Origin of the sequence: Enterovibrio sp. FF113, assembly GCF_041439165.1 — a bacterium.
Taxonomy (GTDB): domain Bacteria; phylum Pseudomonadota; class Gammaproteobacteria; order Enterobacterales; family Vibrionaceae; genus Enterovibrio; species Enterovibrio norvegicus_A.
In genome coordinates, this window is the sequence record NZ_JBGONO010000032.1 from 1 (window position 1) to 55349 (window position 55349).

Below are 55349 nucleotides of genomic sequence, written 5' to 3' on the forward strand. Positions count from 1 at the left end.
AACCTTGCCAAGGTTGAGGTCATCGGTTCGAACCCGATGTGTCGCTCCAAATTTTGACTTTCGATTCGTCGAAAGTAAGTATGTAGAAATACATACGACGATGGTGCCTATCATCGCAATCAAGCATTGCGTGCCCTGGTGGTGGAATTGGTAGACACAAGGGATTTAAAATCCCTCGACGTTCGCGTTGTGCCGGTTCAAGTCCGGCCCGGGGCACCATCTTTAAGAAAGCTCACCGAAAGGTGGGCTTTTTTTTCGTCTGTTGATCTTACTCTTCGGCCTCTAAGCTACGATGTAACTCGTGTCTGTAGGCTTCTCTCCAAGCAAGAAAAAGTAGAACTACTTTTCTGTATCTTCGTTCTTAAAATACACCCACGTCATTATCATCATGCCTATTGCTAGGATGTTGAGAGAGTATCCAGTTCTTTGATTTGCTGGGATGTCGATTGGGCCAGACCAATTTGAAAAATAGATAGAAAAACCAGTAGTGAAGTAGAATTCCGTACTAGGGAGAGTTGTTGCGGACTGCATTAAATAGAAAATAATTAGCATCCATTTACCAATACGGTACTGCAAGGAAACGAGGAGGCAGCTGAGGTAGCCAAATAGCAAATACACTATATAGTCAGCACGATATGTTGAGTTGTAGTCATAGGTGTCATATTCGATGGATGATGCTGAAACCAGTAATATCAGGGTGAAACCAACAACGAGCATCTTTGTTTTGTCCATAATGAATACACCACTGATAAAACAATTAATTGATGCTAGCACTGCGCAATAGTGACACGCAAATTTTGCAGCCCGTCGCGTGAAATGAAAACAGCAACCGCTTAACCTGAAACACCAATCGCATTTTAATTTAAACGGTTTATTTACTTTCTCATTAAACGGGTGGTAAACACGTTTTGAGGTGGTCTTAAACCTCTTTCCACCTCACGTTATACTCCAACATCTCATCAAACTCGCTGATTTCTCGCTTCATTGTTCGTTGTCCGTCATGAGTCATAAAACCTTGATGGTATGAAGAGCAAGATCTACCATGTTTCAAGGAAGGCTAAATGCGAGAACCCAGACAACTATCTGATTACACGGAAGAAGAGTTCTTGGATCTCGTGACCAAAATTTGTAGAGCTGATGCGCCATCAGAAAGTGAACTGGATGCATTAGTTGATCACTTTGAAGAAATCACAGAGCATCCTGATGGTGCAGATCTGATCTACTACTACCCAGAAATAGAACAAGATGGCACGCGTGTCAGCAATGTACGCATAGTAAAAGAGTGGCGAGCGTCGCAGGGTCTATCAGGGTTAAAGCATTGCCCATAATCCCACTTTTTAAACCGTGTTGGCTGTGTTTAATGGAGTCCTGAACAGTAGGAAAGGTGAAGAGAGTATATTGATGGACGCCAAATATAGCGAAATGCTTGGTCTGACTTACGAAGAGTTGTTGAAAAACAGCGCATTTTTGTCAGCAATTGGCGGGAATGTACCACGTGATGTTGATCCTGCTTTCGATACGAAAGTTCAGTTTTTAAACTGGTTTAAACGATGATGAATGCTCAAACCGCTTGAACCCAACCAAAAGCCGCGTTGTTTTCTCCTAATAATGTAAAACCTCGACCTGTAAACAGGCCGAGGTTTTTATTTAGGTGAGAGTAAGAACTACCCCCAATACTTTCTGATTACCTGATTTGCGCTAAGTAGGCTCACGTTGTCAGAAAAATTGATAAGTTCCTGTATCTCGTGGGGCTTGTGGCAATCTTCGGCAAGGTACACATCCCCCAAATCAGGATTCAGATATGCATAGCGTTGACCTAATAACATATTTGACTGCTGGGGAATTTCATTCGTCGAAGTGCCATTCAGGCACATGTTTAGAATTGGGTTCTTTTGGCTGTCATTTACAAAAAGAGGTGGTACTTTACTTCCAGTGTATTCCAGTTCACCTTTGATATTTAACCACTGTTCAGAACCCCATTCTGTTGTATTGCTAGGGTTGTCTAGATAGTTTTTCATGAAGCCAGTGCCAAAGCAGATAACCGAGATTTCTTCTAGTTTATGACCCTGTTCAACGGCCATACACACTGCTGCAATCGTTGGATCATGATTTACATAAGCGCCGTCTACGAAATAACCCAAAACCTCAGAGCCATGAACCGATTTACGAACTTCAGCGCTAGGACACATCCCTTGCATTGCTCCGCTGGCAGTAATGGCTTCTGTCAGAGAAACGTTTCCGGTGGGTGAATAAGCCAGGTTATTAAACAGTGCCATGCCCCAAGAGTTATTCGTTACGACTTCGTATTGAGAGCCAGGTTGGCGTTGCTCGTGTTGCTGGACGTTAAATGAAGGAAACATCAGATCAAAGCTATCGGACAAATCAAACATGCATAGTGACGCAAGCTTGGCAGCATCGAGGTCTGGTGAAATTAGCTTTCCGAGTTCACCAAGAAACTCATCCATATGGTCTGAGGTTAATATGGGACGTTTAGGATCGCCTTGTTTGCCATTGCTAAACGCAGCCGGCATGACGTCGATATAAAGCTTGAGGAGACATTCAAGAGCGCTGTTCACATCCTTTTCAGTTTCAAATGTGTTGTATTTTTTATACAAAGCTAAGAAGCCTGAAATGATGGAGCCTGTAGAGCAACCAGTGAGCATATCCGCACTTTGAAGTAAGCCTGGATTTTCTTCTTGCAGTCTTTGTAGCATTTTTACTGACATTAAACCACGCTCACCACCACCACAGAAGCTCAAGATTTTGTATGTAGACATGAATATCTCCGCATTGAGTTTTAAATGATTGCCTAGTAATGCAGGCAGTTCTAATGCTAGGTTCATGTGCTTCTACCGCAAGGTCATGTTACCAAATAGTTAAATAGTTAACGCTTCGTCACTTTCCTTTGTAATACTTAATTTGTCAGTTACATTCTTCCTGAGTATTTAATCGAACTGTGAGTGTTTTATCTCTAAGCTTCTAAGTAACGCCAATATACATTCAAAAATTCTATACTTCACTGCACATACAGCCCTCAAGAAGGCAACGGAAACAATGTGTTAACATGTTGAATAGAATAACTATTTTTGCACTCAATGGCATAACTGTGAACCCTTCTAAAATTATTAAACGCTATGTCGAAAAATAGCTGCTAAAAATCACGTTAATCTATTGATAGCCTTGTTGGTTGTCCTATTAATTTATAGCTTGAATTTAATCGCAAAGCACTTAGCTAAAAATGCTATTCGCCAAAAAATAATGTGTATTGAAGGAAAACTATGAAGAAGTCCGCTATCAGTTTATTGATCTCTGCCGCTCTGTTGTCCCCTGTAACACTTGCTGATGCACCAAACACTGATCTTCAATTAATGCCTTACCCAAGCTCGGTCTTTCTCCAAGAAGGCAACACCGAGATTAACCAAGATTTTTCTTTGTTCATTTCAGGTTATAGCTCTGAGCGCGTTGAAAAACTGAGCCAACGCATTATCGATCGTGTGCAAAAACAAACAGGTTTGCTACTCAACAATCCGATTGCAGAAAAGCAATCAGATGCGACCTTAGTGATTGATATAAAAGCGGCTTCAACGTCTTTGGTACAGACTATTGATACCGATGAGTCTTACAAAATCACTAGCAAAAATGGACAGATCACGCTTTCATCGGCGTATCCTGACGGCGCAATTGATGGCGCAGAAACCTTCTTGCAATTGATAACGACGGATGCAAACTCAACCTCTGTACCGAACGTGATAATCGACGATGAGCCACGCTTCAAACACCGTGGCTTGTTGATCGACTCATCGCGACATTTTGTTGAGCTTGAAACCATCAAGCGCCAAATCGACGGCATGGCATCGGCGAAGTTGAACGTACTCCATTGGCACCTTACAGATGACCAAGGCTGGCGCATCGAATCAAAAGCCTATCCATTGCTTCAAGAAACATCGCTTGGTGGGCAGTTCTACACACAAGAAGAACTTAAAGACGTGGTAGCGTATGCACGCGATCGCGGTATTCGCGTTATCCCTGAAATCAACCTGCCATCGCACGCCAGCCAAATTGTAAAGGCGTACCCTAACCTCGGTTCAGGTGATGCATCAAATTATGAGGGCACTGCGGAGTGGGGTGTGTTCCCACCGCTACTCGACCCAACCAATCCAGATGTATTTACTTTTGTTGATGCAATTGTGTCAGAGATGGCAGCCATTTTCCCTGACAAATCCCTGCACATTGGGGGTGATGAACCCTTGTATGGTGAATGGGAGAAGAACGCAAAAATTCAAGCGTACATGAAAGAACAAGGCATCAAAGATCCTCGTGCCTTACAAGCCTACTTCAATGCCAAAGTTCAAGAAATCCTAGCAAAATACGACAAAGACATGAGCGGTTGGGATGAAATATTCCACCCTGATTTGCCAAAGACAATCACAATCCAATCTTGGCGTGGGCATGAATCTCTTGCTGATGCTGCAAAAGAAGGCTACACAGGCATTCTTTCCACGGGTTACTACATTGACCAACCTCAGCCAACGAGCTATCACTACTGTAACGACCCAATGCCGTCAGGATTGACCGTTGATGACGCTCTGCACAGTGGTGAGACGTTCGAAACCTACACGTGGAGCAAACCACGTGGTAAAGGATCTGACCGAACCGGAACCCTGACCATTATCACTGACAAAAACGGTCAAGCGCGTGCATTCACTGATTATGCAGGCAAACCTCGCGCTGAAGTGGTTGTCACGGAATACGAAGCAGGCAAACGTTTCGTCGGTCATTTCGACAACTTCATGTCTTACACCAATTTCGTGTTAGACATGGAAAACGGAATGATTGAGGGTGAGACCTCATATCAAGTTATTGGTAACGTTCGTTGGCCAACCTTTGGCGATAAGACTGCGGGTACCGATATGGCAGGAACCGTTATTCCTGACAACATCAAACCCTTCACGCTTCCTAAGAACCTAGAAAAGCAAATTTTGGGTGGTGAGATGACACTGTGGGCCGAAAACGTATCTGACGAAACGCTGTCAGTACGTTTGTACCCACGTGCCTACGCGATTGCAGAACGCTTATGGTCACCAAAAGAGCTCACAGACGAAGATTCTATGTACGAACGCATACAATCTGTATCTGCGTGGGCTACGGTCTCTGTTGGCTTAGATCATGAAACCACGCCATATACCATGCGAGTTCGATTGGCGGGTACCACCGATGTAACCGCGCTAAACACCTTGGCCACGTATATTGAACCCGCTCAGTATTACGCGCGTAACTGGATCAAATTCAACAATGGTGTTTATCATCAATTCGAACGCTTGAATCGCTATGTCGATACCTTACCAGTCGAATCTTACCGTATACGCGACATGGAAAAACTGGCTCTGTCTAACGAAGAAAAAGACATCCTCACACTCCAGGGTGACTTTTATAAAATTATCGCCAATCACAATGCGGTGGTTAGCCTAATGGCAAACAATCACGCCATGAAGGATTCTATTCCAGTTGCTGAACACGCATTCGCGATGGCGAAATTAGGAAACCTACTGATTTCAAAAAAACTCAGTAATGAAACCCTAAATCGCGCAGAGTTCACGAAATACGCGAAGCAGATTTCCGACTCTGCGCAACCGCAGGATGAAATCATCGTTGCCTTGGTTAGACCGGTAGAAGTGCTTCTGCAATCGTTAAAGAAATAACAGTTCCATTACGCTCGTAGATTTTAAAATACCAAAGCCTAGGCCATTCCTAGGCTTTTTTGTCTTGCTTTTATTTTGATCACGGTGATTTTCTCAATTGACGATGAAATTAGTTTTTATTTGTCTCTGTCCTTTTCACCCGCCGTTGTCACAACAACTCCTCCTTTATGCATTATTCAAAAACTGTGTTGTGAGCTGGCGTTTCAGTTATTACGTTGATAGGCATGTCACTAGCTTTTCGGCGCATCTCCAAGCAACAAAACGTTTTCTATCACTTTGTTTAAAATCGCTGTCACTCCAAGCTTAAGTGGATTTAGGCTAGCGCGCTGAACAACCAAGGGGACGATAAGTCCTACAAGTCTATTTGCACAAAGGAGTGTGTAGTGAGAATAAGTCCAATTAAAGTAACCAATCTTTTTATCGCAGTTTTGGCTCTGGTGAACGTAAATGTTACTTCTGCCTCCGTTCCTGTTGGTTACTATTCAGATAAGATCAATGATCGCGTTATTGCATTTAATCCAAGAACAATGGATGTACTCAATATCATTTCAACAAACGGCGCGTCGCCTTATCCAATAGACAACGCGGGTGACAAACAGGTCTACGTCACTACCCGAGCTTCGAAATCTCTGGATGTCATAGATAAAGAGAGTATGCAGCTGGTCGAGACGATACATTTGTCCCACTATCCTCGTTCAGTGACATATAACAGCACCAATAAGCTGGCGATCGTTTCTGGTGTGAGAAAGCCAGTGACCAGTGTGATTGAAACCGAAACTAACCGTGTTGTTGGTGTCGTGGGAGAAGAAATGTTGGCTCGTCCAACTGGCTTCGGTGGTGGTCTAGCAACTGGGCATCCATTTTGGCTTACCGAAGATAAGTTTTTGTTGCTTGACCGTGAAAAGCGAAAAATCGATCTATATCGGGTAAACAAGCTTGGCACCGATAACTACACCGTAGACTATCTATACACGCTGGATGTGCCATCGTCCGTTCATCACATTATGTCGGTACCGAAGGCGACTGGTTTTCAGAAGGACCTGTTTTACGCTGTAGCAGAAGGGGCACCGAAAGAAGGGATTGCGCCAGCTATCGTTGCATTCGAACTCTCTGGTGATCAGCTCTACCACAGTAACACCCTGTTTTTGTCTTCTGATGAAGAGACGGTTGGCGGTATGGGGGCTCACCACGCATCATTCCATCCAGATGGCGTGCACATCTATGTAGGCTCTAACGAAGGTCAAACATTTGTCGTGAACAGAACTGAAATGCGTGTGGTGAATACGATCGAAACAGGCAAAGGGAATGGTCATACAACGATGATTCCAGGACGAATGCTGGCTGTTTCTACCAATCACTCTGATACATTCATGACAGTGATCGATTTGAACACGCACAAGAAACTTACAGATATTGAAGTGAGTCAGCTTTCTGCTTCGGCGTCGAACAAAACGCAGTCTCATACCTCTTCGTTTGATCCAAAGAACGACAGATACTTTTACACGGCGGCAAGTAATGATGGTTCAATTCTTGAGATTGATTTAGAGACGTTGTCAGTGTCTCGTCAAATTACGCTTAATGGCAGCTATCCAATTCAAGGTGTTTACGTTTGGTAAGTGATAAATAGGAAAGGTCTCTAACGCCCTAAGCCAATTAAAAAAGCCAGTCAGTTTTCTTACTGGTTTTTTTGTCGTTTATTTTTGGGTAACACGCATTGGAAATAAGCGACTTTCTTGTTCGCTCTGGTTGTCAGCATCCAGACTGATGACCGACTCTCAATCCTGCTAAGTGCATGCTGATAGCCGTTGATGAAAGCGCGGCAGGCATAGTTCCCATTACATCTGAGTGGCTTACCCACGGGTAGGGAAGTTTAGCGAGCCAATCAAACAGTGTGGATTCTACGTCGTTGGGTAACACACTCATGTCGTGAATCTCTATAGTTAATTGCTTAGCCCCGCCAGGGGTATTGTTGTCAAAACACCAAGCGTAATCACCAAAGCCCACTTTTATCTGCCCTGACGTTTTGTTTTTCATGCCCACTAACCAGCCGCAATGCAGTGAGTCTTTTGTCTGTTTCAGTGTGTCGGTCAGGCAAAAGGTGTAGATGTTTTCATTGTTGGCGTTGAAATCGCGACATAGCGTGTCCGTTATTTTTTCTAAGCCCTCTGTGCGAGGAAGAAAGGCGATGTTGCTCGAGTCGACCTTCATCGATAAAACGGCCTCTTCTGTGAATACGTTTCTCATCAAATGTGGTTTGTTGTTGTCTTTGGCGAGCACATACAGGGTGACGGCGTTTTGCTGCTTGCTGGTCATTTTCGCGTTTCCTTATGCGGGTCATCCGTGTCGTTTTAATGTTGCAGAGTGGCGTGTTTTCGTCCAATTCCTTCTTTTTACGCGTAGCGATAAATAAAACTGATGTGAACTGTCGCGTCCTTAAGAAACGCTAATTAAATGCTGTTTTGCGCGAATTAGCTGAATCTAGCGGCACTTCTCTATCGTCCCGATTAGGTGTTTCCCCAAACACGAAACCAGAAGTTTGGAATTTCCCGCTTAGAAACCTTTGTCGATGGTCTGGTTTTCGAACGATATACGTGGGCGTTTACGTGCTCCAAGGGCTGGGTTAATCAATAGGATGATAATATGAAGTACATAATTGCGGCGGCGACCTTGGTAACACTCGTGGCGTGCCATGATGACAATCATGCAGTAACACCGACTCCTCCTTCCCCTGAATTTACTGTCACTAAAACCTATGTGTTAGCGCTCAACGGACGCCAAGCGGTGCCCATGAATGACTCTATACGCATGGCAAGTTCAACGGTGCAACTGGATGAAAATACCCAACAACTGCAAGCAACGCTCGACACCGCTAATTTGCCAGAATTCACCGCAGCACATATACATGCCGGTGATATTGGTGAAACAGGCGGCGTTGTCTTTCCATTTAATACGCCGGATTCAAATGGGTTAGCCAGTATTGATGTGAGCGACCTAACCGATGAACAGCTTCAAACCCTGCTAAGTGGTGATTGGTATATCAATCTGCATACAACGCTTGTTCCATCGGGCGAAGTGCGGGCGCAAATTGTGCCGAATACCACCACGATTTACACCTTCGAGGTGGATAGCGAACAGGAGGTTCCAGCTGTGACGAGTGCGGCGACGGGCGATGGTTATGCGGAATATGACAGCGAGAGCAAGGTGTTGAATGTGCGTGTTAACACAGATGGAATTGACGATGCGACAGCCGCGCACATTCACACTGGCGATGTCGGGAGCAATGGCGGTGTGCTGGTCGTTCTCGATCAAGATGCGGAAGACAGCAGCGTGTGGACAGCACCTGAAAACACGGAAATTGATGCAGCTACCTTGGCCGTGTTGAACGCGGGGGGTTATTACACCAACTTCCACACACCAGCGAACCCTGGGGGTGAAATCCGTGGGCAGGTGCTGGCAGACAACTACGTGTTATTGACGTTCCCATTGTCAGGCAGCCAAGAAGTGCCTGCCGTGACGACAGCGGCTAAAGGTGATGGTTATGCGTTGGTTGATAAAAACAGCGGTGCGTTGACCTTAAAGGTGATAACGACAGGTGTTGCGGATGCTACCGCCGCGCATGTTCACACTGGTGCGAGCGGTTCAAACGGTGGTGTGTTGGTTGCATTAGAACAAGAGACGGGTGATGCAAATATCTGGAATGCTCCAGCGAACACGGAGTTAAATGCGTCGGCATTGACCACGTTTGTGTCCGGTGGGAACTATGTGAATGTCCATACCCCTGCAAATGCGGGAGGTGAGATCCGAGGACAAATTGACTAAATATTTCCCCTCAAGATAACGTCCATACCAGCCGATGAACAACGCTAACGGACTAAGTGTTGTTCACGGCGAGCAAAGTTAAAACGGCCTAATAGGGCCGTTGTTCACGCTTGGCATATTTAAAAAGAGAATTGATTGAAAAACGTTACTTTTGAGGGTTTTTGAGCAGTTTCTTTTTCCCCACGTGATTAAATATTCAGCATCAGTTAATCAATGGAGAAAGACAATGAGCGTAAGAGTCACCCTTAATTGCAACGTTAAAGCAGGCCAGCATGAAACGTTATTGCCTTTTCTAGATAAGAACTTACCGAATGTGAGGGGGTTTGATGGCTGCTTGAGTGTGGACGTCTATTTTGATGAAAAAGGCGAGGAAATGCTGTTAGAAGAAGAGTGGTTAAGCATTGAAAAGCATCAAGCATACATAGGTTACATTCAGCAAAATGGCGTACTAGGTGAGTTGGCAGCATTCTTTTCGTCGGCACCTGTCATTAAGTATTTTCACAAAGAAAGTGTTTAGTTAAGCCATATAAAACAGCCAGCTAACACGTTAACCAAATGGATGCAGATCATCATTTGGTGTTCGTGCCTCACGAGTTCCAACCCATTATTCATGCCGCTCAGCGATGTGCGGTTCAGTGATGCGTTGGGCGTGAGCTTTACATAAATAGGGAATGTTTATGAAAACCATAACGAAGTTTGTCTTTTTTGTTGTTCTATCAATCACCGCAAATATTGCTAGCGCAGCGTCCTCCAAAATCGGAATTTTGGTTTTCGATGGCTTTTTAACAAGCGATGTTACTGCACCTATAGAAGTGTTTGGGGCGGCAACCAAGAAGTCATGGTTTTCTTCTTATGAAGTTGTGGTGATTTCTGCCACAGAAGATAAGACTGTGATTTCTGAAGAAGGGTTAAAGGTGGTCGCCGATCAAACCATCTATGACACGATAGAGCTGGATGTTCTTCTTGTTCCCAGTGCCTATGACATGGGTGATTATATAGGTAACGACAACCTCATCAGCTTCATTGAAAAGCAGGGGGCATCCGCATCGTGGATGGCTAGCAATTGTTCTGGTGCTTTTCTTTTAGGTGAAGCGGGCATTTTGGATGGAAAAAAAGCCACTACATGGGCAGGTGGTGAAAAAGACCTAGCGATGTCGTACCCAAAAATAAACGTTCAATATGACCAGAACGTCGTGATTGACGGTAACGTTATTACGTCAAATGGCGGACCAGTTAGCTATCAGGCAGCATTTGAATTACTGGCAAAACTTAGCTCAGAAAAATTCGCTAACGAAATATCTGAGTCTATTCAATTCAACAGACTTGATCGAGCATTCAGGCCATAGTCGGTCGCTTTACCTGACCGAGAAAATCGATTCTCTTTTGCACAGAAAACACATAACAACGGCTCACACGCTTATGCCTGTGAGCCATTTTTATTTGCGGATTATTTACGGAAAAGCCTATTGCAGATAAACGGACTCGTTGGCTTTATCCACTTCGGTTAAAAACAAATTCAACAGTTCTGTGCCTTTCTCGCCATGGGTCTCTTTAATGTACTCAATCACGCCTGGCTGCGTGGCGTCGCTCATTTTCTGACGTGCTGTCGCGGTGAGGGCGTTGATCTTCATTTTCGATTTCAGACCTTCAATGCCACGGTCGCTAGACGCTTCGATCAGACGGGACAAGCCACGGTTTGAGCTTAATGCGATTTCGACGGCATCAGAGACAATTTTCTGTTGTTCAGCGGTAAGTCCGTCATAAAAGTCTTTGTTGATCATGAAGGTGTAAGGTGCGAACAAGTGATTTGTCAGCGTTAGGTAACCTTGCACTTCATTAAATTTGGCAAACGAAACCGTCGGGATTGGGTTCATTTGTCCGTCGATCACGCCCGTTTGCAGTGACGAGTAAACTTCACCCCAAGACAAAGGGTACGCCTCAGCACCCAGAGATTGAATGATCTTCTGATGAGTTGGCAGTGTCATGGTACGAATGCGTAGCCCTTTAAAATCATCAAGCGATTCAAGCGGGCGCTTTGAGTTGGTGACGGAGAAAAAGCCGCCTGTATCGGGGAAGCCCAAAACTTTGACATCTTTTAGCTCGCTCTCAATATCTCGCGCTAATGCCTGACCGAATTTCCCATCTAGGACTTCATAAGTGGACGCGTTGCTGGTGAAAGCAAAAGGGACATCCAGTACACCGATTCGTGGGTAATAACCTGCAAGTGGGCCGACAGGTGCCAATGTTCCCTGCAACTGACCATCACGAACCATTTGGATGTGCTCTTTCGCCGTACCAAGTTGGTTGCTCGGGAAAACCTGTACTTTAATTTCGCCGTTAGTGGCCACTTCGACAATATTTTTGAATACACCCGTGAACGCGTGCGCCGGGTTTTCCATCATGTCCGCTTTGTTGTCATGACCGATACGAAGCACTTTCTCAGCCATAGCAAAAGGTGCTGACAATAAGGTAGTGGCGAGCGCTGCTGCGATCAGGGATTTGTTGATGGTTTTCATAATCACTCCATTGTTATGCTTGCTTCCAATAGCGCTCGCGTGGTGCGTCGCGCTTTGTGAAGCCTGTAGGGGTTAGAGAACAAACGTAAACGTGTTGATTAGTAGCCAAGCAGACGAGGGATGAAGAGCACCACGTCTGGTGTGTAAGCGATAAAGAACAGCAACAGGAGTTGGCCGATCAAAAACGGCATGAGTTCTTTAGCGATCCCTTCAATTTTTGCGCCAGTGACGGAAGAAAGCACAAAGAGGCAGGCACCAATGGGAGGCGTCATCAGGGATATATTGAGTGCCAGCACAAAAACAATGCCCGCATGCAGTGGGTCCATGCCAATTTCGACCGTGAGTGGGATCAAGATAGGGGCGAGGATGATCAACATAACGTTGATATCCATCAGCATGCCAACGGTCAGCAGTAATACGATGATCAGCGCGAGAATGACGTGTGGGTTATCTGAAAAAGACACAAACACATCCGCGATCATTTGTGGGATCTGATTGAAACTCAGCCACCAACCCAATATCGATGCGGAGCCAATGATGAGGTAAATCACCCCTGAGATTTGCGCAGTACGCACAATCATGTGGTATAAGGCGCTCAAGCTAAGGTTGCGGTAAACAAAGGTACCGATGATTAATGCGTAAGCGACAGCAATCGAGGCTGCTTCTGTCGGTGTAACAATACCGAAGACAATGCCACCTAAGATGATGATGGGCATAAGCAACGCAAGGCTGGATTTGCGGAACAAATGCAACACCTGCATTAACGAAGCGTGTTGTTGGCTCTTGGGTAGGTTCTTACGTTTTCCCGTTGCTGCAATGATGGCCATACAAACAAAACACACCAAGAGCCCGGGCAAAATACCTGTGGCAAATAAGCCTCCAATAGATACACCCATTAACGAGCCGTAGACCACCATAATGCCTGAGGGCGGTATCGTTGGCCCTATGATGGAACCTGCGGCGGTAACGGCACATGCATAGTCTTTGGTGTAGCCTTCTTTTTCCATTGCTGGCACTAAGGTACGGCCAAAGGCAGCTGCGTCAGCGGTAGCAGATCCGGTGATCCCTGAGAAAAAGACCGACGCCAACATGTTTGAATGGGCAAGGCCACCTCGAAAATGCCCGACTAACGCTTGTGCCAAATGAACCAAGCGGCTAGTGATGCCGGTGTGATTCATTATTTCACCGGCGAGAATGAAAAACGGCATGGCAAGAAATGGAAAGATGTTTAGCCCGTTAAAAATTTTACTGGGCGCCAAGGACGTAAAATGCGTACCGCCGATTTCGTACATGCCCAGTAGCCCAGCAACGCCTAAAGCGATGGCAATGGGTGCACCTATTAGCATCAAGATAAAGAATAATGCACCAACCATCAGATGTTCTCCTCTTGCGGGGCGAGTGGGTTTTTATCAGGACCGTTGGAAAGCGAAAGTGCATCGTCCAATAAATTCAGGAATGCTTGTACAGCGGATAGTCCGAATGTCACAGGAATGGCGGCATAGGCGTAAGCCATTGGCATGCCAAACACGGTTGAAAGTTGGCTCGCACCTTTTTCGGTAAAGGCGATGCCGAGGTAGGCGATATAAGCAAAGAAACTGACCGTGAGGACACCGATCAGGAGTTTGAGGGCGCTTTTCACTTTTTCGGGGAAGTGCTTGGTAACAAACTCTAATCCCATGTGCTCTCGATTGGCGGTGCAGCAAGGCACTGCCATGAGAATGGCCCATATCATGATGTAACGCGCCATCTCTTCTACCCAGACCAATTGCAGCCTGAGCCAATAGCGATCCAGTACGCCTAGCCAGACATCCAATATCAGCAGCGTCATGAGAATAGCGACCACGATTTGGTTGACCTTGTTCAATGAGCGCTTTATCGCTTTGATGTTTTTTAATAAGACGTCGGTACTGTTCATGATGTATCCCAATTCATGATTTAAGGCGTCAGTTTTTGACTGTTTAATGAGCAAAACCTTAATCCTGTGGCACAGAATTAACCGTGATCCCGATCGCGAATCGCCCACTGTGTGATAGTTTCTAACATTAACAAAGGAGAGATTTCAATAAGCTGTTGTTTTATTGTGGTTATTTAATTTTCACTGTGTTGGCAGGGGGCAAAGGGTGTTTGAAAAGTAACATACGTGGAATGCCAGAAAGCAGGGTGAAGACAAGATGTTTAGGGGCTTGTGTAGATAGAAAGTAACACCGTGTAGGCGGTGATGTTTGTGCAGGAAGTGTGATTGCGATCAATCAGGCTAAGAGGGTGTGAAGGGTTGCTTGGCGGCAATTTGGTGTAAATGTGGGGGCGATGGAATCGCGACATTCAACCAAAGAAAAGGGCGCGTTGCGCCCTTTTAAATCTGATTCACTGGTTAGTGAAAAGCTAAACCGACATTAACGGTCAAGCAAAAACTAGAACCAAGCAAATACTAAAACCAAGCTAATACTAAAAATAGGTATCTAGCCATTTGGTGACAAAGCCCGTTTCTTCTTCAACCCCAATATAGCGCCATTTGTCGAACGTCAGGCAAGGGTGCGACGTTGAAAAGGCGATGACATCACCAACTTTTAACGCGCCTGCCTGTTCAAACTCGACAAAAAGGTGTTGGTCCATGATGTTAGTGCTGACTAGCGACGGAAGCGGATGTTGTTCGCCATCTCGGTAAAGCCTGACTGCGCGAGGTAGCCCTGCATCAAAAGCGGCGTCACGTTTACCTAAACCAATGATGGCCTTGCCGGTTTCTGGAACAGAAATAACGTGGGCATAAAGCACTAATGCTGAAATTAAATCACCGCCAATACGACAGGCCGTGCTTGTATCCCGTTGAGATCTCGCCATGATCGCGTTTTGCGCGTCTTGGTATATGCCGTCGTCATGAATGAGGTAGCAACCCGGTCGGATAATGGTTGTCAGATCCTGGGTGTTGGCAAACTCTTCTGCCACCACGTCGTACCATGCGGAGCCTGCACCCGTGACAATCGGTTTATCGAGCCCAGATAAATCTATCAACGACTCGGCAAGCGCGACAGCACCTTTCACAAACGTTCTGACTAGGTGTTCAGCGTTATCTTCTCCGTGGTCGCCATGAATCACACCTTCATAAAACTCAACACCCGCAAAGCGTAAGTGGGTCGCCTTGGCGATGTCTTCTGCCAACGCTTTTACTTGCTGGTGACTACGACAACCGCAGCGGCCTCCAGCGATGCCCAGTTCAACCAAAAGCGGGACGGTCAATTGCCGACGTGATGCCGCCTCTTGCCATTGTTCGACCAAATATTGGCTATCCACACAGGGGTAGATGTCTACGCCTTTGTGTTCAATGAGATCCAATACGGCGTTGATGTTCGCTAATCCCACGATTTGGTTAGGAATGATAATGCGTTTTGCGCCCGCTTCTACAGCAACCTGAGCTTGTGCGGGGCTTGCTACAGATATTCCCCAAGCACCTTGTTCTAACTGCATGTTGAACAACTGCGGTGACATGGTGGTTTTGCCGTGGGGGCAAAGGTTCACTCCGCTCTGATCGGAGAAGTTTTGCATCCATTGCGCGTTATGAATCAACGCTGATTCAGACACGACAGCGGCAGGCAGTGGTAAGTCAGATAGTAAGGAATACTGACCGTCGGGTTTCAGTGTCAATGGCACACCTTTCGCCCCCAGTTCAAATGGCAGGGAGTCCGTTGGGTGATAATAACTATCAAATTTCACTTCTTTGTCCGACATGAGTTGACGCTCCTAACATGCAATGGATTGCGCGTGGAATAGGGTTTTAGAATAATATACAATGCTTATCATGTTGGAAACTATCAAACAATTCAGGTCTAAATGTGCGCGTTATCACTTTATCGCCACACTCGACTCGCTACGATAATGCCAGAGGTAATCGGAATGACGATGGAAGTAGATATCCTTTCTCAAATCTCACAACGGTTTGATGCTTTGCGAGACGCTGAGAAGAAAGTCGCTAAATGTGTCATGGACAATTTAGCGTGCGCGGCAAGTTCAAGCATTACTGAGCTTGCGGAAGAAGCGCAAGTGAGTGAAGCGACGATTACACGTTTTGCCAAAGCCGTCGGCTGTAAAAACGTGCGCGATTTGAAAATGAAATTAGCGCAATCTTTGGCGGTCGGGCAACGATTTATCAATGAACCTGTTGAGCAGACAGGCGTGCACGGCGTGTATGAATCCATCAAACAATCCATGGATTTGAACCGAAAACTGTTGGATGAAAAAGACATTGAAACTGCCGTCAATTGGCTACACAACGCTCGGCAGATCATCGGTATTGGCATGGGCGGCGGCTCTACCATGGTTGCGCAAGAATTGCAGTTTCGTTTGTTCCGTTTAGGTTACGCCGTGTCGACGTATCACGATGGGTTGTTGACACGCATGGTAGCGGCAACCGCAGACAGCAGCGATGTCATGGTTATTTTGTCGGTGACCGGTTACACCCCTGGCGTTTTGGATGTCGCGCAATTAGCCAAACAATATGGTTTGAAGGTGATTGCAATAACCCAAGCACAGTCGCCGCTGGCTGAAATCAGTGATTTGACCTTGCCGATAGCCACGCAGGAAACCGATTTTATTTATAAACCTTCCGCATCCCGCTACGCGATGTTGGCCTTGGTTGATGTATTAGCGATGCAATTGGCAGTGACACATAAGCGCCGTTCTCGTGACCGATTAAGAAGATTAAAACTTGCTTTGGATTCTTACCGAGGCGGGGGCGACAGACAGCCTCTGGGAGATTAACCGTCAACAATGAGATCGTTATGAGATACGACATGCTAATTGCTGGAGCCACCGTCATTGATGGTCTAGATAGCGAGCCTTTCCAAGCTGACGTGGCAGTGATTGATGATGTCATCGTCGCTGTGGGTCAATTGAATGCGTCCGACGCTGACACTGTCATCGATGCAAAAGGATTGGTGCTGAGCCCCGGCTTTATTGATGTTCATACTCATGATGATACCAATGTCATCAGAATGCCCGAATGCCTGCCGAAGATATCTCAAGGCGTGACAACCACCATTGTTGGCAATTGCGGTATCAGCGCGTCACCTGCGGTGCTTCATAACGCACCACCTGATCCAATGAATCTGCTCGGTGAGCAACAAGATTTTCAATACCCTACCTTCGCAAGCTATGCGGCCGCGGTGCGAGAAGCGCAGCCAGCGGTCAATGTTGCCGCGCTGGTGGGGCATACGACATTGCGAAACAATGTTATGGACGACCTGTATCGCACGGCTACGCAAGACGAAATTGCCGTGATGCGAGCACAGCTAACACAAGCACTCGATGACGGCGCGTTAGGCTTAAGCACCGGCTTGGCATACGCCAGTGCAAAATCGTGTGATGAAGCGGAAGTTCTGTCATTAAGCGAAGCACTCACCCAAGCCAATGCCATCTATACCACGCACATGCGAACAGAGTTTGAAGGTATTTTGGATGCCATGGATGAAGCATTTCGGGTGGGGCAGCGCGCGAAAGTCCCTGTGGTTATCTCCCATTTAAAATGTGCGGGAGCAGGCAACTGGGGAAGGACGACGGAAGTGCTGGAAAAGATGGATTACACCCGAAAGTCACAAGACATTGGCTGTGATTGCTACCCCTACACGGCAAGCTCTTCCACGTTAGATTTGAACCAGGTCACCGATGAATTTCCGATTTTCATCACCTGGTCGAAACACCATCCCACACTTGCCGGACGCATGCTCTCTGACATCGCTGACGAGCTTAACGTGAGCCTCATGGAAGCGGCAAAGTCCCTTCAACCTGCGGGGGCAGTATACCACAATATGGATGCGCAGGATGTTGAGCGAGTGCTTCAATATCCGCTCACCATGATAGGGTCTGACGGATTGCCAAACGACCCACATCCCCATCCTCGCTTGTGGGGAGCATTTCCGCGAGTCTTGGGCTATTACAGCCGTGACCGGGGTTTATTTCCTCTTAAGACAGCGATTTACAAGATGACAGGGTTATCGGCAAAGCGTTTTAATTTGGCGAGACGAGGCGAAATCAAAGTCGGTCACTATGCCGACCTGGTGCTGTTTAATCCAGAAACGGTCAATGACAGCGCCAGCTTTCAAAAGCCGATTCAGGCCGCCACCGGCATTCACACCGTGTGGGTCAACGGGAAAATCAGTTATCAGCAATCTATCGGTGTTCAGGGAAGGCATGGTCGATTTTTATCAAGAAATGACGCCAAACTGCCCGATGATAACGCCGACACTCATTCAGTAATGGAGACAAACTCATGACAATCAAACGATATGGTGCCGAAGGCGGTACGGGTACTGGCGGGCAACATTTACCTTTTTCTCGTGCAACTGAAGCCGGTGGCTTTTTGTATGTGTCGGGTCAAACGCCAATGATTGACGGAGAAGTGGTTGAAGGTGGCGTGGTTGAGCAGTCACGTTTGGCGATTCAAAACTGCGTCGACATCATGGAAGAAGCAGGGTACGGCCTTGCTGACGTGGTGCATGTGAAAGTGGTACTGACAGATTCTCGCTACTTCCAGTCGTTCAATAAAGTCTTTAAAGAGTACTTTGGCGAACACCCACCTGCCCGTATTTGTATGGTGTGTGATTTGGTGGTGGATGTGAAAGTAGAAGTCGACGTGACGTGTTATCGCGTTTAACGTTCGTTTGGCATGACAGAGTGAATTGAGACAAGAATGGATACCTATCAGGTCGCTTTAGTGGGTGAATGCATGGTGGAACTCAGTGGGCTTCCGTTGACGCGAACCTATGGTGGCGACACCCTTAACACCGCGCTTTACCTCAGCCGATTAGTCGCTGAGTCAAATGTGAACATTCGCTATGCGACGGGTTTGGGGGATGATTCGATCAGCGAGGAAATGCTCGCGCATTGGCAAAACGAAGGCATTAATACGCAGCTGGTCTCGCGTATTTCTGGAAAGATGCCGGGGTTATATTTGGTCGAAACTGATGCCGACGGTGAGCGAACGTTTCACTATTGGCGAAATGACAGTGCAGCGAAACATTACTTTGATGCGGTTTCTCCTCTCGAGTATTTTGTCCAAGAAACGGGTTTGGATCTCTTGTACTTCAGCGGCATCAGCATCGCTATTTTGCCCGCAGAGAACCGTCGGAAATTACTCACCCTGGTCCAAAAAGCCAAACAGCAAGGCACCACGATAGTCTTCGATAACAACTACAGACCGCGTTTGTGGCCTGATGGCGACGCAAAAGCGTGGTACGAAGATTGTTTGCGCCTAACCGACCTTGCCTTGATGACCGAAGATGACGACTTGGCCGTATGGGGCGACATCGATATTGAACAGCGTTGTCGTGAGTTTGGCTGCCAAGAGGTGGTGATTAAACGAGGGTCGCAGCCGTGTACGGTGATCAGCGGTTTACAACAAACCCAAGCCGAGCATTTTCTTGTTGCGGGAGAACGGGTCGCGAATGTTGTGGATACCTGTGCCGCGGGGGATTCTTTCGCTGCGGGTTATCTCGCTGGATATATCAATCAATGGCCTGTTGAAGCACGCGTGGCATTGGCCCATAAGCTTGCCTCGACCGTCATCCAATACCCTGGGGCGGTGATCCAGAAAACGGCGATGCCCAAATTACAGCTGTTCTGCCCAAAATGAAGCCGCCAGCGACAACCTAATAGCGGCCACATTGATTTAACGTTAACTGGAATGATTTAGGAGCCTCCCATGAGCCAACCGTCGAGCGAGAATATTTTTAGCCAAGTGGCGAAACACAAAATTGTGCCCGTGATTCAAATTGATGACATTCATCATGCGAAGCCGTTGGCAGATGCCTTGGTGGAAAATGGACTGCCGGTCGCAGAAGTGACGTTTCGCACGGATGTCGCCGCGCAAGCCATTGAGATCATGCGAGAAAGCCAACCCGGTCTGCTGGTGGGTGCGGGAACCGTGTTAACCACAAAGCAAGCCGACGCAGCATTGGCAGCAGGGGCGATGTTTGCCGTGGCGCCGGGGCTAAACCCGAACATCGTCAAGTATTGTCAGAAAATCGGTTTGCCGATGGTGTCAGGGATAAACAACCCGAGCCAAATTGAACAAGCGTTAGCGCTTGGCATGACCTTTGTGAAGTTTTTCCCCGCCGAGGCTTCAGGTGGTATCGCCATGGTAAAAGCGCTTTTGGCGCCTTACCGAGATATTCAAATGATGCCAACTGGGGGGATAAGCCCTGCGAATGTGAAGGACTATTTGAGTATTGATCGCGTTGCATGTTGCGGCGGTACGTGGATGGTGCCTGGCCAGCTCATGAAACAAGGTGATTGGGCGGCGCTGAGTCACTTGATCCGCGAAGCCGTAGCACTTGTTGAATAACGCTTAAACAGAAAACGGACACTGACATTCGCCATGGAAAGGCTCATGGCGAATCGGATGCTCGAAAAACAAATCACTGGCGTGCAATTGCAAACGGTCCGCCAGTTGTTCACTCGATTCACTGTTGTAGAGGTCACAGCCAAGAATGGGGTGTCCCATGTACTGGCTGTGAATGCGTAACTGATGCGTGCGCCCTGTTAGGGGAGTGTATTGCACTAAGCTTCGACGCGGGTGCGCTAATCGTTGCAGCACTGAGTACTCACTGGTGGAAGCTTTGCCAGTGAGAGAACAAATCTTCACGCAAGGGAATAGCACCTTGTCTTTCGCGATTGGCGCAGTCACTTGCCCATGGTCGTCAGCCACCCAACCTTCTAGCATGGCGATATAGCGCTTTTGAATCGTGCGCGCTTGAAACTGCTTATTGAGATGCTGCCCGGCAGAAGCGTGTAACCCCACGACCATAATACCTGATGTGCCGAAATCTAATCGATGTGGGAGCATTGCTTCTGGAAATGCGGGCGTTCTTCCTTCCTGACCATTCACCAAACGGTAGTGAACTGAATCCCAATTAAGCGGGTTTTTTCCCGATAAGCTGAATAGGCCGCTAGGTTTGTTGATCAGCAAGATATCGTCATCTTGATACAAGATCTCTATCAAGCCTTCGCAAACAGGGGCAATAAAGTTATCGACGATAGTGTGGTTTTGGTTTTCGGTGTCGGCAAGAGACATATAAAACTTTCCGATATTGATACGCGAGTGATATACCCAAGCAACCTCAAGAGGCTGGGGTATAGTACCTTTTACCTCTGGTGCTAGCATCATAAGAAACGTCCGATCTTGTGAATTATCAGCGCTTGTCGAGTACTGGAAATTAGACATTTCTTCTCTCTTTCTATCCACTCACCATTCGTAGGAAAGGCCTGTCATACTCGCTTTTAAATGCACTTTGTTGCAATTGTGTTTAACTTTTTGTTGCCGAGACGAAAAATTCACTTGTGTTCAAAAAGTAGCTTTGTTATTTTTCGCAACAATCTCGAACATCGCGCTTTTCGAGACACACGCGACACGGTGATTAACGCCTTGGTTTGATACCCATTTCACACGTAGTTGTCGCAAGTAGGTATTGGAGAATAGTTCTCCAATAGAAGGGCATTAATAGTGCTGTCCGGCCTGAAAAAGGCTTGGGGCATATTGAGGAACCCAACTGTGATTAAGTCATATACTCATTTCAGCTTTGTCTTACCCAACTGCAGTATTATTACTGAGCCTTGATCTTTCCGATCGATTGAGACGCATTCTTATCGTTTGAGTGATTCCCCACGGCATGACCGTGCTGCTCGGCGTACCTGAACTCGCGTTTCAACACACACTTTGGTTTCCGATGACGACGCATGATGCGTTGATCACGGGTATTTCCCGAATTTTTCGGGGGTGTGCGCGACCTACATTCTGACGTTTGCTTTCCTCATCGCTTATAAAAAGTGCTTGGGAACCGTGTACGTCGATTAAACAGAATGCAGGGAGTGGAACATGGAAGATCAAGAAAAATGATTAGCTTCACCACTGACATCCAAGACACAAAAGCAACCCAAAACGTGCCCGTTTTAGACGGTTTACATGATCTTACGCCTGATGAGCTTTTGCTGAGTCAGGAACATTATGAATCCGAGGTTCGCTCTTACCCGCGTCGATTACCTCTCGCCATTGCGAAAGCATCAGGCGTGATGGTGGAAGACAGCCGCGGTCAGGTCTATCTCGACTGCCTCGCTGGTGCGGGTACGTTAGCATTGGGGTATAACCACCCTGAAATCAATCAAGCACTGATTGAACAGCTCAATGCCGGTATTCCTTACCAAACGCTCGATATCACGACGCCTGCTAAAGATCATTTCATCCGTGAGTTGATGGCATTCTTGCCACAAGATTTCGCTGAAAACGCCAAAATTCAATTCTGTGGTCCTTCGGGTGCAGATGCCGTTGAAGCGGCGATTAAATTGGCGAAGCAAACCACGGGTCGCAATACCATGGCTGCGTTTCATGGTGCATACCATGGCATGACAAACGGCACCATGGCGCTAATGGGCAACCTCGGTACCAAAGAGCGCCGTCAAGGTCTGATGGCAGACGTGCACTTCTTGCCTTTCCCTTACAGTTTGCGCTGCCCGTTTGGTTTGCATGGCGAGCAGGGTGCTCGACAAGGTTTGCGCTATATCGAACGCATGTTGGCAGATGATGAAAGCGGCGTTCAGAAACCAGCAGCCATCATTGTTGAGCCTGTTCAAGGCGAAGGCGGTGTCATTCCAGCCCCTGCATTCTGGCTACAAGAATTACGTCGTATCACGGAAGAACACGGCATCCTGCTGATTTTTGATGAAATTCAGTGTGGTATCGGTAAAACGGGCACGCATTTCGCGTTTGAAGAAGCGGGCGTCACACCGGATATTTTGTGTCTATCGAAAGCGGTCGGTGGTGGTTTGCCGATGTCTTTATTGGTGTTCAACAAATCTATCGATACGTGGAGGCCGGGCGAGCACACGGGCACATTCCGTGGCAATCAATTAGCCATGGTTTCTGGCGCGAAAGCGATGGAAATTATTCGTCGCGACAATTTGGCACACAAAGCGGCTGTCACGGGTGAATACCTGCGCCGTGGCCTGGAAAAAATCGCAGAGAAAACCAGCTGTATCGCCGAAGTGCGAGGGCAAGGCCTGATGTTGGGTGCTGAGATTTGTGATCCTGAAGGCAATAAGAACGCATTCGGTGAACCGCTAGCTGCACCTGAGCTCACCATTGCTATCCAACGTGCAGCCCTTGAGCGTGGCTTGATCATCGAGAAAGGTGGACGAGAAGGGTCGGTGTTGCGATTCCTGCCACCAATCATCATTACTTTTGAGCAAATCGACTTTGTATTGAAAGCGCTGCAAGACGCGATTGAATCTTTGGTTGAGCCGAAACCTGTGGTGCAGCCTGCGGATACGCTGCAAGCAAACTGGCGTGATCACTTTATCCACGTGGGTAAAGAGGGTGCAGACGGCTTCGAAGCTGCGATGAACCAAAGCACGCAAGCGTTGAAGAAGCTGTTTGAATCGACTGAGTCTCCGTATTCAGGTCTCGATCCTACCGTGCTGCATTCACAAATTCGTCGTGCGCAGCTAGGCGAGAACCCTCAGCCTCTTGCTAACGTGATTGAAGAAACCAGCGAACTGATTGGTAAGAACTCAATCATTGTTCAGCATCCTCATTGTATTGCGCACCTTCATACCCCGCCCATGTTACCAGCCGTGGCGGCAGAAGCGTTTATCACCGCGTTGAACCAGTCAATGGACTCGTGGGATCAAGCCAGTGCTGCAACCTTTGTTGAGCAAGAGGTGACGGATTGGCTTTGCCAACGCTTTGGTTTTGATGACAAAGCCGATGGCGTGTTCACCAGTGGCGGCACACAAAGCAACTTGATGGGCTTGTTGATGGCGCGTGACCACATTATCAATACCATCAGTGGTCATAACGTGCAGAAAGACGGCTTGCCAGATTATGCCGATAAGCTGCGTGTTGTGAGCTCGAAAAACTCTCATTTTACCATGCAAAAATCAGCGTCTTTACTTGGCTTGGGTGAGCACGCGGTTGTCTGTGTCGAGACCTACAGCGATGGCACGATCAGCATTGAATCTGCTGAAGAAGCGATTACTGCGCTGAAAGCGGAAGGTCTGATCCCATTTGCGATCACCGGAACTGCGGGAACCACCGATCACGGTGCGGTTGACGATCTGGATGACGTTGCTGACTTGGCACAAAAACATGGCATGTGGATGCACGTTGACGCTGCCTATGGCGGCGCGTTGATGCTTAGCCGTCACCATGCACGTTTGGAAGGCATCGAGCGTGCGGATTCTGTGACAATCGATTTCCACAAAATGTTCTTCCAGCCAATCAGCTGTGGCGCAGTGATACTCAAAGATAAAAACCACTTTGGCTTCATTCGTCACCATGCGGACTATCTCAACCGTGAAGAAGACGTGTTGCCTAACCTGGTCGATAAATCCATTGCGACCACGCGCCGCTTCGATGCGCTGAAAGTGTGGATGACGCTGCAAAACGTCGGTCCTCAGGCTATCGGCTCTATGGTTGATCACCTGTTGAACCAAACGCAGCGTGTTGCGGACATGCTCAACAATCGCTCCAACTTTGAGTTGTTGGCAGCGCCATGTTTGTCGACCGTGTTGTTCCGCTACAAGGGTTCAAACAAACGGATGGATTTGGATGCGCTGAATAAGCAAATCCGTCTAGATGCCCTAGTGCAAGGGAAAGCCGTTGTGGGTGAAACCGTTGTGGATGGACACGTCGCACTGAAATTTACGCTGCTTAATCCGTGCCTGTCTTTGGCAGATCTCGAGCAGTTACTGACTGAATTAGAAAGTCTTGCAGACGAAGTCGTTAAGCAGGCTGGTGTTTAATTTTACGTTCAATGTTGCTTTAGAGCGTATTGTTTTCGAAAGGATTTAAAATGGCTATTTTACAAATTGGTGCAGGCGGCGTTGGTTGGGTTATTGCACACAAAGCGGCACAAAATAACGATGTATTTGGTGATATTACTATCGCATCTCGCACAGTGAGCAAGTGCGACGCCATCATTGCGTCCATAAAAGGCCGTAACAACCTTAAAGACGAGAGCCGTAAACTGGAATCTCGCGCGGTAAATGCAGATGACGTTGAGGCGCTGGTGGCGCTGATCAAAGACGTTCAACCTGATCTGGTGATTAACGCGGGTCCTCCGTGGGTGAACGTGGCGATCATGGAAGCCTGCTATCAAGCAAAAGTCTCTTATCTTGATACGTCTGTTGCCGTAGATCTTTGCTCTGAAGGGCAAGAAGTGCCAGAAGCGTATGACCCACAATGGGCATTTCGTGAAAAGTTCGAACAAGCGGGCATCACAGGTATTCTTGGTGCGGGTTTTGATCCGGGCGTGGTCAGTGTTTTCGCGGCTTACGCAGTGAAGCATTTGTTCGATGAGATCGACACCATTGATGTGATGGATGTGAACGCTGGCGATCACGGTAAGAAGTTCGCGACCAACTTTGACCCTGAAACCAACATGCTCGAGATTCAGGGCGACTCGTTCTACTGGGAAAACGATGAGTGGAAAAAAGTACCTTGTCACACCCGTATGATGGAGTTCGACTTCCCGCTAGTAGGTAGCCATAAAGTCTACTCAATGGCCCATGATGAAGTGCGTTCGATGAAAGAGTTCATCCCTGCAAAGCGCATTGAGTTTTGGATGGGTTTTGGGGATGCCTACCTGAATTACTTCAACTGTATGCGTGACATTGGCCTACTGAGCCCAAACCCGATCACCTTGCAAGATGGCACTGTGGTTGAACCGCTGAAAGTGCTTAAAGCACTGTTGCCTGATCCAACATCACTTGCACCGGGTTACACAGGAAAAACGTGTATCGCCACGTGGGTGCAAGGTACTAAAGACGGCAAAGCACGTAGCGTATTGATTTATAACAATGCGGATCATGAAGTGGCGTACAAAGATGTTGAGCATCAAGCGATTGCTTACACCACGGGCGTGCCTGCTATCACCGCTGCGCTGCTTTACTTTAAGGGTGCATGGAAAGGTGAAGGCGTGTTCAACATGGAGCAACTTGACCCAGACCCGTTCCTCGAATTGATGCCGTCAATTGGTCTTGATTGGGGCGTGGAAGAGCTAACCCCGTCTGAGCCTGTTATTAATATCTTGAAGTAATCTCTGCCATTGGGCTCGCTTGTCACTGACAGGCGAGCTTTTTCTATCGACGAGCTTGTTCTATCGAGTAGTGACATGAATTCTGCGCAATTAAAAACTCCGTATTTTCTGATTGATGAAAACAAACTGATCGAAAACCTCGAGAAAGCAAAACAACTAAAAACATTGTCTGGCGTGAAGCTGGTACTGGCGCTGAAATGTTTCTCGACGTGGGGCGTTTTCGACATCATCAAACCTTACCTTGATGGCACCACCAGTAGCGGCCCGTTTGAGGTGAAACTCGGTCATGAAAAATTTGGCGGCGAGACGCACGCTTATAGCGTGGGTTATAGCGAAGATGATGTGCGTGAAGTGGCGGATATCTGCGACAAAATGATCTTCAACAGCCAATCTCAACTGACGGCTTATCGTCACCTTGTCGAAGGGAAAGCGTCGTTGGGGCTGCGTTTAAATCCGGGAGTGAGTTACGCCGGACAAGACTTGGCGAATCCGGCGCGTAAATTTTCTCGCTTAGGTGTGCATGCTGACAAAATCGATCCCGAGGTATTTGCATCACTCAATGGCGTGATGTTCCACATGAATTGTGAGAACAAAGATGTCGATGCCTTTGTTGCGTTGCTGGATGCTATTTCTGACAAATTCGGCAGTTACCTTGATGCGCTGGAATGGGTGAGCTTAGGCGGTGGCGTGTTCTTCACATGGCCGGGCTATGACATTGAAAAGTTAGCCGCTGCGTTAAAAGCCTTTGGTGAGCGTCACGATGTGCAGTTGTATTTAGAGCCGGGTGAAGCAATTATCACCCAAACCACGGATTTGGTGGTGACTGTGGTCGATATCGTTGAAAACGATATGAAAACCGCCATCGTTGATAGTGCGACCGAAGCGCACCGCTTAGATACGTTGATATACAACGAGCCTGCATCTATCGGGGAAGCGAGCGATAACGGTGAACACACGTATGTGATTGGTAGCTGCTCGTGTTTGGCGGGTGACCAGTTTTGTGTGGCTAACTTTGACGAGCCATTGAAGATCGGACAGCGTCTGCACATTCTCGACAGTGCAGGGTACACCATGGTCAAACTGAACTGGTTCAATGGCCTTCGCATGCCGTCTGTGTATTGCAAACGTAGTGGCGGTGATATTCAGCTTCTGAATGAATTTGATTATCAAGATTTCAAACGCACCTTGTCACAGTGGTCTGTGCATTGATTGGCCTACTTGTTAGCAGGCAGACAAATAAGCTAATGAGCCACTAACAGAAAGAAGGAGCGATTATCGTTCCTTCTTTTTTTTGAAGTTAGTCAGAGTGTTATCACGTGCTCTTGGAGTTTCCTTCCACATTCAAATATAAGTGTATAGCCAGGCATCTTTAGGTTGCTTGGCTATATCGGTATCGCAGAGACTTAAAAATATCAGGATGAGGATAGAAACATGGATGCGTTGCTATTTGTCACTGTCGTTGTGGCAGTTGTCGTTGGTGCAAAAACACTGAAAAGTTATTTGGCCTACAAAGCACAATTGCGTGAATTCGAAATTAACCACAGTAAAAGCAATCAAAGCGATTTGGCTGTAGAAGTTGCAGCCTTAAAATCACGCGTTGAAGTGCTAGAAAAAATCGTGACTGATAAAAGCTACACAATAGAAAGAGAAATCCGCGCTTTATGACACTGAAGACTATGACCTACCATGAAATCTTATATAACTGTTTGAACTAATTCTCAGTTTTTAATATTGCTGAATTGTATGAAAACTAGGGCATCATGGTGGTTTTCTTTGCATTACCTTGTTTCACTTCAAAAAATAACTCTACAACGTATCACTCCTTATCAAAATTTAGCTAACTCACGTCCAGTCTTACATTTCTGCAAATGATATATGTCGAGTTGATATTCAACTCGTGCATATAGTTGGGTTGGCTGCGTTGAATATAAAAAGCACTCACGCGTTATTTTCGATACATATTTCGAGATAACAGCGGTAAAAAAACAAAGAGTGCACCTAATGTCGTTGTCGCTCGCAAAGAGCGCGCATCGATAGCGACAGCCTTACCAATAATTTTGATAAGGAAATTCAGAGATGAAACACACGGCTTTATTTACCGCATTGTTCGGCGCGAGCTTTTTTGCTCACAGCGCTATTACAATGACCCCACAACCGGACCCAGATAATGCGGCCGGATACATCGTCTCGCAGTCGGAAATAGCGGCGGCCGAGGCAGCACAAACCTCTGACCCTATGTACGCCATTTGGTCTCAGGCGCTTGAAACTCGCCCTAATGCGACCGTTGAAGCCATCGACGAAGGAATCGCAACCAACCCGATTAACGTCAAACGCGTAGAGCGTGTATTCCCGCGATCTGATTGGGATTTCTTAACCCATATGGCTGCACCTGAATATACTTACACACGTTTTCTCCGCGCCATTGGTAAGTTCCCCGCTTTCTGTGGAGACTACACCGATGGACGGGATTCCGATGCGATTTGTAAAAAATCCATCATCACCGCGTTTGCACACTTCTCGCAAGAAACGGGCGGGCACATTTCCAAAGACAACATTTCGGATAACCCATTAGCACTGGAAGAATGGCAACAGGCCTTGGTGCACGTGCGTGAAATGGGCTGGATTGAAGGTCAAGAAGGTTACACCACAGGGTGTGGTCAGGATGACTGGCAGAACAAACGCTGGCCATGTTCAGCAGGGCAAGGCTATTTCGGTCGCGGTGCAAAACAGCTTTCTTATCACTTTAACTACGGTGCGTTCTCGGAGGTGATGTATGCGGGTGATGCCACTAAGCTGTTGAATGAACCAGCGTTGGTTGCAGACTCATGGCTCAACTTGGCGTCTGCTATTTGGTTCTTCCTCACCCCTCAAGCGCCGAAACCTGCAATGCTTCATGTGATTGATCGCACGTGGAAACCTTCACAGCGCGAACTTGATGCGGGTATCGGTTATGGCTTTGGTACCACAATCAACATCATCAATGGTGGCATTGAATGTGGCGAACAAAATAAAACCAAAGGTCAGCCCGTTAACCGTATTCGTTATTGGGAAGGGCTTGCTGCTCATTATGAAATCCCGATTGAAGCAGACGAAGTCAACACCTGTTGGCAGCAATTGCCTTTTGGTAGTTTGAACCTTCAAGGTGCGACAGATGTGCTGTATACCAACTGGGATGGAAACTGGAAGTATTACTCAGACCGTCCAGGTGGCTATTCGTTTGAGTGTGAATTGGTCGGTTACCAAACGGCTTATTCTGCGCTTGAAAAAGGCGACTATGAGAAATGTGTAACCAACTTCTACGGTTCACATGCGGGTTGGCCAACGGTGCGTATTGTTCCTGATGCTGATATCACGAACCCGGATGGCGGCACAGACAATGGAAATGGCGAAACACCTACAGAACCAAACGGCTGGAGCGAAACCAAGGTCTATAACACGGGTGACCAAGTTGTCGTGAATGGCGTCACTTATGAAGCTAAGTATTGGAATCAAGCTGTTAACCCCGTAACTGCAGGGGAGTGGGGCGCATGGACCCTTGTATCAGGTCAAGTGACACCACCAGTGACGGAGCCGACGCCGCCAGTGACGGAGCCAACGCCGCCAGTGACGGAGCCAACGCCGCCAGTAACGGAGCCGACGCCGCCAGTGACGGAGCCAACGCCTGATACGGGATCGTCTACGTGGCTAGCTGACAAAGCATATACAGCGGGCGAACAAGTTATTATTGACGGTGTTCGTTACCAGGCAAAGTACTGGACGCAGGGTGATGATCCAGCGGCTAACAAGCAATGGGGGCCTTGGAAGAAGGCATAAACGCTAAAATACAATAGAATTAAAGCCGTGCATTCTACGAGGGTGTGCGGTTTTTTTGTTATTTATCTGATACTTAGTGGTGTGGTGGTGAAGTGTTAATACGTGCGGAAAGTGAGTTTCCGAGGGTGTAATCTTGCAAAAGGTATCATAAAAAAATTACTAATATCAGTCTTGTTAATAATATTTCTACTCCTATAATGCTGAAAACCGGAGCGTCTGCAAACGCTCCGGTTTTTTTGTGCCTGCTCATCGGTGAATGTTTGCGCTATCTGCAAATAGTGCGCATTCATGAGCAATGTCCGAAAGGGCACCGTCTTAATCAGTAAGGAAAAGACACATGCGTATCGAACAAGACTTGAAGTTGGGTTTCAAAGATGTACTGTTTCGCCCGAAACGTTCTAACCTTAAAAGCCGCTCTCAAGTTGAATTAACCCGCGATTTTACATTCAAGCACAGTGGTCGTCAATGGTCTGGTGTACCAGTCATCGCAGCGAACATGGATTCAGTTGGCTCATTCAAAATGGGCAAGGTGCTTGCTGAGCATGGTTGTCTGACGGCAATTCATAAGCATTACACCGTGGCTGATTGGGCGGCATTCGTTGCTGAATCAGAGACTAAGACACTGAACAATGTGATGGTGTCTACCGGTACATCTGATGCTGACTTCCAAAAAACGCAAGACATCATGGCATTGTCTGATGAATTGGTATTTATCTGTATCGACATTGCTAATGGTTACTCAGAACACCTTGTTGAGTATGTTCAGCGTGTACGTGCTGCATTCCCAGACAAAGTGATCAGTGCGGGCAACGTGGTTACTGGGGACATGGTTGAAGAGCTTATCCTTGCTGGTGCGGATATCGTGAAAGTGGGTATCGGCCCAGGTTCAGTATGTACCACTCGCGTCAAAACTGGCGTGGGTTACCCGCAACTTTCTGCGATTATCGAATGCGCGGATGCCGCACATGGCCTAGGCGGACGTATTATTGGTGACGGTGGTTGTTCTTGTGCTGGTGACGTATCAAAAGCCTTCGGTGGCGGCGCTGATTTCGTGATGCTTGGCGGTATGCTGGCGGGTCACACAGAAAGCGGTGGTGAAGTGATTGAGCAAGACGGCAAACAGTTCATGAAGTTCTACGGCATGTCTTCTGAAAGCGCGATGGCGAAACACTCTGGTGGTGTTGCAAAATATCGCGCGGCAGAAGGTAAAACCGTACTGCTGCCATTCCGTGGCACAGTAAACGACACCATTTCAGACATTCTTGGTGGCGTACGTTCAACATGTACATACGTTGGCGCGGCTCAGCTAAAAGAACTGACAAAACGCACCACGTTTATTCGTGTACAAGAACAAGAAAACAACGTGTTCGGTAAAGAATAAAATCTAATATAACATATAAAAATACCACCCATTTGGGTGGTATTTTTTCACCAATTTTTCGTTACATGGTCGTGAAGTCAAACATGTCAGTGGTGACATTGTCAGCATCAAATTGTTTCAAGGTGACAATGGTGTTGCCGCCATCAAATGTCAGTACGGTTGATGCACCAATTTGTTCAGCGTTGACTTGGTTGAAATGCGTCGCTAACGTGCTATCAACGTCAAGGGTGTCTTGGAAACGATTGAAATCCTGAATGGTGTCGTGTCCATTGTTATTGCGGAATACGAATGTATCGCTGCCTAGACCACCAATGAGATAGTCATTCCCGCCGTGACCCATAATGAGGTCGTTACCATTTTGGCCCCCAAGAGTGTCATTACCTAAACCACCCATCAATGTGTCGTTTCCGTTGCCACCCCAAAGGGTGTCATTGCCATTATGACCAGAAACATAATCATCCCCATCATTGCCTCCAAGGATGTCATCGCCTCCACCACCATAAACAGTGTCGTTGCCCAGTCCACCCCAAACGCTGTCATTTCCGTCATTGCCATTTAACGTATCGTCGCCGTCTTGACCTCGAAGAATATCATTGCCGAAGCCACCAATGATCGTATCGATACCACTACCGCCATCAATTTCATCATTGTCATTGCCACCATTCAGATAATCGTCTCCGTCACCACCGAACATACGGTCGTTACCATTACCGCCGCGTAAATTATCGTTACCAGTACCGCCTGACATCCAGTCATCGCCATTGGCGCCAGCGAAATTGTCATCACCTTGATTGCCTTTGATGATGTCGTTGCCCCATCCGCCGTCACCATAGTCATTCCCGTAGCCGCCTTGGATGGTGTCCTCGCCATAACCACCCCAGATACCATCATTGCCATGACCGCCTTGAATGTTGTCATCACCGTTGTCACCTTTGATGATGTCGTTGTCACCACCACCATGGATACGATCATCGCCATCACCACCCAGCAACATGTCTTCGCCGGAGTCGCCAAATATTTTGTCGTCGCCAGCACCGCCGTTGATGTTGTCATTGCCACCATTACCATGGAGGTAATCATTGTCATCACCGCCATCAATAACATCATCTCCTAGACCACCATCAATATAGTCTGCGCCGATGCCGCCTGAAAGGGTGTCGTTGCCGCCATTGCCGTAGATTTCGTCTGCGCCAGAGCCACCATTAATGACGTCATCGCCTTCACAGTGATCGATGTTATACAGCGTGACATTGTCAATCAGGGCGCCAAATCCATCTGCAGCGCCATGACCACTAAAGCTGACTGTGATACTTGAGGTGTTTTGAGGTATTGCTACCTGACCGTCAAACGTTTGGTAGATATCAATGTTTAATTCATTGTTGATTGACTTGGTAAGCAGTGTATTGCCGTCCTGATCGGTAATCTCAATGGTGAAACCACTGGTCTTGTTATCACCGTCTTTAATTCGGCTTGCATAATCAAACGAAAGATTGAAAGTGGCATCACTGCTTGCTGTTAGGTAGGCAACATTGACAGTCTGCTCGATAGATTCACCAGCAAGGTCAACTTCCATGACGGTATTTGTCACTGCATTGTGTGGCGTGCCGATAAATGAACCTTGTTGCATTTCCACGGTACTGCCGTTTGATGAGCTCCATCCGACCAATTCTGTGTCGTCAAGTAAGGCCCACTCACTCCCTGCGTTGCTGCCCCAAGCTTCAAAGTTGCCGTTAACCAATAAGTTTGGAGAATCGCCATAAATGAGGTCATTGCCCGCGCCGCCTTCAATATCGTCGTCGTGACAACCGCCAGAAATCGTGTCGTTACCGTCACCACCGTCAATAATATCGTTGTCATCGCCAGCCCAAAGGTCATCATCACCAGCTCCGCCGATCAGCGTATCTTCGCCGTCGTCGCCATACATGGTGTCGTCACCGTCACCGCCTAACAGTACGTCATTGCCATTGCCGCCATGTTGGGTGTCGTTTCCGTTTTCACCCCAAAGATAATCGTCGCCTTCGCCGCCGTCTTGGGTATCATTACCATTGCCACCCCAAAGGATATCATTGCCGGCGTCGCCGTTTAGTGTGTCGTCGCCTTCGTCGCCAAAGAGAATGTCTTTGTCATCGCCGCCAAAAAGAACATCGTCGCCGTCACCACCCAGTAATTTGTCTTCTCCGGCTCCGCCATAGAGTTGGTCATTGCCTTCTTGGCCAAAAAGCACGTCGTCGCCAATACCGCCGTCAAGAAAGTCGTCATCAAGACCCCCTTCTAGTCTGTCGTTGCCTTCATCGCCATAGAGGAAATCAGCGCCAAATCCACCACGAAGATGATCGTCTCCTTCGCCGCCATGGAGCTCATCAGAGTCGTCTCCACCAATGACAGTGTCATTACCAGCACCACCATCAACGTAATCAGTATCACCGTCAGCACGAATGAAATCATCACCGTCGTGGCCATAAATCTCGTCTTTTCCCGCTGTTCCAATGATCGTGTCATTACCGGAGGTACCGTTAATTACATTTGCCATGTCATAGAGTCCTTTTTGAGTTTTAGAGGCTGAGATCCTTCAAAGTCTTATCCTCTTTTTTATGTCATTGCTTTGATGAAAACGTATATAGTTTGACCGGTCAACAGCACCAGTCGGCCGATAGCAAGGAGGCTGGGGTCGTGTTGGTGTAAAAGTTTAATAAAAGAATGGGGTTATTCAGTACGAGAGGAAGAATACGAGTTTGGGGCATAGGTAACATTATCTGCCTTGAGCTAATAACCTTATAAAGAACAGTACATTAGGAGATGCTTATTTACCTCGCCCTTTAATCAACTGTTATTTTTTTGAGATCAATTTGTTAAGTATGAAATTTGTATGGTTTGAAGGTGAGTGAGCTTACAAAACGTCAAATGTATAAAATCACATACAATGGGCCGGCATTGGTATGCAGGGGCTAATCGTGAGTGTTCTAATGATATGTTGTTTAATCGGGAAGAACATAGGGAGAGTGTGATGGCGGAGTGCGAACAACTCATCAAAGTACTAAAAAAGCAACTGAAGGCACGCGGTGTGACTTATCAGGAAGTCGCCGATGCGCTGGATTTGAGTGAAGGCTCGGTGAAACGCCTGTTTGCCAATGGTGGCAGCCTGAGTTTGGATCGATTGAGTGCAGTGTGCTGCCTGATCAACATGGAGATGGCGGCGTTGTTTAAACTGGTGTCGGAAGATAGCCAAAGCCTGACAACCTTGACGAGACAACAAGAAGAAGAGTTGGTCGCGGACAAAGCTTTGTTGCTGGTGGCGGTGTGCATTACCAATGGTTATCGGTTCGAGCAAATATTGGCGCAATATAATTTGCCTGAGACATTGCTTATCCAAAAATTAGCACATCTCGATCGTTTAAAACTGATTGAGCTTTTGCCAGAGAACCGCATCAAGTTAATGATAGCCCCTTCGTTTTCATGGATAGCAGGTGGACCCATTCAGCAATTCTTTCAGCAGCAGGTAATACGTGCATTTTTTCAGTCTCACTTCTCTGGTGAAGACGAAAAGCTGGTGATGTCGACGGGATTAATGTCTTTACCCACCAATTATAAATTTCAGCAGCGAATTCAGCGTTTAGTCAGTGAATTTTATGAATCTTGCAATCATGACAGCGAATTGACGATGAATGAGCGCCACGGCACGTCGATGGTGGTGGCGATAAGACGTTGGACATTCCCGTTGTTTGACGAATTTGAAGTCGACGAGGGAGCATCGTCTGAATTGACCAAATAGTGTCATCATACGTGACGGAGAGTGACACATAACGTCACTTTGTTGATGGTACTTTCGTGCCTCGCTCTCTTATTGCAAGCTTCTGAAAACAGAGAGACAGACTCTCATTGGAAGCGATGCAAAGGAGGCACTCGATGCTGAATCGACCGCAAGTATCTACGGCTTTACATTCTAAGAGTTTACATATTATTGGCATGGTTATTCTGGCCATGGTCATTGGCTGGTTTTCTCCCGTGGCTAAGGCCAGTGGCTTGCTAAAGCCTATTAATAGCACTTATCAAGAACTAAAAATCCAATCTCATCATGTGGATGTCGTTATCGAAGACGGCTTCGCCACAACGTCCATCGAACAAGAATTCTTCAACCCAAACAATGATGCACTTGAAGCGCACTATTCTTTCCCTGTTCCCCAGCAGGCGGTTGTGGGGGAGTTTATCTATTGGATAGATGGCAAACCGGTGATTGCAGAAGCGGTTGCCAAAGATAAAGCCAGAGAGATCTATCAAGATCAGAAAGTTCAGGGTCGCGCTGCGGCAATCACAGAAAAAGACGAATACAAAACGTTCGAAATGCGGGTATTCCCGGTGTTACCTCAGCAAAGTGTCAAAGTAAAACTGGTGTATCTGCAAGATGCGTTGCTCGATCATGGCGTTGGACGGTATGTGTACCCGATGGAAGAGGGCGGTGTTGACGAGGAAAAAGCCTCCTTTTGGACGCGTAATGATGCGGTCGAGCAAGATTTCTCGTTTAACGTCACGCTGAAATCCGCGTATCCCGTTGACGGTGTGCGTTTGCCTTCGCATCCCAATGCTGCACTCACACAAGAAGCGTTAGGTGAGCACACGATTTGGAAGGCGCAAGTCGCCAATCAATCTGTAGCCGTGCTCGAAGAGGAAGGCACTACATCGTCACAAACTGCGCCAGTTTACCGTTTGGATCAAGACATCGTGTTTTACTGGCGCTTACAAGATGGCTTGCCGGGTCGGTTGGACTTGGCGGCGCACCGTGACCCTGCTTCATCTAAGCGCGGTACCGTAAAGCTGACTTTCACGCCAGGAGATGACTTAGTCCCCGTTACTCAGGGTAGAGATTGGGTGTTTGTATTAGATAAGTCTGGCTCGATGAGCGGGAAGTACTCAACGTTGGTAGAGGGTGTACGCCAAGGGCTTGATAGGTTGCCACAAGAAGATCGCTTCCGCGTATTGATGTTTGACAACACAACCCATGATCTCACCAAAGGTTTTGTGTCAGCGACAAAAGCCAATGCAGAACAGGCTCTAAAAGCGATTGAGAGGGTTGAACCTGACAATGGAACCAATCTTTATGAAGGTTTGCATGCAGCGTTGAAAAATCTGGATAAAGATCGTCCCACTGGTGTCGTGCTGGTGACTGATGGCGTGGCTAACGTAGGCGTGACGGAAAAGCGCCAGTTCTTTACGTTGATGGAAAAACATGACGTTCGGCTGTTCACCTTCATTATGGGAAACAGCGCCAATACGCCGCTGCTTGTGCCGATGACAAAGCTATCGAATGGCATTGCCACCTCGGTGTCGAATGCTGACGACATCATCGGTCATCTAATGAGTGTCACCAGTAAGTTGACGCATCAGGCTTACCGTAATATTGAGTTGGATATTGACGGTGTAAAGGTTAGTGACATCACGCCAGAGCAGATCAGTAGCCTGTACCGAGGTGAGCAGTTGGTAGTGTTCGGCCACTACTTTAAGGCAGGCACGGCAAAAGTGACATTGAGCATGGATGTTGGTGGTGAAACGCGACGTTATATCACTAAGGTTACATTGCCAGAGACGGCGTTACGCAATCCTGAACTGGAAAGAATGTGGGCGTTCTCTGCCATTCGTGATTTGCAGGCGCAGATGGATTATCTAGAGCAAAAAGATGGCGATAAAGAACAAGCCATTGAAGACATCGCGGTGGAATATGGATTGCTGACCGACTACACCTCGCTGCTGGTGGTTGAAGAGCAAGCTTTCCAAGAGCTAGGCATTGACCGAAACAATCGCGCCCGTGTTACCGCTGAGCAGCTGGCTCGTGAAAAGCGTAGTGCTGAGTATGTTCAACCGACAAGGGCAGATTCTAGTCAGCCTATGTTTAGCCAACCGACGCCGACACACTCTGGTGGTGGAAGCGGTGGCAGTGGCGGTGGTAGTGTGAATTGGCTGGTATTTGTCGTGCTGGGGTTCGTGTTGGGAGGCAGACATGTGATGGTGAAGAAAGAACACTAGTGTCGCTAATTAATTGAAAATAAGCGACAAGGCTGATGGGAGCTGCCTTGTCGCTTTTGCCTTTGGCATGAAAAATACCACGCAAAAAAAAGGCGGGTGCGTCACTTAGTGATCTGATTTACGACGATATGACGGCTGTATCGACAGGGACGCAAATTTTTCATGCAAACAAATTCAAAATAAGTCTTTACAATAGCTCTGACTAGAGTAATATTGCCCTCGCTCTGTAAGTCAGAGTTATTAATAAAGCGTAAAGTAAAAGTAAAACCTCAGATTTCGTCACTAGTTGTAGTTCTCTGTGTTTCCCTTAGCTTCATCGTCACATTAAATAATTCCAGCACAGTGCGTCGCATTAATGCGAATATTTTATGAATTCAAATATAAGGGACACAAAATGTCTAACAAAACAACTGGTCTAGTAAAGTGGTTTAACGAAGATAAAGGTTTCGGTTTCATCACTCAAGACAACGGCGGCGCTGACGTATTCGTTCACTTCCGTGCAATCGCTTCTGAAGGCTTCAAGACTTTGTCTGAAGGCCAAAAAGTATCTTTCGAAGTTGAGCAAGGCCAAAAAGGCCCACAAGCTGCTAACGTAGTAGCTCTGTAATTTCGAAAGACAGCGCAGATGGCCATGCCATTTGCGCTACTTTTTATCTGCACTACCAAAAATCTTCGAAATACCCTCCTGTAAATATCTTGCTCCAATCCTTCTATCTCCAAACTAAATCCTAAATTTTCTTTGTTTTAACATCCGATTTTCATCATTTGTTCATCTAACCTGTTTCTATTTTTTATAAAAAACATTGGCTTGTGTTTCACGCATTTACACGGCCGAACCATGCATTGTTAGGTTAAGCTCAAGCCACCATCCATCACCAAAGTGTGACCAACAACATAACTTGCTTGTTCTGAACTGAGCCAAAATATCGCTTTAGCGATTTCTTCTGGAATGGCGAATCTTCCGTTTGGCACTTGCTTGGAAACCGTTTCTCTCAATGCCGCACCCATGTCGGCCTGATGTTCTTCCCATCGCGGTGTCCAAGTCACACCAGGTGCAACGGCATTTACGCGAATACCACTTCTAATTGCTTCAACTGCGACTGAGCGAGTGAGACCTTCAATGCCGTGTTTGGTGGCAGAGTACATCGCTGCATTTGGGGTCGGGCGAACACCATTAACAGAACTCACATTGATGATTGCGCTACCTTCGGGCATCAAGTTGAGTTCATAGCGCAAGCACACTGCGTGTAGCCAGAAATCACCAATCATGGTGCTATATAGCGCATCAATGGGCACGTTAGCAAAGTCACCACGAGATTCTAGCTTTGGTGAGGCATTGTTGACGGCAACATCTAAGTGACCGTAATTTTCTCTGATGTAGCCAAAGAAACGATCGACTTGCTGAACGTCTTTTAGATCAACGGGCAGGTAGTCGATTGACGATAGTTGAGGATGACGAGCCAATACCTTGTTCCACTTATCTTCGTTACGTGAGCAGGTAATGACTTTAAAGCCAGCTTGGTGAAAGGCGAGAACTGTGTGGAGGCCAATACCGCTGCTGCCTCCGGTGACAAGGACTATTTTCATGCGCGCTCCGGTTGGAGTAAGAGGGCGCTTGGCTAGCGGTGCGTGAAAATATCATCCAGCATTAACTTCTTTGTTCCGCGGACTTTTCTCTGTTCTTCGTGTTCATCGTAAAATTGCTGCTCGCCAAGCATTGAAATAATATCGAAGAAGTAGTTAATGCTACCTCTTTGATTATTCATTGTTTTAAGCATAGCATCGCAGAAAATTTCCGGGTTGGTATGGGTCAAGTTAGACGCAATTTTGCCAACTTGCTGGCAAGAATATACGGTTCGAGGTTTGTCTAATGCATGTGCAAGATTGATGCATTCTGTCCATTGTTCGCCTCGAAGCGCAGTCCAAATGCGGTTTGCAACTTGTAAGCGTTCCTCCAGTGGCGTATTGGCGAGCGATTTTACGAAAAAACGTTGTTTTTCTAGCACAATTTTCCGGTTCATTCGTTCGGACGCAATGTAAGCACGGGTGAGCATGGGCATAGAGACGAGATAAAGCAGCAGTGTGACGCTAAGTGTGGCAATAAAAAAGGTGTCGTCCGTTAATCCGAAGTAGTAACACGAGGCGGTGGTGATCGCGGCAAACAGCAGGAAGGCCATAGAGATCCCTAACCGCGCATACCACTTAGATGTCGCTACAAAGTCAGGTGTTTGTTGGTTGAGCGTGTGAAATGAAACACCTATAAATTCCATGTCTGGATATTCAGGGACAGGGAATTGTTCCTGATGCATAACAACTCTCCTTCAATGTGCTCGTGATACGTTACACGATACCCATTTTTGTAAGAAAGTTGTTATTTCATATCAATAAAACGAAAAATAATCGCGTGTTTTTTGTGAGCAATAGAAATGCCTTATGCTTTCTATCGCTATTATTTTCTGGGCAATAGTGAGCAAGCTTGCTTGCCATGTTGCTATGCCTCAATCATTTCCGCTTTGATTTACCCAGCCTTGTTCAAACGCGTATTTGACTAACCCTGCGGTTGATGTGACCCCAAGTTTCTTTTTGACGCGAAGACGGTGGGTTTCAACCGTTCGAACACTGATGTCTAATTCTCGGGCAATGGTTTTGTTGCAGGCACCATTGGCGATGAGGATCAGTACATCTTTTTCTCGGGGGGTAGGAAGGATGTCATCGTGATCTTTATTCTCTAATTCGCTCATGCTTTCCATGAGAGTTTCTGACACTCCAGCACTAAAATAAGAACCGCCATTGGCGATAATATCGAGAGCTTGTACCAGCTCCTGTGAGGATACGTCTTTCAATACATAACCTTTTGCGCCACCACGCATCGCGGTCATGATGTACTCTTTGTTGTTGTGCATGCTGAGGATCACCACTTTGATCTCAGGCGCTTTGTCTCTCAATACGGAGAGTACTTCCAGTCCTGATTTATGGGGCATGGAAATATCCGTGAGGAGTATATCTGGCTTGAGAGAGAGGGCTTTATCAATGGCACTATCGCCGTCGTTAGCTGCCCCGAGTATGCTGAACTGAGGTTGCCTGGACAGTCGTTCTATCAGTCCATCCTGAAGCAGCACATGATCATCTGCGAGTAAAAGCGTGGTCATTGGTTCTCTCCTTGTTGATTTGCCATCTTTTCTTCCTTAGCAATCCTTGCGAGCGCCTCTAATGTGCAATGGGAAGAATGGCTCTGACTTCAGTACCTTGATCGATTAGGCTGCTGATAGAAAAAATCCCATCCAAATTCTCAATACGCTCGCGCATATTTTTCAATCCCATTGATTGCGCATTATGGCTCACCTTGATGTCTTCAAAGCCAACACCGTCATCTGCAATGGTCAATACAATTTCACCTTCCTCTTGTTGAAGGATAATGTCGACGGCTTTTGCGTGTGCATGCTTTTCGGCATTGTGCAGTGCTTCCTGAGCCACACGATAGAGGGTGATTTCGGCAGACTTTGACACCTCGTCCATATTGAGATGATGTTCAAAAATCACATGCATTCCTGAACGTTCAGTCACTTCTTTGGCCAGATCGTCCAAAGCGGCAAGTAAGCCCAAGTCGTCCAACAGGGCAGGGCGTAAATCTTTTGAGATACGTCTGAGTTCTCTGACGGCTTCATTGAGCGTGGCTTGGCCCAGCGCGACATTTTGATTTCGTTCTTCATTGGTTTTCGCATCTTTAATGCTGTCTAGACGGTATTTCACTGAGACCAGAATTTGGTTGATGCCATCATGCAGTTCGCGGGCAACCCGTGTTCTTTCCTCTTCTTGAGATTCAATCAGTTGCCGATTCAAAGCTTGTAGCTTTTGGTCCGCCAATTCTCGCGCACTAATATGAATACTGGTGGCAAGGCTGGCCACAATACCGATGGTGATAATCAGCGCAATGCCGAGACCAATGAAGGTCTTGCTGATGGTTTCGTCTATTTTTCCATGTACCGATGTGACCTGGGTGTCGATATCATCAATGTATACACCCGTGCCAACCATCCAGCCCCACTTATCCAGCCCAATCGCATAACTCAGCTTTTTGACTTGTTCTTTTCTTGATGGTTTATGCCAGTAGTACTCAACAAAACCACCCCCTTGTTGGGCGCTGAGTATCAAGGCTTGTAGCAATTTGAAACCGCGATTGTCTTCCACATCCCAGATGTTTTGACCCACCATTTCAGGTTGATAAGGCAACACGAGGTTGGTGCCATCATAGGTGTAAGCGAAGAAGTACCCGTCTTCTCCGAAAGTGAGATTATTCAATATATCGATGACAGCTTGCTTGGCGTTGTCATCATTTTCGTTAGCGCTGTCATAAATTGGTGCAATAGAAGCACGAGCCAGTTCGACGTATTTGAGCAGTTCTTGTTTCTTAGACAGTAAGGTTTCAGAACGGATTAAATTCGCCTGATTTTTAGACAGGGTGTCAGATTGGATCACCACTAATCCAATAATTAGCCCAAACATCAATAGCAACGGCAGCATCGCCAGAATCAATATTTTGATCCGAATGGGCATGCTCATGCCTGATAACGTCGTCAACATAATTCCGTTTGTTGTTAGGTTTTCACTCGGCTACGTGAAACTACGTAGCCCTATTACGCAATCCTATGGACAGTAAGTCCGTTTTCTAACTGATATTTTTTTCTAAGTTGCAGGGATAGTCTAGACGGTAACAAATTATTAACAGTCTCAATGTGCTGTAAACCTCAACCAGAAAAGCAGCAACACAATACATCCTAAACAGTGATGCTGCGCACCAAGGAGTGGACAATGAATAGGCCAATCTCGACGACTTTAAAAGCTATTGCCATCGCGACACTTTGCGTTTCAGGTTCTGCATTGGCAGACAAAATATTGCTGAAAACCCCGATTGCGTTTGGTACGCATTTGCCGGCACTCGGTACGCCGATCAAATGGGTGTCTGAACGTATTCAGCCTGTCACTGGAAACACCATCAAGATGAAAGTGTATGAGCCGGGTAAACTGGTTGCACCGCTAGAAATTCTTGATGCAGTTTCCAGTGGCAAAGTGAATTCTGGGTATGCGACCGCTGGCTATTGGCAAGGAAAAATGCCGGCGGCAGCGTTGTTTTCTGCAGTGCCTTTTGGTCCTGAAGCACCGGAATATATGGCGTGGTTGTTTTACGGTAATGGCTTGAAGCTCTATCAAGGCATGTATGACGAAGCAGGCTATAACGTGAAAGTGCTGCCGTGCGCCATTATCTCGCCAGAGACCTCGGGCTGGTTCAAAAAGCCAATCGACAAACCGGAAGATCTGAAAGGGTTAACCATGCGTTTCTTTGGTCTTGGCGGTCAAGTCATGGAGAAACTGGGTGTAGGTACGGTGCAGCTGCCGGGCGGTGAGATCTTTGGTGCGTTAGAGAAAGGAGCCATTGATGCCAGCGAGTTTTCTCAGCCAGCCATCGATCAACGTTTAGGCTTTCATAAAATCGTCAAATATAACTACTTCCCCGGTTGGCACCAGCAAGCCACTGTCTTTGAGCTTCTGATCAACAAAGACACGTGGAATAAGATGGATGAAGACCAACAAGCCGGGATTGAAACGTTGTGCCTAGCATCAATGACCAACTCCATTGCTGAAGGTGAGTCAATGCAGTTTGAAGCGATGCAAAAAGCCCAAGAGCAGGGCGTTGAACTTCGCTATTGGAATGACGACATGCTGAACCTGTTCCAAACCACATGGCTAGACGTGGTAGAGGAGCAAAAAGCGGATCCTTACTTCAACAAGGTGTGGAAAGATATGTCTGACTTCCGCCAGAACTACCAAATCTGGGCATCAAAAGGTTTCCTTCCTCGCAATTAAGACCCCTGTGGTTTCGGGCAGCAGGACGCTGCCCGTTTATTCGTTTTAACCTGGGTGAAGGAGCACATCATGACCCAGCCTTCTCACTCGCTTCCTGCTTCACCGCTTGCAGACAGCATTGAGCAAGTCGTTCGTATCGTCGGGCGCACTTTTGCTTGGAGCTATCTGTTATTGATTGCGGTTATCATCACGCAGGTAGTGCTTCGTAAGGTCTTTAATAACGGCCAGATTGCCTTAGAAGAACTGCAATGGCATCTCTACGCCATTGGCGTTTTATTCGGGTTGTCTTACGCCGAAATCACCGGCACTCATGTGAGGGTCGATATCTTCTATCACCGCTTTTCGGCAAGAAAGAAAGCGTGGGTTGAAATCATCACCGTTCTGTTTTTTGTTTGGCCATTCGCCTACGTGATTTTCATTCCTTCACTCGACTTTGTTTATGAAGCATGGCGTGTCGATGAACGATCTAATGCACCGTCAGGATTACCGTGGCGCTGGCTAATCAAATCTGCCATTCCATTTAGTGTTGCGCTGTTGGCATTCGCCAGTTTTGCTCGGCTACTTCGCGCTGTCGCCTTGTTGCGTCAGGGAGGCTCGCATGGAAGCAAATGAAATTCTTATTCTGGCGATGTTCGGTAGTTTTATCTTGCTCCTTTTTATCGGCATTCCTGTTGCTTGGGTCTTGGGCGGGGTAGGCGTCGCATTTGCCATCATTGGTTACTACAGTGACCTGTATTTTGATACATGGACGGGCTTAGATTTCACCACGCTGGGTTTGGTGGTTAACCGTTTATTCAAAATCATGGATAACTGGATATTGGTGGCGCTACCCATGTTTATCTTTATGGGGAATATGCTCGACAGATCCGGTGTCGCAGACCGATTGATGCAAGCGATGCAAGCATTGTTTGGTCGTGTCCGAGGTGGGCTGGCGATCTCCGTGATGGCGATTGGTATTATCCTTGCGGCTTCAACAGGGATCATCGGTGCGTCGGTCGTATTGCTGGCGACCATGTCTTTACCGGCCATGATCAAGCAAGGTTACAGTTTGCCTTTGGCACTGGGTACGGTTGCTTCTGCGGGAACTCTGGGGATCTTGTTACCTCCATCGATCATGCTAGTGATCATGGCAGATCAGCTTGGCTTGTCTGTGGGTGATTTGTTCATGGGCGCGATGTTCCCAGGTCTGATGCTGGGTGCAATCTACATTGTCTATTTGCTCCTGATTGGTGTGTTGAAACCGCAATCTGCGCCACTGCCAGAAAACGCAAAACGCGCTGATTGGGAGGTGATCAAAGATGTGGCCAAAGCGATTGTGCCAACCTTTGCACTGATCATTGCAGTACTGGGGTCGATTTTCGCAGGTATTGCGACGCCGACAGAAGCGTCTGGTGTTGGGGCGTTTGGTGCGATTTTACTCGCGATGTATTACAAGCGTTTCTCGCTGGCTGTGCTGAAAGATGTTTTGCTGGATAGCTACAAAACCACGGCGTACATTTTTGCGATATTTATCGGTGCAACGTGTTTTGCACTGGTGCTTCGTGAATTGGGTGGGGATGAATTTATCGAGCAAGTGTTTGAGGCCTTACCCTTTGGCCCTTATGGCATTGTCGCTTTCATTCTATTGGTCATTTTCCTGCTCGGCTTCTTTCTCGATTGGATTGAAATCACCTTGATTGTGTTGCCATTACTGGCACCTGTCGTGATGGGTCTCGATCTGGATATCGGTACGTATCCGGGGTTGGATAATGCTGAGCTGGTATGGTTCGTGATGTTGGTTGCGATGGCATTGCAAACCAGCTTTCTGACACCGCCTGTTGGGTTTGCTTTGTTTTACCTAAAAGGGGTGTGTCCGCCGGAAGTGAAGCTGATGGATATCTATAAAGGCGTCGTACCCTTTATCATTCTTCAGCTAATTGCCTTGGTGGTCTTGGTGATGTGGCCCAATTTGATACTTTGGTTACCATCAATTGCCTATGGGTAATCACACTGTACTGACGACAATATAGGTAGATGGATAATCCAATAAAAGAGGCCGACATGATGTCGGCCTCTTTTTCGGTTAGCGTTTAGCTATTTTAATGACAGCGTTGAGCTAGTCATCACTTCGTAGTGCTTCGAGTTGCTTGAACGCTTCGTGAAGCACGGTACCTGATTTGAACTTGCCTTTTGGATCTAACTTACCTGCGGGCATCCCCGTGAACAATTCGATGGCTTCACTCACATGCTCAATGACATAGATGTGGAACTGGCCTTTTTCGACGGCATGGATGATGTCTTTACGTAGCATTAAGTTATGCGCGTTAGAGCGAGGAATGATCACACCTTGAGTGGCTTTCGGGCCTTTGAGGGTGCAAACATCGAAGAAGCCTTCGATTTTCTCGTTCACGCCACCGATGGGCTGCGATTGACCAAATTGGTTCATGGAACCGGTAATGGATAAATCCTGTCGTAATGGCACGCCAGAAATGGCAGAAACCACGGCACAGAACTCCGCCATTGATGCACTGTCACCATCGACACCACCATAAGATTGCTCAAACGTGATTCGCGTAGTCAGTGGGATTTTTGCTGTTTTACCTAATAATGACGAAAGATAAGCGGTGAGGATCATGACCCCTTTGGAGTGAATATTGCCACCTAGCTTCACGCTTCGCTCTATGTCCAGTACGTCACCCTCGCCAAACGATGTCGTTGCCGTAATGCGGTTCGGTGCGCCAAAACTGAAATCGTTGGTAGTGAGCACCGACAGTGCATTCACTTGGCCGACTTTCGACCCGTGGGTGTCTATCAGGGTTGTGCCTGTCGTAAAGCCTTCCATCACGTAATCGCGCAGACGACTAACACGCATATCGCGGCTCGCCAGTGCTTTTTCGACATGAGATGCACGGATAAGGTTGGATTTACCGCTGCGTGCTTGGTAGTTAGATTCACGCAGTAAGTTGGCAATGTCTGATGAGTGCAGAGACAGTTTGTCCTGATCGCCAGATTGACGAGAACTGTGCTCGATAATGCGACCAATCGCGCCCTGATCGCAATGCAGGAGGCTATTATCGTGGCATATGCTGGAGATGAACTTTGCGTATTTTAGTTCGCTGTCATCGTTTCGCGGCATGTCGTCTTCAAAGTCTGCCGTCACACGGAACAGTTCGCTGAATTCCGGGTCGTAATGTTGTAGTAGCGCGTACGTTTTGTAATCGCCAAACAGAATGATTTTGACGTTCAGCGGAATCGGCTCTGGTTCGAGAGAGATGGTGCCACTGAGGGTGATTTCTCGTTCCAGTGAGCTCAGGCTGACTTTACGCGAGCTTAAAGCACGCTTTAAGCCGTCCCACACATAAGGGCGTTCCAACACTTTTACGGCATCGATAAGTAACACACCGCCATTCGCGCGATGGATACTTCCCGGGCGAATTAAGGAGAAGTCAGTAAACACTGTGCCTTTGTAAGTGGCATTTTCCACGTAACCGAAAATATTGTGATACGTAGGGCTGTCTTCAACGATAATAGGGGGCACATCTTCATCTTGATCGACCAACACGTTGACTTGGTAGCGACGGGGAAGCTTTTTATCCAGTGCGGCATAAGCCAACCCTGCTTGCTCTTCACTTTCTTGCAGGAAAATATCGAGATTTTCGACGATATCACCTTGCATTGCCTTGAGGTATTTTTTCACCTGAGGCAAATCTTGATAGACATCGACAATTTTCTTAAACACGTGAGAAACGACGTCTGTGGCGACTTCTTCATCCAGTTTGAGCTGCTTCTCGGCGTATTGCTCTTCCCATTCGGTCAGCTTACGCACTAACCCACGAAGCTGTACTTCCAGCTCACGGATCACGGTATCGAACTGCGCTTGCTCTTTTTCTGGCAAGGCATCAAAGGTTTCTTCGGTGTGCGGCTCTTCACCGTCTAATGCAATGAACTGATAGTCACCGGTGGCCGTGATAGAAAGGCTAATGTTTTGCGTTTTTGCACTTTCGCTCAGTTCTTCCAACGCGCCTTCTTGCTGCTCGGCTAAGCGATTTTTTAGGATGTCGGCGCGTGAGTAGTACATCTCATTGTCGAAGGCCATTGGCAGAGAATTACTCAGCCTTGCCATGAGCTTCTCAATGTCTTTCTTGAGTTTCAAGCCCCTGCCTGCAGGTAATTGCAGTACGCTTGGCATGCGTGAATCCTGAAAGTTGGCGACATAACACCAATCGTAAACAGGGTGGCTATATTGCCAATGGCGACCAAGATAACGCATCACCATGGTGCGTTTGCCAAGGCCATTCTGACCTACCGCATAGATGTTGTAGCCCTTTTCTTGAATCGACATCGCGAACTCAACGGCTTGACGTGCCCGATCTTGGCCGACGATTTCGTCCAATGGCTCAAGATGCTTAGTAGAAGAAACGTTGAGTCGGTTGAGTTGTGAAGTGCGATAGAGCTTGTCACTGGTTAGTGGTGAGTGTGTCATAGCGCTCTCCTTACACTGATTTCTTTGTATAGAACCAGTGTAGCGCTGTTAACTTACTGATTTTGAGATAAAGAAGGGAGGACGTGTTGGCAATGTGGGCTGGCGCACTTTATTCGCCTGTATAAGGTGAACAAGTGCGCAAAAAACGTTCATGCTGATGGCGTTTGGATAGTTAGGTTGTGCGTTTTTTGTTATCGAAAGTTAATGCGCCGTCCATCCACCGTCGATAGCAATGGCTTGTGCTGTGATGTTTTTGGCACTTGGTGAGCTGAGGAAAAGAGCGGTATCGGTTAACTCGCGAAGGGCAATAAATGCTTTTTTGGGCATGGGCTTAAGCATGATGGTATTAATGACGTCTTCTTCGCTGATTTGGTGAGTCTGTGCCTGTGCGAGGATTTGGTTTTCAACCAAGGGTGTTTTGACATAAGAAGGGCAAAGCGTATTGATAGTGACGTCATGCTCTGCGCTTTCAAGAGCGATGGTTTTTGAAAAGCCCAGCAGGCCATGTTTAGCCGACACATACGCGGATTTATAGGGGGAGGCGACTAAGCTGTGAATGGAACCTACGTTGATAATCCGTCCAAAATTTTGCTCGTACATTTGCGGCAGAAAAGCCTTGGTTAACATCGCAGGACCCGTGAGTAATATGTCGATAATCAGTCGCCATTTATCTTCTGGAAATGTCTCCAATGCCGATACAAACTGAATGCCTGCATTGTTGATCAGTATGTCGACAGGCTCACCCGCACGATCGGGTGCGCTCGCAATGTGCTTGGGATCGGTGACATCGAGTGTAATGCCGTGCACGGGCGCATCAAAATCGCGCTTGAGCGTATCAACCGCTTCGCTTAGTGCGCTGGTGTTGATATCAGAGAGGGTGACGCGGTAACCCGCCTGTGCAAAACCTTGCGCCATACCAAAGCCAATACCGCTTGCGCCACCGGTGATAAAAACATGTTTTGCTGCCATCCGTGTTCTCCATAACGTTAGATAATCTATTTAAACTAAGCGCGAGTCACCACAGCGTCAATCCGCAGTATTACGCAATGGCTGCAGGAAATTGGAGATTTTGCTGATTTTTTAATGGGCTTTACTGGGTTTTAGTTTGCCGATCAGCGAAACAATACCCACCACGATCACACCTGCGATTAACCCGATAAGGCCATGAAGTAACGTTGGCAGCACCGCGGAAATGATATTGCCTAATGAAGGGATTAACGCGGTTTCCTGCGCGGCATCACCGATCCATTCAGACAGTAAATGCACGCCATGTGTCAGAATGCCACCACCCACCAAAAACATCGCAATAGTGCCCACTATAGAGAGGCCCTTCATTAATATTGGAGCGAATCCTAACAAGCCACGGCCAATCACTTGGACAATTGCGCCGCTTTTTTTGCTCAGGTATAAACCCGCGTCGTCGATTTTGACGATGATCGCCACCAAACCATAGACGCCAATCGTGATGATAAAGGCGATGCCAAACAGTGTGATCACTTGGGTAGGGAAATCACTGCCGGAAACGACGCCTAAGGTGATGACGATAATTTCGGCTGATAAGATAAAATCAGTGCGAATGGCACCTTTGACCTTTTGTGCTTCGTACTCGGCGGCGTTTAATGTGGCAGTGTTAAAATCGGTATCTTCAGGTGGCGGTGTGTGTGCTTTATCTTTGTCCTTCTTATGGAAAAAGGTGTGAATAATCTTTTCTGCGCCTTCAAAGCAAAGAAACAATCCACCTAGCATCAATAGCGGAGTGATAAGCCACGGGGCGATCGCACTGATTGCGAGGGCAGCAGGTACCAAAATAAGTTTATTGAGAAGGGACCCTTTGGCGACCGCCCAAACCACAGGCAATTCTCGGTCTGCTTTTACCCCCGAGACTTGCTCTGCATTCAATGCCAAGTCGTCACCCAAGACACCCGCCGTTTTCTTTACGGCCATTTTGCTCATGAGTGCGACATCATCAAGGATGGTCGCAATGTCATCGAGCAAGGTAAGCAGGCTAGCTCCAGCCATAGGATGTCTCCTCATCACATATGATTAGAGGCGGAAAACCGCCTCTAGTTTGTTGTCACTTGTTTGGGTATACATTGTTACCGCATCAAGAGCGTTACAATTGCTGCTCGATGGCTGATAGCAGTTTGTCGATATCTGCTTTTGTTACGTCTTTATGCGTAACAAAACGCATCGCTTTGTGCGCTGGCGACACCAAGATACCGTGTTCTTTCAGTTGGCTCGCAATGGCATGAATATCAATGTGAGACGCAACATCAGCATAGACAATGTTCGTTTGCACGGGATAGATAAAGGTATTGAAACCCTGAATTGCCCCTAGATTCTCCGACAGGTATCGCGCGTTGTCATGGTCATCTTTGAGACGTTCCACGTTTTCGGTCAATGCAATCATGCCCGCCGCCGCAAGAATACCCGCTTGGCGCATACCGCCACCGACCATTTTACGCAGACGACGCGCGCGCTGAATGTAATCCGCATCACCTAGAAGAAGCGAGCCGATTGGCGCACCTAAGCCTTTAGAGAGGCAGATGGTCATAGAATCGAAATGTTGACTGATTTCTTTGATATCGACTTCAAGCGCAACAGAGGCGTTATAAACACGGGCGCCATCCAAATGCAGCTTAAGCTTGTGCTGGTTGGCAAACTCACGTGCTTGTGCCAAATAGCTCATCGGGAGAACTTTTCCGCCGATGGTGTTTTCAAGACTCAACAATGTTGTGCGTGCAAAGTGGACATCGTCCGGTTTGACGGCTGATGCCAGTTTTTCAAAGCAAAGAGTGCCATCTTTGTTGTTTTCGATAGGCTGAGGCTGGACAGAACCAAGCACAGCTGCACCACCTGCTTCATATTTGTAATTGTGTGCTTGTTGCCCGCACAGGTATTCGTCACCACGATCACAGTGTGCAAGAATACCGAGCAAGTTTGCTTGTGTGCCAGAAGATGTAAAAACCGCAGACTCGAAACCGTGTCGTTCTGCTGCCCAACGTTCTAATTCGTTGACTGTTGGGTCATCACCATAAACGTCGTCACCCACTGGCGCATTCGCCATGGCATCACGCATTTTTTGGTCCGGTTGGGTTACTGTATCTGAGCGAAAATCAATCATTCCAAACTATCCTGATTACTACTATGATCGAACGACAAGACTACTCCTGATCGCTCAAAAAGTAATTACAAAACATAGCGAATTTCGCCCACGTCTATATGTTGAGCCATTCAATATTTGATGTTGATTGGCATAACGGAAGGCATTAAAAGGAACAACAATGGAGATGTCGTGGCTATTTATCTCGCTCGCGTGTTTGGTGACAGGTTTTTCTAAATTCTCCATAGGTGGGCTTGGCCTGATTATTCTTCCTCTCATGATGCTGGCCTTCCCTGGGCCTGAAGCACTTGGGGTGATCGTCCCGCTATATCTTCTCACTGACTTCGTTGCTGTGATGACTTACCGCAAAAATATCAATTGGGGTGTGCTGGCGAAATTACTGCCTTTTGGCGCCATTGGTGTGATGCTTGGTACCTATGTATTGGGGAGCATTGATTCGAGCACCTTTATGACCATGCTTGGCGTGCTCATATTTTCTTTGCTTGGCCTGTCACTTTGGCTTGATTACCATCCTTTACCGATATTCTCCCATCGATATGCCGCAGGTATTGCTGGTGGCCTTTGTGGATTTGTCGGTGTGCTTGCCAATGCAGCGGGGCCATTGATGGGGTTGTTTTTGCTCGAGCAGAAAATGGAAAAACACGCTTACGTTGCCACCCGTGTTTGGGCGTTTTTGACGCTGAATATACTTAAGATGGTGGGTTTGATCAGCCTTGGGCTTGTGAACATGGAAACGCTCGAAGCCAGTGCAGTGGGTTTGCCTGCATTATTTGTGGGCATGTTTATTGGCTACAAAGTTTTTGCGAAGATTTCAGCGGATCAACTTAAAGTCATCGTCCGGTGTGCAATATCACTTAGCGCGGCACATCTGCTTTTTTTCAAGTCTCAATAAGCAGTAGCTCGAAGCAGACAAACAGATACAGATAAACAAAAACCGCAGCCTAAACTGCGGTTTTTATTCGTGCATGCTTTGAGCATCACTATTTACGTAACCAGACGTCACTGACGCCAGGGGATTAGCTTTTTAGCTGTTGCCAGTAGCGGTTGTAAATGCGTACGGCATCGCCAACGTCATTGGTGAATTCACCTTTCTCCACATCACTATCCGTTGGGAAGATAACATTGTTCTCTGTGTATTCAGCGGACAGTTTTTCTTTCGCGCGTTTACTTGGAGCAGGGTAGCCAAGTTCTTCGACCATGGCTGCTTGGTTCTCTGGACGATACAGAAAATCAATAAACTGATGAGCCAGATCTATCTTCTCCGCGCCTTTGGGAATGATGAAGTTATCCATCCACAAAATTGACCCTTCTTCAGGATACACAAACTCGATGTTATCCATTTCAGCTTGGGCCATGTAGGCATTGCCGTTCCATTGCTGACCAATGCCTACTTCGCCCGTGACAAACGGCACGTGAGGCGCATCTGAATTGTAAACAACGACGCTTGGACGAAGGTCTTTTAGCATCTCGAAAGCTTCTTTGATTTCAGCTTCGTTGGTGGTGTTGATGCTGTAACCTTTGGCTTTCAAAGCCATGCCAAACACGTCGCGTACATCATCAAGCAGCATGATTTGACCGGAAAACTCAGGCTTCCACAAATCCGTCCATTTAGTGACGTTGCTTCCATCAACGATGTCACCGTTGTAGCTGATACCTGTGACGCCCCAAATATATGGCAGTGAATAATCGTTGTTCTTATCGAAAGGCTGACCCATTAAGCCAGGAATGATGTCTTTAACATGCGGGATTTTAGATTTGTCGATTATTGCCAGCATGCCTTCGTTGCTCATGCGCTCGATAAAGTACGTCGACGCGAATGCGAGGTCGTAGCCTTTACCGTTAAGCAATTTTAGCTTGGTATACATGGATTCATTGTTTTCAAACGTTGAATAGTTAACCCTAACACCGTATTCCTTTTCAAAAGCCGCAATGACTTCCATGGGCATGTATTCTGCCCAGTTGTAGATGTTAAGTACTTCGTTATTTGCTGAAACGCCGAAAGATACAGTTGCGGTAAGTGCGATGCTCGCCGCTTTCACCCCTTTAAGATTTAGGTTCATTGTGTTTCCCTGTAAGGCTATACCAAGCCGAAATTTGAACGCGCATCATCAAAAGTATTGCCACCAGTGTCAATCAGAAATCAGTTTAAAAAGTAACAATTTCTGTTTCTTACCAACGGCAGCAAATCTCCTTGCTAGTGCTGTGGAGGAGTGCGACTATTCGCCGTCTTTTTTTTCTACTCATGCAGGATTGAGTCACAAGATGGCAACAGAAAACGGGTATATCGACAGCTACTACCAAGCGACGGCAAATGTATTGCCTGAACAGCCAACATTGACTAACGATATCCAAGCGGATGTTTGCATTATTGGCGGAGGGCTGACAGGTACGAATGCGGCGATCGAACTTCGTAAGAAGGGAATGAGCGTCGTTGTGCTAGAAGGGCAACGCATTGCATTTGGCGGTTCTGGGCGTAATGGTGGACAGGCGCTTGTGGGCTATTGCCTTGGTCTGCGTGAAGTTGATGAAACTTATGGCCCAGAATGGGGTAAGCAGCTGTGGGATCTTTCCGTTGAATCCATCGATATCATTCGTGAGCGTATCCAAGAGTTCAACATTGATTGTGACTTTCAACAAGGTTACATCGAACTGGCGCTGAACAAAGGCCAAGAAGAAGAACTGAAATCGTGGCATGCGCTGAAACATGGACGCTATAACTATCCTGTCGCTCAGTGGTGGGATACGGACAAAATCGAACAAGTGGCGAACACGCGTCGATATCTTGGTGGTTTGTTCGATCCAAATAGTGGGCATGTTCACACCCTGAATTACACCCTTGGCCTTGCACAAGCGGCAATTTCTTCAGGTGCGGAAATTTACGAAAATAGCCCTGTCATCAAGATTGAAAAAGGGGCGGGAATCAACACAGTTAAAACCGCCACGGGTAGTGTAAAAGCCAAACAGGTTTTGCTTGCCTGTAATGCCTACCTCAATGGTTTGAACCGCAAAGCGCAATCTATAGTCTTACCGGTTGCCTCTTATATAGCCGTGACTGAACCGCTTGGAGACCGTCAACCTATTACTAATCAGATGGCGATGTCGGATCTGAATAATTGTTTGGACTACCTCCGACCGACTGCGGATGGACGAATTTTGTTTGGTGGTGTTAATCATCCGTTCAATGGTGAGTATTCGGACAGTCAGGAACGTTTGCGTCAACGCATGCTCAAAGTGTTCCCGCAATTGTCTGATGTGAAAATGGAATACCATTGGGGCGGATTGTTCGCTGTGACGCGCAGCTACATGCCCGAAATCACACATCTGGGTAACGATATATATACCGCCCATGGTTACACTGGCCACGGCGTAGGCTTAACTAACATTGCTGGACGTGTTGTTGCAGAAGCAATGGCGGGTCAAGCAGGGCGCTTCGACGTGTTTTCACGTATCAAACAAGGTTGGATTCCGACGCCAGAAGTCTTGCGTAAACCTGCGCTAGCGCTTGCGATTTGGAAATCACAACTGGAAGACGCTCTGGCGAAATAACTTTAGTTTTGCGTGTTATTTTGTGTGTCATAGAGAAGGGGGAGCGTTGCTTCCCTTTTTAATGGCAAAGCTTTAGTGGCTTCGCGTTAGTATCACCATGCACAATAAATGATATGTCCTTTTGATGAGTGCCTTGGAACCGTGCGAACAGACGTGGCTGTTTCTGCTTCTTTTCGCTACAGTATTGATGAACTGCAGGGCGAGTGTTGAGCGAAATGCATCAGAACGATCTTTTTGAACAGACGGGTTGGATTTCATTGCCTGATGGCAAACTTTACTGGCAGCCTGATTTCGTGGATGAATCAGAAGCAAGTACACTCTTTGATGCGTTACTTTCAACATTGCCGTGGCAACAACTCCCAATCAAAATGTATGGGCGTGAAGTGCTACAACCGCGTTTACAGGCGTGGTTTGGTGACTGCGGTTATACCTATTCCGGCCTTGCGCTTTCCCCAGCTCGATTTCCCCCTCTTATCGAACAACTAAAATCCAGATGTGAGCGCGTTTCTGGCACCGTGTTTAATTCGGTATTGGCAAATCTCTATCGCGATGGTCAAGACTATATGGGATGGCATCAGGACAATGAACCTGAATTAGGGGCTGAACCAAGTATTGCTTCACTCACGTTCGGAGAGGCTCGCCGTTTTGTGTTGAAGCATATTCATACCGGAGAAAAGCGAGAGTTTGAATTAGGATCAGGCTCCTTACTCATAATGGCAGGTAAAACTCAGAGTTATTGGCAGCATACGCTCCCGAAAACCGCGAAAATGAAAGGCCCCAGAGTTAATCTCACCTTCCGCAATATTATTTAGTCGGCCAAATTCAGCCTAATAAAGGCTCGAAATGGTTGATTTATGTCGTCTTTGCCGTGATTTTGAGCGAACGAACTTTTTTTTATCAAATAGTGTTGACTAGATCACGTGAATCCGTAGAATGCCCACCCATACCGCAGCGGGAAGAAATTTCCAGATGCGAATGGACAAAGGCGCGTTGGCAGAGTGGCTATGCAGCGGATTGCAAATCCGTGTACCTCG

Annotated in this window: 44 protein-coding genes and 1 tRNA gene; 28 read left to right on the top strand and 17 right to left on the bottom strand. The window is 47.1% G+C overall.

Going from position 1 to position 55349, the window contains the following annotated elements; all coding sequences use genetic code 11:
* Positions 1 to 132: 132 nt before the first annotated feature.
* The 3 genes from ACED36_RS20065 (at position 133) to ACED36_RS20075 (ending at position 1554) form a co-directional block, all read left to right on the top strand.
* Positions 133 to 219, top strand: a tRNA-Leu gene (locus ACED36_RS20065).
* 842 nt (positions 220 to 1061) lie between these two features.
* On the top strand, positions 1062 to 1328 hold the full coding sequence (locus ACED36_RS20070) for a bacteriocin immunity protein (RefSeq protein WP_017004849.1): 267 nt from the start codon (positions 1062 to 1064) through the stop codon (positions 1326 to 1328).
* Between the two features lie 73 nt (positions 1329 to 1401).
* Positions 1402 to 1554 (top strand): hypothetical protein, encoded by a 153-nt coding sequence (locus ACED36_RS20075; RefSeq protein WP_017004850.1) that lies wholly within the window; start codon positions 1402 to 1404, stop codon positions 1552 to 1554.
* Positions 1555 to 1664: 110 nt separating this feature from the next.
* Here ACED36_RS20075 and ACED36_RS20080 read toward each other — a convergent pair whose 3' ends face one another.
* Positions 1665 to 2843, bottom strand: coding sequence for a patatin-like phospholipase family protein (locus tag ACED36_RS20080; protein WP_017004851.1), 1179 nt, complete (start codon positions 2841 to 2843; stop codon positions 1665 to 1667).
* Between the two features lie 435 nt (positions 2844 to 3278).
* On the opposite strand from ACED36_RS20080, the gene ACED36_RS20085 reads away from it, so the two are divergent.
* Positions 3279 to 5699, top strand: coding sequence for a family 20 glycosylhydrolase (locus tag ACED36_RS20085; protein ID WP_371733754.1), 2421 nt, complete (start codon positions 3279 to 3281; stop codon positions 5697 to 5699).
* Between the two features lie 383 nt (positions 5700 to 6082).
* Positions 6083 to 7315 carry a hypothetical protein gene (locus ACED36_RS20090; RefSeq protein ID WP_371733755.1) on the top strand — a complete coding sequence of 411 codons (1233 nt, stop codon included), beginning with the start codon at positions 6083 to 6085 and terminating at the stop codon, positions 7313 to 7315.
* 133 nt (positions 7316 to 7448) lie between these two features.
* Here the strand turns inward: ACED36_RS20090 and ACED36_RS20095 are convergent, their stop codons facing one another.
* Entirely contained in the window at positions 7449 to 8012 is a 564-nt protein-coding gene (locus ACED36_RS20095; RefSeq protein WP_016958922.1) for a hypothetical protein, read from the bottom strand.
* A gap of 327 nt (positions 8013 to 8339) precedes the next feature.
* Between ACED36_RS20095 and ACED36_RS20100 the strand changes: the two genes are divergently transcribed.
* The 3 genes from ACED36_RS20100 (at position 8340) to ACED36_RS20110 (ending at position 10864) form a co-directional block, all read left to right on the top strand.
* A complete protein-coding gene (locus ACED36_RS20100) occupies positions 8340 to 9518 on the top strand; it encodes a CHRD domain-containing protein (RefSeq protein ID WP_016958921.1) in 1179 nt (392 codons plus the stop codon).
* 226 nt (positions 9519 to 9744) lie between these two features.
* Entirely contained in the window at positions 9745 to 10035 is a 291-nt protein-coding gene (locus ACED36_RS20105; RefSeq protein ID WP_016958920.1) for an antibiotic biosynthesis monooxygenase, read from the top strand.
* Positions 10036 to 10195: 160 nt separating this feature from the next.
* The gene (locus ACED36_RS20110) at positions 10196 to 10864 is read left to right on the top strand and encodes a DJ-1/PfpI family protein (protein ID WP_016958919.1); all 669 of its coding nucleotides are present in this window, start codon (positions 10196 to 10198) and stop codon (positions 10862 to 10864) included.
* A 117-nt stretch (positions 10865 to 10981) separates the two neighbouring features.
* Here ACED36_RS20110 and ACED36_RS20115 read toward each other — a convergent pair whose 3' ends face one another.
* The 4 genes from ACED36_RS20115 to ACED36_RS20130 form a co-directional block, all read right to left on the bottom strand.
* Complete coding sequence (locus ACED36_RS20115; protein WP_017004863.1) at positions 10982 to 12034, bottom strand: DctP family TRAP transporter solute-binding subunit; 1053 nt, start codon at positions 12032 to 12034, stop codon at positions 10982 to 10984.
* A 98-nt stretch (positions 12035 to 12132) separates the two neighbouring features.
* A complete protein-coding gene (locus tag ACED36_RS20120; protein ID WP_017004865.1) occupies positions 12133 to 13407 on the bottom strand; it encodes a TRAP transporter large permease in 1275 nt (424 codons plus the stop codon).
* Positions 13407 to 13949 (bottom strand): TRAP transporter small permease, encoded by a 543-nt coding sequence (locus ACED36_RS20125; RefSeq protein ID WP_241819047.1) that lies wholly within the window; start codon positions 13947 to 13949, stop codon positions 13407 to 13409. The genes ACED36_RS20120 and ACED36_RS20125 overlap by 1 nt, the downstream gene beginning before the upstream one ends.
* A 530-nt stretch (positions 13950 to 14479) precedes the next feature.
* Positions 14480 to 15757, bottom strand: coding sequence for an amino acid deaminase (locus tag ACED36_RS20130; protein WP_371733757.1), 1278 nt, complete (start codon positions 15755 to 15757; stop codon positions 14480 to 14482).
* Between the two features lie 165 nt (positions 15758 to 15922).
* On the opposite strand from ACED36_RS20130, the gene ACED36_RS20135 reads away from it, so the two are divergent.
* The 5 genes from ACED36_RS20135 to ACED36_RS20155 all read left to right on the top strand — a co-directional run bounded on the left by ACED36_RS20135 (position 15923) and on the right by ACED36_RS20155 (position 20366).
* The gene (locus ACED36_RS20135; RefSeq protein WP_371733758.1) at positions 15923 to 16786 is read left to right on the top strand and encodes a MurR/RpiR family transcriptional regulator; all 864 of its coding nucleotides are present in this window, start codon (positions 15923 to 15925) and stop codon (positions 16784 to 16786) included.
* 20 nt (positions 16787 to 16806) lie between these two features.
* Complete coding sequence (locus tag ACED36_RS20140) at positions 16807 to 18297, top strand: amidohydrolase family protein (RefSeq protein ID WP_371733759.1); 1491 nt, start codon at positions 16807 to 16809, stop codon at positions 18295 to 18297.
* Positions 18294 to 18677: a RidA family protein gene (locus ACED36_RS20145; RefSeq protein WP_371733760.1), complete on the top strand. Its 384-nt coding sequence runs from the start codon at positions 18294 to 18296 to the stop codon at positions 18675 to 18677. The genes ACED36_RS20140 and ACED36_RS20145 overlap by 4 nt, the downstream gene beginning before the upstream one ends.
* Positions 18678 to 18713: 36 nt before the next feature.
* A complete protein-coding gene (locus ACED36_RS20150) occupies positions 18714 to 19655 on the top strand; it encodes a sugar kinase (protein WP_371733761.1) in 942 nt (313 codons plus the stop codon).
* A gap of 69 nt (positions 19656 to 19724) precedes the next feature.
* A complete protein-coding gene (locus ACED36_RS20155) occupies positions 19725 to 20366 on the top strand; it encodes a bifunctional 4-hydroxy-2-oxoglutarate aldolase/2-dehydro-3-deoxy-phosphogluconate aldolase (RefSeq protein ID WP_371733762.1) in 642 nt (213 codons plus the stop codon).
* A gap of 3 nt (positions 20367 to 20369) precedes the next feature.
* On the opposite strand, the gene ACED36_RS20160 is transcribed toward ACED36_RS20155, so the two are convergent.
* A complete protein-coding gene (locus ACED36_RS20160) occupies positions 20370 to 21095 on the bottom strand; it encodes an RluA family pseudouridine synthase (protein WP_371733769.1) in 726 nt (241 codons plus the stop codon).
* 818 nt (positions 21096 to 21913) lie between these two features.
* Here ACED36_RS20160 and ACED36_RS20165 point away from each other — a divergent pair.
* From ACED36_RS20165 to ACED36_RS20190, 6 genes are all read left to right on the top strand, one after another.
* Positions 21914 to 24817 carry a pyridoxal phosphate-dependent class III aminotransferase gene (locus tag ACED36_RS20165; protein WP_371733763.1) on the top strand — a complete coding sequence of 968 codons (2904 nt, stop codon included), beginning with the start codon at positions 21914 to 21916 and terminating at the stop codon, positions 24815 to 24817.
* 50 nt (positions 24818 to 24867) lie between these two features.
* Positions 24868 to 26112, top strand: a complete 1245-nt coding sequence (locus ACED36_RS20170) for a carboxynorspermidine synthase (RefSeq protein ID WP_017004878.1) — start codon at positions 24868 to 24870, stop codon at positions 26110 to 26112.
* A 75-nt stretch (positions 26113 to 26187) separates the two neighbouring features.
* Positions 26188 to 27321: a carboxynorspermidine decarboxylase gene (gene nspC, locus ACED36_RS20175; RefSeq protein WP_016958905.1), complete on the top strand. Its 1134-nt coding sequence runs from the start codon at positions 26188 to 26190 to the stop codon at positions 27319 to 27321.
* Between the two features lie 222 nt (positions 27322 to 27543).
* Positions 27544 to 27777 (top strand): hypothetical protein, encoded by a 234-nt coding sequence (locus ACED36_RS20180; protein WP_017004882.1) that lies wholly within the window; start codon positions 27544 to 27546, stop codon positions 27775 to 27777.
* 411 nt (positions 27778 to 28188) lie between these two features.
* Positions 28189 to 29925, top strand: coding sequence for a chitinase (locus ACED36_RS20185; RefSeq protein WP_371733764.1), 1737 nt, complete (start codon positions 28189 to 28191; stop codon positions 29923 to 29925).
* A 337-nt stretch (positions 29926 to 30262) separates the two neighbouring features.
* Entirely contained in the window at positions 30263 to 31306 is a 1044-nt protein-coding gene (locus tag ACED36_RS20190; RefSeq protein WP_017004886.1) for a GMP reductase, read from the top strand.
* A 61-nt stretch (positions 31307 to 31367) separates the two neighbouring features.
* On the opposite strand, the gene ACED36_RS20195 is transcribed toward ACED36_RS20190, so the two are convergent.
* A complete protein-coding gene (locus tag ACED36_RS20195) occupies positions 31368 to 33836 on the bottom strand; it encodes a calcium-binding protein (protein ID WP_371733765.1) in 2469 nt (822 codons plus the stop codon).
* A gap of 474 nt (positions 33837 to 34310) precedes the next feature.
* Between ACED36_RS20195 and ACED36_RS20200 the strand changes: the two genes are divergently transcribed.
* The 3 genes from ACED36_RS20200 to ACED36_RS20210 all read left to right on the top strand — a co-directional run bounded on the left by ACED36_RS20200 (position 34311) and on the right by ACED36_RS20210 (position 37928).
* Positions 34311 to 35075, top strand: coding sequence for a helix-turn-helix transcriptional regulator (locus tag ACED36_RS20200; protein ID WP_016958900.1), 765 nt, complete (start codon positions 34311 to 34313; stop codon positions 35073 to 35075).
* A 134-nt stretch (positions 35076 to 35209) separates the two neighbouring features.
* Complete coding sequence (locus tag ACED36_RS20205) at positions 35210 to 37321, top strand: VIT and VWA domain-containing protein (protein ID WP_371733766.1); 2112 nt, start codon at positions 35210 to 35212, stop codon at positions 37319 to 37321.
* 394 nt (positions 37322 to 37715) lie between these two features.
* Positions 37716 to 37928, top strand: coding sequence for a cold-shock protein (locus tag ACED36_RS20210; protein WP_016958898.1), 213 nt, complete (start codon positions 37716 to 37718; stop codon positions 37926 to 37928).
* Positions 37929 to 38167: 239 nt separating this feature from the next.
* On the opposite strand, the gene ACED36_RS20215 is transcribed toward ACED36_RS20210, so the two are convergent.
* The 4 genes from ACED36_RS20215 to ACED36_RS20230 form a co-directional block, all read right to left on the bottom strand.
* Positions 38168 to 38908: an SDR family NAD(P)-dependent oxidoreductase gene (locus tag ACED36_RS20215; RefSeq protein ID WP_016958897.1), complete on the bottom strand. Its 741-nt coding sequence runs from the start codon at positions 38906 to 38908 to the stop codon at positions 38168 to 38170.
* A 32-nt stretch (positions 38909 to 38940) separates the two neighbouring features.
* On the bottom strand, positions 38941 to 39630 hold the full coding sequence (locus ACED36_RS20220) for a hypothetical protein (protein ID WP_016958896.1): 690 nt from the start codon (positions 39628 to 39630) through the stop codon (positions 38941 to 38943).
* 189 nt (positions 39631 to 39819) lie between these two features.
* A complete protein-coding gene (locus ACED36_RS20225) occupies positions 39820 to 40470 on the bottom strand; it encodes a response regulator transcription factor (protein WP_016958895.1) in 651 nt (216 codons plus the stop codon).
* A 58-nt stretch (positions 40471 to 40528) separates the two neighbouring features.
* A complete protein-coding gene (locus ACED36_RS20230; RefSeq protein ID WP_016958894.1) occupies positions 40529 to 41902 on the bottom strand; it encodes a cache domain-containing protein in 1374 nt (457 codons plus the stop codon).
* 228 nt (positions 41903 to 42130) lie between these two features.
* On the opposite strand from ACED36_RS20230, the gene ACED36_RS20235 reads away from it, so the two are divergent.
* From ACED36_RS20235 to ACED36_RS20245, 3 genes are all read left to right on the top strand, one after another.
* Positions 42131 to 43183: a TRAP transporter substrate-binding protein gene (locus ACED36_RS20235; protein ID WP_016958893.1), complete on the top strand. Its 1053-nt coding sequence runs from the start codon at positions 42131 to 42133 to the stop codon at positions 43181 to 43183.
* A 69-nt stretch (positions 43184 to 43252) separates the two neighbouring features.
* Entirely contained in the window at positions 43253 to 43795 is a 543-nt protein-coding gene (locus ACED36_RS20240) for a TRAP transporter small permease subunit (protein ID WP_016958892.1), read from the top strand.
* A complete protein-coding gene (locus ACED36_RS20245; RefSeq protein WP_016958891.1) occupies positions 43782 to 45167 on the top strand; it encodes a TRAP transporter large permease subunit in 1386 nt (461 codons plus the stop codon). Before ACED36_RS20240 ends, ACED36_RS20245 begins: the two co-directional genes overlap by 14 nt.
* A gap of 111 nt (positions 45168 to 45278) precedes the next feature.
* Here ACED36_RS20245 and ACED36_RS20250 read toward each other — a convergent pair whose 3' ends face one another.
* The 4 genes from ACED36_RS20250 to ltaE all read right to left on the bottom strand — a co-directional run bounded on the left by ACED36_RS20250 (position 45279) and on the right by ltaE (position 50769).
* Complete coding sequence (locus tag ACED36_RS20250) at positions 45279 to 47645, bottom strand: Lon protease family protein (RefSeq protein ID WP_016958890.1); 2367 nt, start codon at positions 47643 to 47645, stop codon at positions 45279 to 45281.
* Between the two features lie 201 nt (positions 47646 to 47846).
* A complete protein-coding gene (locus ACED36_RS20255) occupies positions 47847 to 48614 on the bottom strand; it encodes a 3-hydroxybutyrate dehydrogenase (RefSeq protein ID WP_016958889.1) in 768 nt (255 codons plus the stop codon).
* Between the two features lie 111 nt (positions 48615 to 48725).
* On the bottom strand, positions 48726 to 49664 hold the full coding sequence (locus ACED36_RS20260; RefSeq protein WP_016958888.1) for a DUF808 domain-containing protein: 939 nt from the start codon (positions 49662 to 49664) through the stop codon (positions 48726 to 48728).
* Positions 49665 to 49758: 94 nt separating this feature from the next.
* Positions 49759 to 50769 (bottom strand): low-specificity L-threonine aldolase, encoded by a 1011-nt coding sequence (gene ltaE, locus ACED36_RS20265; protein ID WP_016958887.1) that lies wholly within the window; start codon positions 50767 to 50769, stop codon positions 49759 to 49761.
* A gap of 160 nt (positions 50770 to 50929) precedes the next feature.
* Between ltaE and ACED36_RS20270 the strand changes: the two genes are divergently transcribed.
* Positions 50930 to 51661, top strand: a complete 732-nt coding sequence (locus tag ACED36_RS20270) for a sulfite exporter TauE/SafE family protein (RefSeq protein ID WP_017004903.1) — start codon at positions 50930 to 50932, stop codon at positions 51659 to 51661.
* A 124-nt stretch (positions 51662 to 51785) separates the two neighbouring features.
* Here the strand turns inward: ACED36_RS20270 and ACED36_RS20275 are convergent, their stop codons facing one another.
* Positions 51786 to 52829 (bottom strand): PotD/PotF family extracellular solute-binding protein, encoded by a 1044-nt coding sequence (locus tag ACED36_RS20275; RefSeq protein ID WP_371733767.1) that lies wholly within the window; start codon positions 52827 to 52829, stop codon positions 51786 to 51788.
* Between the two features lie 202 nt (positions 52830 to 53031).
* Here ACED36_RS20275 and ACED36_RS20280 point away from each other — a divergent pair, with 202 nt between their 5' ends.
* Together ACED36_RS20280 and ACED36_RS20285 are read left to right on the top strand one after the other, a co-directional pair.
* Positions 53032 to 54315 carry an FAD-binding oxidoreductase gene (locus tag ACED36_RS20280; protein WP_017004906.1) on the top strand — a complete coding sequence of 428 codons (1284 nt, stop codon included), beginning with the start codon at positions 53032 to 53034 and terminating at the stop codon, positions 54313 to 54315.
* Positions 54316 to 54530: 215 nt separating this feature from the next.
* Entirely contained in the window at positions 54531 to 55127 is a 597-nt protein-coding gene (locus ACED36_RS20285) for an alpha-ketoglutarate-dependent dioxygenase AlkB (RefSeq protein ID WP_371733768.1), read from the top strand.
* Positions 55128 to 55349: the final 222 nt, after the last annotated feature.

What these genes read in the sequence shown, in the direction of transcription:
- ACED36_RS20130 (WP_371733757.1), bottom strand. Translation starts at nt 15,757, where the DNA reads ATGTCGGACAAAGAAGTGAAATTTGATAGTTATTATCACCCAACGGAC.
- ACED36_RS20275 (WP_371733767.1), bottom strand. Translation starts at nt 52,829, where the DNA reads ATGAACCTAAATCTTAAAGGGGTGAAAGCGGCGAGCATCGCACTTACC.
- ACED36_RS20125 (WP_241819047.1), bottom strand. Translation starts at nt 13,949, where the DNA reads ATGAACAGTACCGACGTCTTATTAAAAAACATCAAAGCGATAAAGCGC.
- ACED36_RS20100 (WP_016958921.1), top strand. Translation starts at nt 8,340, where the DNA reads ATGAAGTACATAATTGCGGCGGCGACCTTGGTAACACTCGTGGCGTGC.
- ltaE (WP_016958887.1), bottom strand. Translation starts at nt 50,769, where the DNA reads ATGATTGATTTTCGCTCAGATACAGTAACCCAACCGGACCAAAAAATG.
- ACED36_RS20225 (WP_016958895.1), bottom strand. Translation starts at nt 40,470, where the DNA reads ATGACCACGCTTTTACTCGCAGATGATCATGTGCTGCTTCAGGATGGA.
- ACED36_RS20260 (WP_016958888.1), bottom strand. Translation starts at nt 49,664, where the DNA reads ATGGCTGGAGCTAGCCTGCTTACCTTGCTCGATGACATTGCGACCATC.
- ACED36_RS20170 (WP_017004878.1), top strand. Translation starts at nt 24,868, where the DNA reads ATGGCTATTTTACAAATTGGTGCAGGCGGCGTTGGTTGGGTTATTGCA.
- ACED36_RS20235 (WP_016958893.1), top strand. Translation starts at nt 42,131, where the DNA reads ATGAATAGGCCAATCTCGACGACTTTAAAAGCTATTGCCATCGCGACA.
- ACED36_RS20285 (WP_371733768.1), top strand. Translation starts at nt 54,531, where the DNA reads ATGCATCAGAACGATCTTTTTGAACAGACGGGTTGGATTTCATTGCCT.
- ACED36_RS20250 (WP_016958890.1), bottom strand. Translation starts at nt 47,645, where the DNA reads ATGACACACTCACCACTAACCAGTGACAAGCTCTATCGCACTTCACAA.
- ACED36_RS20205 (WP_371733766.1), top strand. Translation starts at nt 35,210, where the DNA reads ATGCTGAATCGACCGCAAGTATCTACGGCTTTACATTCTAAGAGTTTA.
- ACED36_RS20190 (WP_017004886.1), top strand. Translation starts at nt 30,263, where the DNA reads ATGCGTATCGAACAAGACTTGAAGTTGGGTTTCAAAGATGTACTGTTT.
- ACED36_RS20115 (WP_017004863.1), bottom strand. Translation starts at nt 12,034, where the DNA reads ATGAAAACCATCAACAAATCCCTGATCGCAGCAGCGCTCGCCACTACC.
- ACED36_RS20120 (WP_017004865.1), bottom strand. Translation starts at nt 13,407, where the DNA reads ATGGTTGGTGCATTATTCTTTATCTTGATGCTAATAGGTGCACCCATT.
- ACED36_RS20215 (WP_016958897.1), bottom strand. Translation starts at nt 38,908, where the DNA reads ATGAAAATAGTCCTTGTCACCGGAGGCAGCAGCGGTATTGGCCTCCAC.
- ACED36_RS20110 (WP_016958919.1), top strand. Translation starts at nt 10,196, where the DNA reads ATGAAAACCATAACGAAGTTTGTCTTTTTTGTTGTTCTATCAATCACC.
- ACED36_RS20095 (WP_016958922.1), bottom strand. Translation starts at nt 8,012, where the DNA reads ATGACCAGCAAGCAGCAAAACGCCGTCACCCTGTATGTGCTCGCCAAA.
- ACED36_RS20280 (WP_017004906.1), top strand. Translation starts at nt 53,032, where the DNA reads ATGGCAACAGAAAACGGGTATATCGACAGCTACTACCAAGCGACGGCA.
- ACED36_RS20180 (WP_017004882.1), top strand. Translation starts at nt 27,544, where the DNA reads ATGGATGCGTTGCTATTTGTCACTGTCGTTGTGGCAGTTGTCGTTGGT.
- ACED36_RS20230 (WP_016958894.1), bottom strand. Translation starts at nt 41,902, where the DNA reads ATGTTGACGACGTTATCAGGCATGAGCATGCCCATTCGGATCAAAATA.
- ACED36_RS20145 (WP_371733760.1), top strand. Translation starts at nt 18,294, where the DNA reads ATGACAATCAAACGATATGGTGCCGAAGGCGGTACGGGTACTGGCGGG.
- ACED36_RS20085 (WP_371733754.1), top strand. Translation starts at nt 3,279, where the DNA reads ATGAAGAAGTCCGCTATCAGTTTATTGATCTCTGCCGCTCTGTTGTCC.
- ACED36_RS20220 (WP_016958896.1), bottom strand. Translation starts at nt 39,630, where the DNA reads ATGCATCAGGAACAATTCCCTGTCCCTGAATATCCAGACATGGAATTT.
- ACED36_RS20105 (WP_016958920.1), top strand. Translation starts at nt 9,745, where the DNA reads ATGAGCGTAAGAGTCACCCTTAATTGCAACGTTAAAGCAGGCCAGCAT.
- ACED36_RS20165 (WP_371733763.1), top strand. Translation starts at nt 21,914, where the DNA reads ATGATTAGCTTCACCACTGACATCCAAGACACAAAAGCAACCCAAAAC.
- ACED36_RS20150 (WP_371733761.1), top strand. Translation starts at nt 18,714, where the DNA reads ATGGATACCTATCAGGTCGCTTTAGTGGGTGAATGCATGGTGGAACTC.
- ACED36_RS20185 (WP_371733764.1), top strand. Translation starts at nt 28,189, where the DNA reads ATGAAACACACGGCTTTATTTACCGCATTGTTCGGCGCGAGCTTTTTT.
- ACED36_RS20255 (WP_016958889.1), bottom strand. Translation starts at nt 48,614, where the DNA reads ATGGCAGCAAAACATGTTTTTATCACCGGTGGCGCAAGCGGTATTGGC.
- ACED36_RS20080 (WP_017004851.1), bottom strand. Translation starts at nt 2,843, where the DNA reads ATGAACCTAGCATTAGAACTGCCTGCATTACTAGGCAATCATTTAAAA.
- nspC (WP_016958905.1), top strand. Translation starts at nt 26,188, where the DNA reads ATGAATTCTGCGCAATTAAAAACTCCGTATTTTCTGATTGATGAAAAC.
- ACED36_RS20140 (WP_371733759.1), top strand. Translation starts at nt 16,807, where the DNA reads ATGAGATACGACATGCTAATTGCTGGAGCCACCGTCATTGATGGTCTA.
- ACED36_RS20240 (WP_016958892.1), top strand. Translation starts at nt 43,253, where the DNA reads ATGACCCAGCCTTCTCACTCGCTTCCTGCTTCACCGCTTGCAGACAGC.
- ACED36_RS20160 (WP_371733769.1), bottom strand. Translation starts at nt 21,095, where the DNA reads ATGTCTCTTGCCGACACCGAAAACCAAAACCACACTATCGTCGATAAC.
- ACED36_RS20245 (WP_016958891.1), top strand. Translation starts at nt 43,782, where the DNA reads ATGGAAGCAAATGAAATTCTTATTCTGGCGATGTTCGGTAGTTTTATC.
- ACED36_RS20200 (WP_016958900.1), top strand. Translation starts at nt 34,311, where the DNA reads ATGGCGGAGTGCGAACAACTCATCAAAGTACTAAAAAAGCAACTGAAG.
- ACED36_RS20075 (WP_017004850.1), top strand. Translation starts at nt 1,402, where the DNA reads ATGGACGCCAAATATAGCGAAATGCTTGGTCTGACTTACGAAGAGTTG.
- ACED36_RS20195 (WP_371733765.1), bottom strand. Translation starts at nt 33,836, where the DNA reads ATGGCAAATGTAATTAACGGTACCTCCGGTAATGACACGATCATTGGA.
- ACED36_RS20135 (WP_371733758.1), top strand. Translation starts at nt 15,923, where the DNA reads ATGACGATGGAAGTAGATATCCTTTCTCAAATCTCACAACGGTTTGAT.
- ACED36_RS20210 (WP_016958898.1), top strand. Translation starts at nt 37,716, where the DNA reads ATGTCTAACAAAACAACTGGTCTAGTAAAGTGGTTTAACGAAGATAAA.
- ACED36_RS20270 (WP_017004903.1), top strand. Translation starts at nt 50,930, where the DNA reads ATGGAGATGTCGTGGCTATTTATCTCGCTCGCGTGTTTGGTGACAGGT.
- ACED36_RS20070 (WP_017004849.1), top strand. Translation starts at nt 1,062, where the DNA reads ATGCGAGAACCCAGACAACTATCTGATTACACGGAAGAAGAGTTCTTG.
- ACED36_RS20155 (WP_371733762.1), top strand. Translation starts at nt 19,725, where the DNA reads ATGAGCCAACCGTCGAGCGAGAATATTTTTAGCCAAGTGGCGAAACAC.